Source organism: Melioribacter sulfuriphilus, assembly GCF_051488685.1.
Taxonomy (GTDB): Bacteria; Bacteroidota; Ignavibacteria; order Ignavibacteriales; family Melioribacteraceae; genus Melioribacter.
Genome location: NZ_JBPSEH010000001.1, coordinates 634,386 through 692,056 on the forward strand (window position 1 = coordinate 634,386; position 57,671 = coordinate 692,056).

Sequence of the window (57,671 nt, forward strand, 5' to 3'; positions counted from 1 at the left end):
GCCAATGCTTACGGGCATGGATTGATTAAGATAGCACAGACTCTTGAGAAAGAAGGAGCCGACTATCTGGGTGTGGCATTCCTGGAAGAAGGAATACTATTGCGTCGACAGGGAATTAAAATGCCAATACTCGTTCTCGGCGGCATCTGGGGGAATCAAATACCAACTTTTCTCAAATACAATCTCACCATGACTGCATCGTCTATCGACAAAGCGCGCCAGATTGATTACGAAGCCAGCAAACAAAATATAAAAGCTAAAGTGCATCTTAAAATCGATACAGGCATGGAACGAATTGGTGTTCATTATTTCAATGCCGACAAATTCTTTGACGAAGTAGTGAAATTGAAGAATATTGAAATAGAAGGCATCTATTCCCACTTTGCCAATGCCGACAATGGTAATATTGACTACACAAAACTACAGTTCGACAGATTCAAGCAGGCAATCGACTATTTCGAACACCTCAATTACGGTCCAATCATAAGGCACATTTCAAATTCTGGGGGAATACTTCAACTGCCCGAGGCAAATTTAGACATGGTAAGACCAGGCATTATGCTTTACGGTGTTTATCCTTCTGATAAAACAAAGAGAACCATCGAAGTCAAACCCGCTCTTACATGGAAATCACTCGTCATCTACTTTAAAGTAATTAAAGCAGGTCATCCTGTGGGATATGGCTCAAAATGGGTTGCCAGCAGAGATGTACGAGCAGTTACTGTTCCCGTCGGTTATGGCGACGGTTACATGAGAAGAATGAGCGATAAAGCTCATGTGATAATCAACAAAAAGAAATATCCAGTTATCGGAACCATTTCAATGGATCAAATTGTAGTGAACATCGAAAAAGATTCCGCATACAACGGAGACGAAGTTATTTTGATTGGCAAACAAGGCAATTGCGAAATAACGGTTGATGACCTTGCCTCCTGGGCAGAAACAATTCCCTATGAAATTCTAACCGGCATAAACACTCGTGTACCGCGAATTTATATCGACGAGTTATCCAATCCGTAAGTTTTACGTCTCCTGTAGTATATGAAATATCCCGCCAGAGCAGCCACTAACAAAATGGCCACCAAGTAAAACCATTTGAATTCTTCTTCGGGGCCTAATTTATTTTTCCACTTCATTAATTGGGCTTCTATCGAATCTTTATCCGCCTCAGTAATCATATTGTTATCGATCAAAATGGGAATCCATTCAGGAAGAACTTTTTCATAATATACTGTATCGCTAAAAGTCTTAAAAACCTCGTACGATTTGTCTTTTCCTTTAATTTCCATATTCTTTATTTCATCTTCTACGAATGATTTGATACTGTAGACAAACTCCTCGCCATTATTGAAAGGCAGAACGGGTAATTCTCTGGATCGGAATTCAGTATAAATCGAGTTCCATATTTCTTTATCGATTCTGCTCCTCCATTCGTAAAAAAGGTCATTTATAGTTGCCAGCTGTACTTCTTTTTCTTTCTTGTCGAGATAAATCTCGCTCAGTTTTGGCGATATTCTTTTCCACTGTTTATTAAATTCCACCTGATGTTCCTTAATTTCAGCAAGGTCTTCCGGTTTTAGTTCGGTAACTTTCATAAACTGGATATTATCCATCAATGTCCTCTCTATATTAAAGAACAACTCGGCATTATCTATTTTCATTCTGTAGGAGACCTTTTCCGCTTCGTTCAAAGTAGCTGGAATCTGGGCAAAATCCAGAATAAGCGAATCAATAATATCGCGTATTAAAAGGTCTCTTTTTTCCAGATTGCTTTTCAACTGTGCAATCATATTATTAAGAGCAGCGATTGTGGCTGCATCTTTATCAACCTGGCGCCGCAATATAGTTATTCTTGCCAACAAGTCCTTGTTTTTTTCATTAAGCTCTGTCAGCTCGGTTTTAAGATTCACAATTTCGGTTTTCAATTCCGTAATCTGTGTGAATTCATTTTGACGGAGAGAGATTGCATTAAAAAGTTTCTCGAAAGAAGATTCGAAACTTTCCGGATAAAGTGAGTTATCGAGCAATGAGGAATGTTTTGAATATTCTTGGTATAGTTCTTTAGCCCGTGCATGTATCGAATTGCAGTCGTCGAGCGATTCGGCTTTTTTTATTTGGTCCATCAAAAGGTTGTACTTTTGCTGGAAAGACTGCACAATTTCATAATCCGACTGGCAGAAGTAATTATTGTATGCAGTAAGTATTAATGTAAAAATTACTATAAACTTTTTCATCACTACCTCACTATGCCATTTTTATTGAGAAGAAATTTTTCTTGATTGTCAATCAATTCAATGTAAGGTTGACGCTGATTCATAGCTGGATTTTCGAGAGTTTTATCGGTATAAACATTTATTTTTTTGAACAGCTTCATACCTCTTTCAGTCGGGAAAAACAAGTAGATATTTTTAAATCCTTGCGACGTTATATAATAGTATCCTTCTAAATCTCTTATTATACGCACTTGTTTATTAACTGTATTCGACGAATCCCCTGTTTCTTCAAAGAAAAGAGGATTTACATTTATCGAAAACGAATGACGTTTTTCGTGCACATATCCATTTTCGTCGACATTAAGAACCGATTCGATCGGCCAGGAAAAATCCGCAGGCTTCAGCATTAACACGGTGCACGAACAAATTGTTAAAGATAAAGCGAGAGTTGCAAATATCTTCCTAATCATCTCTAAGCCCCTTTTTGAACAGTAATTAACATACACAATTTCTATTTTAAATTGAATAGTTGCACTTATATTTTTCTTTTTTTTGGAGATTATATTAACTAAGTTAACTATCATTTTAAACAACGAAAGGAATACCATGAAAAAACTAATTTCATTTTTATCAATAATCGTATTTTTATCAGGAGTTTCATACGGACAGGACGATCCGGCAGCCATGGAAGCCTGGATGAAATATATGACACCGGGTCCGATGCACGAGATGCTTTCCTCGATGGCAGGCGACTGGAAAACTGTAATGACCATGAAAGGTCAGGGCGGTCAAGAAATGAAAAGCGAAGGAACAGCCAAATTTGAAATGATCATGGGTGGCAGATACCTGAAATCGACCTTCCATAGCGACATGATGGGAATGGCAATGGAGGGAATTGGTATTGATGCCTACGACAATGCAAAAAAAGAATTTATTAGTATCTGGATCGACAATATGGGAACTGGCGTGACAGTGTTAAACGGAAAGTTCGACGAAACCACAAAAACAATTACTTATTATGGTACAACTGTCGATCCCGCCACTGGAAAGGATTCAAAAATTAAGTCCGTTACAAAAATAATTGACGACGACAACCATAAATTCGAAATGTATAACGTCCTGCCTGACGGTTCGGAAGCTTTGATGTTTGATATGGATTATATCAGAATAAAATAATTATTATTCAGAAAACGGCTTAAAGTTGGCCGAAAAATTATTTGCATTGAAACCGGGCATCTCGTGGAGTTGACCGGTTTCTCTATTAAAAAACCAGAGGTTTTTCTTCAATCCATTATCCACCGTAATACAGACTATTTTGCCATCGGAAGAAATTACGGGACTGTCTGCAAAATCAGAAAAGCTTACGAGCTGCCTTTGATTGCTACCATCCGAATTCATCACAAAAATTTCAGACCTGCCGTTTCTATTACTGACAAAGATAATTTCTTTACCATCGGGAGTAAATAGAGGTTTATTGTTCCATTCGGTTGTATTTGTCAATTGATTTCTGTTAGAGCCGTTGTTATTCATAATAAAAATTTGAGCCACTGAATTTTTATAAGCGACAGAAATAATTTTTGAACCATCCGGAGAATAATTGCACAAAACCTCATAATCTTCATTGTCGGTAAGTTTATTCAAATTCGATCCGTCTATATTTACTGTATAGATATCAGAAGTATTGTTGTTCTGTAAAATGAAAATCAATTTGCTGCCGTCGGGGGAAAAATTAATCGAGCGTGGTTTTCCTTCGGGTAAATTTAATTTAATTCTGTTTGTTCCGTTGCTATTTATAAGAGCAATGCTTTCGTCATACAAAAATGCAATCTTACTCCCATCTTTCGAAAAAACAGGTTCTCTGCCCTCGCTCAGTATTTTTTGCGTTTTAGTTGCAAGGTCGTACAATACAATATTAGAATTTGATGAGTTATCGAAAGCAGTATATAGAATTTTAGAACCATCTGGAGAATAAATCGGATCGAAATCCCAGGTTTGATTAAAAGTCAATCGTTTCTGGGAAATGCTGTCGAGTCCAGTGGTATAAAGTTCCGTTTTGTTTCCCAATTCCAGATTAGTTTCTCCGCTGTAGTCTCTGTCGGAAACAAAAACAATCTCGTATTTTTTTATAATTTCAATATCGGGTTCAAACGGATTTTCTTTATTGCAAGAAACAATTGATATAAGAAAAAACAACAAAGGCAGATACACGGCTTTTTTCATTTAATCCCCTTTTAATCGTTTTGTAAGTTATAGCTATAACACAATAATGTCAAATTCATTCCAGTCTTTTGTGAAATCTCTTTGCGGCGAGGAAAAGTATCGCTGTCCCCATCAGAGCCAGTATTAATGTTTCCTGCCACAAATCTGCTATTCCGATACCCTTTAGGATGACGCCGCGAATAATAGTAATAAAATATTTCAACGGGATTATGTAGGTTACATACTGAATTATTCTGGGCATATTTTCAATCGGGAAAACAAATCCCGAAAGATAAATCATCGGCATCGTAGCTCCGAAAACCGTTACCATCATTGCTTGCTGTTGTGTTCTGGAAACTGTCGATATAAATAGTCCTATCCCGAGTGTAGAAAGAATAAAGAGCAAAGATGCAAAAAAGAAAAAGAGGATGCTGCCTCTTATCGGAATACCGAACCAAAATATCATAACTGAATTTACCAACAGTATCATTATCAATCCGAGTATGGTAAAAGGCAATATTTTGCCGAGAATCATTTGCCACGGTTTAATCGGGGTAACAATCAACTGTTCGAGAGTGCCGAATTCTTTTTCTTTTACGATGGCAAGCGAAGTAAGCAACGTTGTAATAATCATCAACAGAAGCGCCGTTATGCCCGGCACCATAAATACTCGAGTTTTTAATTCAGGATTGTACCAGATTCTGGTTTCGGCATCTACTGATTTCAATGGAACCCTTATGCCATTTCTTTCTATTTTATCGAGTAGAATTGTTTTTGCATAAGCAGCGGTTATCGCCTGAATGTATCCGAAAGCAATTGAGCCTTTATTACCGTCAGAACCATCGACAATTACCTGAACTTTTGTTCCGTTATTGTTTTCGATCCCCTTTTCAAATTCTCGAGGTATAATCAATCCCATCACGGCTTTTCCGTTCATAATGGCATTTTCAATTTCCTCATAATTTTCTGTGTTCCCCTTAATTGTGAAATAACCGGAGTTTATAATCTTTTCAACATATTTACGGCTGGCAGAAGATTTATCTCTGTCGAGTAAATAAAAATCGACATTATTCACATCGAATGTAGCAGCATATCCTAAAATTATTGTCTGGAGAACCGGTGCAGCAAGAACAATAGCGAACATTTTCGGGTCACGCTTAAGCTGCTGGAATTCTTTAATTATAAAATGGATTACTGTGGCGAAACCATTTCCCTTCAACCGTTTAATTCCTTCAATTGTTTTTTATTATATATTTTCGAAGCAGCAACTACAACTATCACAGTGAAGATTGCCATATAGAGCAACTGATCCCAAAAAACTTCTATTCCGGCTCCTTTAAGCAATATCGATCGGAGGCATACAATATAAAATTTCGTTGGAGTAACATTCGAAAAGATGCGAATAATATATGGCATACTTTCAATCGGAAATACAAAACCCGACAGGAGCATAGAAGGTAAAAGCGAAATTAACGTACCGGCTTGAAATGCCACTTGAAGAGAATCTGCAATTATGGAAACCAAAATTCCAATACCGATAGACGCCGCCAGAAAGAATAATGTGCTTATTAACAGCCATAAATAACTTCCTTTAACAGCAATTCCAAAAAAAAGATACCCGGCAGCCAGAATTACTCCCGCATTTATAAAGGCTATTACGATATACGGTATGGCTTTCCCAATCAAGAGTTCCGGAATTCTTATAGAAGAAACATTTAATTGCTCAACGGTTCCACGTTCTTTTTCCCTTACAATTGATAACGAAATTGTTACAACTGCAATTATAATTAGTATCATTCCTATCAGACCTGGAATTAGAAACCGTGTAGAATTTAAATCGGGATTGAACCAGAATCGCGGTTCAAGTGATATCGATGATGCTAATTTTATTCCCCTTGAGGATAGAAATTCATAGTTCAGATTATTTGAATAATTCGCAACGGCAACATTAACATAATTCATTATTATTGTAGCTGTATTTCCATCGACTCCATCGATAAGAAATTGAATTTTAGCAACTTCGTTTCTGTGTATCTCATTTGAAAAATCTGACGGAATAACAGCAATGCATTGTGCCTTTTTTCTATCAAGATACTCTTTAATTTCTATATCCGATTTAAGATTCGTTACCAGGTCGAAGTAATCTGTACTCAAAAGAGAATTAATAAATTTCCTGCTCTCAGAGGAATTGTCCCTGTCTAAAACAGCCAGTTGTATATGCTGAACATCGAAATTGATTGCATATCCAAATACAACAAGCAGAAAAACAGGGAAAAGAAAAATCACTCCCATCATCCTTACATCCCGGAGCAACTGTCGTGTCTCTTTAACTGCGATTGCTTTAATTCTGTTGAGCATTGTTACTCCCATGTTCCAGTAAATGAATAAATACGTCTTCAAGAGTTGGAACAATACGTGTTATTCTGTCGATCTTAAATCCTTTTTGAGTACAGTAATTTTCTAATTCAGCGGGATTTTCAAACTGTTTTTTTGTGATGACGTGAATTTTTTTCCCAAAAATCGATACGTCGATAATAAACTTTGCCTTCTTTAAAATATCCATCAGATCGACAGGTTTTTCTGTTTCGATTTCAAAAACATCGCCGTCTATATATTCGGTTTTGAGTCTTTGCGGGTTTCCTTCAGCAATTAATCTTCCAGCGTTGATCAAAATAATATCGTTGCAGTATTCCGCTTCTTCCAGATAATGAGTCGTTACAAGAACAGTTGTCCCTTCGTCCGAAAAGCGATTAATCAAATCCCAAAAATTTCTTCTTGAAACCGGATCAACGCCGCTGGTAGGTTCATCAAGAAACAATATTTCGGGTTTATGAATTACTGCAACGCCCAGAGCCAGGCGTTGTTTGATACCGCCTGGCAAATCTCCGGTTAGCGATCTTTCTTTCCCGACGAGATTCGAAATTTCGAGCACCCATTTTTTTCGCTCTTCAAGTAGCTTTCCTTTAAGACCATAAACTCCACCAAAAAATTCGATGTTTTCTTCGATAGTCAGGTCATTATATAGTGAAAAGCGCTGTGACATATAACCAATACTTTGCTTCACTTTATCGGGTTCTTTCATAATGCTGAAGCCACCGACAACAGCATCTCCAGAAGTCGGTTCGAGCAAGCCACACAGCATTCGGATTGTAGTCGATTTACCAGCACCGTTGGCACCAAGGAATCCAAAGATTTCTCCTTTTTCAACTTTGAATGAAATGGAATCTACTGCAGTAAAATCGCCAAACTTTTTTGTTAAATTTTCCACAACGATACTATAGTTCATCCGCTCAATTTCCTGTGTTTAATCAGATTCATAAATACATTTTCTATTGAAGGTTCGGTCAATCGACTGTCTATCACTTCCACATTTGCTGAATTTAATATTCTCAAAATGCTATCGGCTTCTTCATGGTTATTTACCAATACATTAATCCTGTCACCGAAAAGTTGAATATCATTATTAATTTCAGAAGACAATAATTCATGGGCTATTTTAATTGGTTTGCACACAATTTCGAGACTCCACAAGCCAATAGATTTTTTTATATTGCCTGGAGTATCGCAGGCAATAATTTCACCGTTATTAAACATTGCAACCCGACTGCATCTTTCGGCTTCGTCGAGATAAGGAGTAGCCATAACTATAGTAATTTTTTCTTTAATCAAATCTGCCAGTATTTTCCAGAAGTCGCGTCTCGAAACCGGGTCCACACCCGTAGTTGGTTCGTCGAGAAACAATATTTCCGGTTTATGGATTAAACTGCATGCCAATGCGAGTTTTTGTTTCATGCCTCCCGAGAGTTTTTCTGCCAATCGTTTTCTAAAAGGTTTCAATCTGGTAAATTCGAGCAGCTCTTCCCTTCTCTTTTTGTAATCCGTTACGTCATGAATTTCGGCAAAGAATTCGATATTTTCGTCGACAGTAAGATCGCCGTAAAGACTAAATTTTTGCGATAAATATCCGATTCTTTTTTGAATGGAATTTCTCTTTTCGCGAATATCTTCGTCAAATAAGCGAACAGTTCCTTCACTTGGATAAAGTAGTCCGCACATAATTCTTATGGTAGTTGTTTTACCCGCACCGTCCGGTCCAACAAATCCAAACATTTCTCCTCTTTTTATACTCAAGGATATGCCGCGGAGGGCAACGGTTTTTCCATATTTGCGATGCAGATTATTAATTTCTATAATTCCGTTCATTCAATTCAATCCAGGTTGAATTGTTGCGTCTGCCGGTATTCCAACTTTAAGAATGAAATCTGGATTTGGTATTTCGATTTTAACTTCGAATACAAGTTTTGTTCTTTCGTCTCTGGTCTGGATATTTTTAGGTGTAAATTCAGCTTCGGGGGAAATGTAAATTATTCTGCCTTTAAAAATTCTATCGGGATAAGCGTCTACTGCAACTTCTACTTTCTGTCCAAGCTTAATTTTCGGCAATTCAGTTTCAGGAATATAAATCGACATTTTAACCTTGCTCAAATCGGATATTTTAAATAGAGCTGAGAGCATTGTAACCGTTTCACCTTTTTCAATGAATTTTTTCACAACGAATCCATCAATTGGAGAAACCACAAAACAGTCTTTCAAATTTTTTTTCAAAAGATCAACCGAAGCTCTGGCTTTTTGGACATTTGCTTCGGCTTGTTTTATTTCTTCTGGTCTTGCAATGTTTTTGAGTTTTCTCAAGTTTTCTTCGGCAGAATTGTACTGAGCAGACATTATCTGATATCTCGTTTCAGCATCGTCGAGCTGTTTTTTATTGACCGCGCCGGTATTAAACAAGTTCTTAATTCTTTCATAATCAGTTTTAGCAGAACTCAAATTTGCGCTGGCCTGTCTTAGAACTTCCTCGGCCTGTTTAATATCTTCTTTCCTGGTTCCGTTTATCAGCAAAGTCAATTGAGCTTCAGCCATTTTTAAAGCAGCTTCGGCTTGTTTTAATTGCAGATGGTATGATGTCGTATCTATTATGCAGAGAGTATCGCCTTTATTAACCTGCTCGCCTTCGTCTTTTAATAGATCGATTATCTGCCCGCTTACCTGAGAGCTTATTAATGCTTCCGTCGATTCGATAGTACCTGATTCGACAATATTTTCTTGTTCGTTATCACCGCAGCCATATAAAAAGACTGCCAATAGAAGAATAAAAATCTTTTTCATTTTCTTCAGACCGTTTGTTTTTGATTATTTTTTTATAAGCTTCTTTTCCTTTCTCCGTAAGAATTCCATTAATGAAAATCCCCATGGTATAATCCACCGCTTCTTTTAGCGAAAAACTATTATCAAGTATAAAGTCGGGATTAATAACCGATTTAACAGAACTCAGAAAAACAGCTAAAATTATCTGCGGGGGAATATTAACTATGTAACCTTCCTCGATTCCCTGAATAAATACCCGAAAAATATCTTTATTAATAACCTTAGTTCTCATTTCGTCTATTTCCTTCCAGATATCCGGTTTATAGACGCGAATATCGTTCATCCAGTTGACACTAAGTCGGCTTGCTGCCATTGATTTTAGTGTGTCTAAAAGTAGTACGATTTTTTCAATCGAATTAAGATTGTCTTTTAAAATATTTCCGATATTTTTTTTAATATTCTTTTTAAGATTTTGAACTGCAGCGTTCAACAGCTCGTCTTTAGAATGGTAGTATTTATATATAGTCTTTTTACTCATTTTTAAGTCGGCTGCAATCATATCCATAGATACACTGCTGAATCCATCTCGGAAAAATTTTTCCTGCGCTGCTTTTAATATTCTTTCTTTTTCACTCATAGAATTCTGTTTCTTAACGATGTCAAAATAAGTACAGGAAACTACAAAGTCAAATATTAGTTTCTCGGGTTTCCGATAAAAAATGTCTGGTGCAATTAGAAAAGTTCAAAGCTCCGATTTAAAATCCTAATCTATCTCTTAGATCCTTCGGAACGGCGTCTTTGTGAACCATTATGGCAATAACTTTTAGTTTAGTATAAGACTCCGACATATACCAGTAACCGTCGTATTTTTTATCTTTGGTGCCCCACGAGTTTTTGGTATAGTAATATTTATTGCCGTTTTCGTCTTTTGCCAGTCCAACTATATGCATCAGGTGGTCGTCTGTAGTAGTTTGATTGTCGAACGTTTCCTGTCTCATTTCCTGATCGACAGTTTTTTCTATTAACTGTTCATTATTTTCATTACTCTCTTCATCGCTTGAATCCTCTACGGGGAGAGTGGCTATTCCTTTCTTCCTGTCGAAACTTTTTTCGCTGACGTCTCCATCCCAGGCAATCGAATATCCATTTTTGAGTGCATAATCCATTATACGCATTAAGTCATCGATTGGTACGTTATAATATAAATCTTTGCTCCAGTTATCTGGAATTTCAAGGTCAAATTTTTCATAAAATGGATGATGTGTAAAAGAAGTAAATTCAACATAATCATCGGGATTAAATCCGAGTGAATCAACAAAACTTTTGGGAGTGTATTTTTTGCCATTGTATTCAAATTCTGCCGGAGGTTCACCAAGATAAATTTCGAGCGCGCTTTCGACAAGCTGCCTCCATGCGGGAGTAATTTTTCCCCCTTTTTTCTTAACTACAGTACTTACAATCTCTTTAAGTACGGCGTCCATCTCGCCATGGTTATGTTCTTTTTCTCCCCACTTTAAGCCGGGATAAATCTCCTCCGGAACCATTCCGTATCGGCGAATTACATTCATTACATCATGCGCCTGACCACCCATACCAAAGTTTGCCAATCCATTGTATCTGATATAATTTTCCGCTTTTAATGGATACGTAAACCGCACATTCCACATCGGCGAAAGGATATGAACTCCCTTGCCCATCCTGATTAATTCTGTTTCAATAAATGACATTGTAGCGAACGACCAACAAGTACCTGTTTTCGCTTGATTCTTTACAGGCGTAGTTTCAACTTTATAAATCATCTCAAAGTGTTTTTCGTATTTCTCTTTTTTCTGCGCTGTCAAAACAAACGGAATTATCGCTACAAAAAAGATTATTTGAAAAATTTTTCTGCGATGCATGTTTTTCTCATATTTATTTATAAATTTATTTCAGCAGCCTTAAAATAATGAGAAATGTAAATTATAACGAGAAAATTTTAACATTTCTTGTTCTGGTATAACGTTTAATTTTCACTCTAATACCATTAATTTGTCAAAAGTTTGTTTTTGATGCTGGATTACAGGAACGTTGATGTGCTGGAGTGCTGATGTGCTGGGGTGCTGGGGTTCTTTGTTTTTGGAATATATTATCTAATTTAGAGTGAGTTTGCTACTCTCGTTTCACTTTTAAAGACGGGGGTCTTACTCGAATAAACAAGTTTATGTTCGTTTTTAAAGATGTGGTGATTTATCTGTCATCGCAAATCCAGCTTAACGGGGACGAAGCTATTTTGTTTGTAGAGAATTGTATCAGTGTTTGCTTCGTTAGCTTTGCTCAATCACAAAGACGAGGGCCAATGTTTTGAGAGCTTAGCTTGAAACTGAGTATTCGATTCATTCCTCACAAAAATAATAGACTCCCTCTTCCAAAAAACTTTGAACAAAGAACCACGAACATTGAACAACGAACCAAGCACATAATCATAGAATAATTAATTACTCCCTGTTCCCTAATCCCTCATCCCTAAATTAAAATTAATTCCAGAATATAAATCATAAGTTATAAGCTGTAGAGTCAGATAAAAATTATGAGAGCAGGTCTTCGTCCCTGTAAAGAATAAGAATTGCAGCTTGAGGAACAACGACTAACTTTTCGCCGTCAATTTCGACTTCCACTGCTTCTTTTCTTAGAAAGATGGCATAATCGCCTTCGTGGGCTTGCAGAGGAAAATATTTAATTGGCTTCCGTTCTTTCCACGGTTCGTCGTCTTCAACTGGAATACCCATCGGATAACCGGGTCCCACTTTGATTACGTATCCACCCTGTACTTTTTCTTTTTTGTGCACGCCTGGCGGCAAATAGAGACCGCTGTTCGTCTTCGAGGCACTCTCTTCGGGCTTTATTAAAACACGGTCGCCTACTATTATTATTTTCGATGTATCGATCAATTCAATTATTTTTTTATTTTTAGTTACTTTAAAATACCAAATAATCCGCAGTTCATCAATTCGGAGAAATCAACATGAAAGAGTTATGGGATAGAAGATATTCCTCTGAAGAATATATTTACGGAATAGAACCGAACGAATTTTTTAAAATTCAAATAGCAACACTTCCGCCGGGAAGAATTTTACTATTGGGAGAGGGTGAAGGCAGAAATGCAGTCTATGCGGCCGAACTTGGATGGGGTGTAGAAGCCGTTGACTTCAGCCAATCAGGTAAACTAAAAGCCGAACGATTGGCCGCCGAAAAAAATGTGAGGATAAACTATATTGTTAGTGATTTAAATAAATTTCAACCCGCGCAGGATTCTTACGACGCAGTAGGACTTTTTTTTGTTCACTTTGAAGAAGATTTAAGAAAGCATATACACAAAAATGCCATCGATGCCTTAAAAAAAGGAGGCAGATTGATAATGGAGGCATTTGAAAAAGATCAATTGAATTATGATTCCGGCGGTCCAAAAAATTTATCGCTTCTCTATTCTTTAGAAGATATAGCTGAAGATTTTATTGACCTCGATTTCGAATATTTTGCCAAAGAAATTGTGACACTCAACGAAGGTAAAGGACATAAGGGCAAAGCCTCCGTCATTCGATTTATTGGAATAAAAGTTTGAATTCTTTCAGGAATTGACAGGTTCACTTTTTAACTTTTTCAAATTATTGACGTATTCGGCTGCGCTCAACGCTGCCACAGTTCCATCTCCGACAGCAGTCGTAACCTGGCGAAATCTTTTAGCAATCGAATCACCTGCAGCAAACACGCCCTTTATATTGGTCGACATATTTTTATCTACTACAATTTCCCCATAATCATTCAATTCGAGTATGCCTTTGAACATTTCTGTATTTGGCACATAGCCGATAAAAATAAAAACGCCGTCTATCTCCATTTCGGTTAGCTCGCCTGTGCGTTGATTTCTAATTTTAACAGCGTTCAACTTTTCTTCGCCTATAAATTCTTCAATTTTCGATTCCATAATAAAATTGATTTTGGGATTTTTACGTGCTTCAATGACGTAATGTTCGAATGCCTGGAAATGGTCGAATTGATGGACAACAGTTACAGACGAGGCATATTTTGTAAGCGCTACGGCTTCTTCAAGTGCTGAATTTCCTCCTCCTACAACGATAATTTTTTTATCCTGGAAAAAGTCGCCATCGCACGTAGCACAATACGAAATCCCCATTCCCTTGAATTTATCTTCTCCCGGAACACCCAGAGTTCTCGAACGCCCACCCGTTGCAATTATCAATGCATCGGAAGTATAAACTTCACCGTTCGTCAGTTCAACAGATTTTATTTCATCCTCGAGATTGACTTTGCTTATTTTTATGTTCGTTTTAATTTGAGCCCCGAATTTAAGAGCTTGATTTTTCATATTTCTTGCGAGTTGATAGCCGCTAATCGAATCGACACCAGGATAATTTGCTATTTCGTGCGTCAATACCATTTGTCCGCCTACAGCTCCTTCATTCAAAATGAGCGTATTTACTTTTGCTCTCGACAAATAGATAGCAGCTGTTAGACCTGCGGCTCCTGCTCCAATAACAATTACGTCGTAATGATTTTCCATCTCGATGCTCCGGGAAAAAATTAATTATTTATTATTACCAAAATATTCATCAAGGATAGCAGTAATCTGCTCTTTTGTCTGTATACTACTTGTAGCTTTTACAACTTTGCCATTTTTATAATAGACCACGAAGGGCAAGCCTGCAAAGTTTCTGCATTCTGGTAAATCTCTAATTACACTTGCATCTGGAATGTCGAATTCCATATCGGCAAATTTAACGTGCGGATATTCTTTTTCGAGTTCTTCCATCACTTCGTAAACTGGGATACACATGGGACCCATTCGCCCACAGCAAATCATTACATTTTCATTTTCCTGTAATAATTTTGAATGCTCGTCTTTTGAAAGAACATGAGTAAGATTTGTGTAAAGCATGATATTCCTCTTTTAATTATTTTATACAGCCAATCTGATGATTTTTTTATCAAAAGGTTTCAATTCAATAGTACTTGAAAAAGTTTATTTAAAAAATTTTATCAAACAGATAGCTATTAATACCCTCTATCCATCTGATTATAAGTTATGTATAAGAGTATCTTAGCGAAGAGTAAATCTGATAAAATCTTAATGGATTGAATCTGCTATATGCAATAACATTGTACTCTTTACAAAAAACGATAACCTGCAAAATAAATAGAATGCCCTCTCAACTTATTGTAAAATTGAATACTACCACAGAAACATTCAAAAAAGAATCTTTTGTTGATAAATCCTTGAATAATATTGATGAGGTTATGAAACAAAATTTTAGGTACTTGGATTTTTATAACAAAGTGTCTATAAAAGTTCACTGTTATTCAGTTAATGATTATTAGAAAAAAACAAAATTTTTGAAAAACTTTAAGTAAAAAGCTAAAAAAATTTATTAAGAAAAAATGAAAAGTAAAGCCGGCACAAGGTTAAATATGTTGTTTATATTTTCCTCCTTCTTATATAGCCATAATTCAATTTAATGCTGAACTGATACTATAAAGTCATTATTAATAAAATATCCAATCGTAGTATTCCTTTTATCAAAAAGAGTTTTAGAGTTCCTGATTGCTTCACTATGGTTTAATACAAACAAGGAATTCTCGTCGTCTTCTATATTGAAAAACTATGATCTGTAAAAGCTTTTTTTACACAATAAGATTGATAAAATTAAGATACAGTCACTCAATAGTTTGTGGTTTTTAAAGAATATTTCTCATTGAATTGATTATATCAGTAAAGAAATGACATTTTATACATTATTTTATACCTCTTAAGGGGCTGTTAGAATTGACCACAAATTTTTATAAATCTCTTTTTGCCAAAATGATATATTTTTATCCGCCTCTATTATTACAGGTATTTTTATTAAGAAGCATTTCCTGTCATCTGAATTATATCGTATTGATTTTCTAAAAAATCCTCGTCGTAACTTATCTTCTTTTTGCGATTCGTTGCTGGCTCCATATGGATATATTAATGCTGAAATTTGGGCATTATAATATTCTTGATAAACAAATATTTGATATAAATCTTCACTCGAGGGAGTAAAATCTTGAAGCACTTTCCATTTTGTATCAAGTACAAATTGCATGTTATTATTATTTACTATTATATCAGCTCTTATATTCATGTGCGTATTATTTAAAGTTAAAAATCGCATCGACTTTTGACTCTCGATTTTAGTTTGTTCGTCTTTGTATTTTCTCAATGTATAAAAAATAAATTTTTCCCAGAGCTCATTCATATCAAACATTAATGCAAGTACACTATGTCTTCCTGTTCTTAAATCGGGGTGATATTGTAATAATATCTGTTTAGCAATATTGATTGCATTTTTATAGCAATGCGTTTTACGATTAAAAACAAGTTTATCGAAAGTAGATTGGGTTATTTTGATATTTGGCAATTCTGGAAAGTTAAATAAAAGTGAATTAATTCTATCTTGTAAATTAAGATTAGTATTTATTTTACTTATTAAGTTAAGTGCTTTGTATAAGATAATGTTAAAAAGATTCTCATAATCATAAAATGAATAATTGACAAAAAAACGCTCCCTATGAATATAATTCTTGATAATATGATTATTAAAAACTAAACGCCCCTTGAAGGTAGTAAGATTTTTTTCTATCCTTCTATAACTCTTAACCAATCCTGTCTTAATCAAGTATTCCAATTCATGTATGAATAATTCAAAATAAAGATCCAGAATAGTATTACGATGTATTCTTAAATTAGAGTAACCTGTATAATCCACCTTAATGTTATTGACAGTTCTAAGCATACTAATTAATACTCTACGCCACTTATATATTTCATCGCGATTTTTTATGTCTCCATTAGATACTCTGTCTGCCTTTGGTAATACTTCTATTAAATAATTTCCAATCTGAAGTACACCAACATATTGGTTAAATTTCACACCGTTATGTATTAAGCTGTAGTACGGTGTAGCTTTATCTTCAAAATATCTGACTAAGGCTTCATAAAGCGGATAATCAGATTTATCAAATTTTAAGATACCGTGTTCGAATACAGTTATTATTTTACGACTCATCAGTTCTAAATGGAATTATGGTTCATTAATTCTTCAATTGCTTCGTAAAAGTTATCTCTGTTTTTTTGAATTTTATACAATTTACGTTCATTGTAATCTTCTAATTCAGGATAGTCAAAAGATGCAAAGTTAATTTGATCGTCTTTATTCTCAATAAAACCTTTACCTAATACAAGACCAATTTTTCCGTAATCATTGTAAAAATATTCTTGTAGGAGCGGAATAATCCTATTGTAAAAAACATCTTTTAAATTTTCTTCAAGGTTTCCATCTTCGCTAAACATAAAGTAAGAATGTCCAATCCTATGGTCTTTGTCCAAAAGTTTCTCAATGCGAGCATTGATTGTCTTTAGAATATCTCCTATTCTATATTGACCATATATTTGATCAAGTTCTTTAGGACCTTCATATAGCGGTTCAATCTCTTCGAATACAAATCTTCTTCTTAAGGCAGTATCCATAGCTTCTACACTACGGTCTGCAGTGTTCATAGTACCGATTATATACAAATTTGCGGGTACCGAAAAAATCTTCTTGCTATAAGGCAATACAACGCTCAAAGCTTCATTGTTACCCAAGCGTTTATCCTCTTCAATTAAGGTGATTAATTCCCCAAATATTTGCGCAATATTTCCTCGATTGATTTCGTCTATGATTAAAACAACTCGTTCAGCTTCGTGCGATTTTTCTTTGACAGCTTGGTTATACTTTCCTTCATTGAACTCTGTTAATATCTTTTCGAATATATCGTTGGTTATTTCTATAAAATTATCTTTGTTTTTCTTCTTGTTTGATTTACCTATCTTCTTTTTTAAATGGCAGTAATATGCAGCAATGGCACACGCTTGTTTAAAGACCCCATCTTTAATTTCATACTTTACGCTCCCCTCATTTTCAGCTCTATCTGTTTTAGATTTTTCCTTGTCAATCTTCGGAGATGCATGTAAGTCAGATAACTTTGGTTTTATTCCCTCGATAAAATCTTCATAAGTCATGCTCTGGTGAAATGTAGTAAAAAATATTTGTCTATTTTTTAAGCGTCTATCAAACTCTTCTTTATCTTCTTTGCTTCTACTTTCATAAAATTTATTATTTATAATTGACAATGCTCTACTTACAGTCTCATAAGTTTTTCCTGTACCCGGAGGACCGTATAATATTAGATTCAGTGGTAACCTTTTTTGGTTATTATTTTCACTATTAATATACGAATTACTTTCTTCTTGAAGTTGACCATTTTCCTCATCATTCACAAGAACTTGCCATATAATGTCCTGTGCAAGAAGTTTGTAGTCTTTTTCTTCAAATGTCGTTATTTGAACTTTTTCACTGACCATATTTATTAAGTCCTTGTCATGCTTAATAAAATTCTCTATTAAAAAATCAATTATATTCAGATACGAGGAATATTTCTTACCTACTTTTTCTTTATTATCAACCCCCATATATAACAAGATCGCTTGATAAAGTTGATCCCGATAAAAAGTGTATTTTGAGGGATTATGTAATGTTAGTAAGAAAGCAATTGTCGATTCATCATGTTCTCTTAAATTTTTGTCATTAGCTTTTAACTTTTCGAGATCTTCTTTAAATTTCTCCAACCTTTGACCCAAATCCATAGACTCATTAAATAGATTATCCAATAGATGCATATAATCTCCTGGATATTTTTTTAAATTATCAATTATACTATTTTTATTTCTCCAGTAAATTAAGTTAGAAGATTTTTTAATAATCTTATTCATATCATCTTGAAAATTTTTTAAATTATCTGTTCTTGGTAATCCTTCATAATTTCTAACCAATTTCCACTTATAAGCTTCACCTTTCAAAGAATCTTTTTCATTTATTATTGTTTTATATTTTTCAATTAGCTTATCAATAGAATTCAAGAGATTGCCGTAATCATGAACTGCGTTCAACCAAGGATAACTTTGTTTTAATTCTGTTGTTAATTCATTTTGTCTCATTTTACACCCTTCTTAAATTTATTTATTATTGATATTAAAAATCATTTTAACTTATTATTTATTTACAAAATTAAGACATCTTTAGTTAGCTGATTATTTATTTCATAAGCATATAAATTTAATAATAAACTTACTGAATAATCTGCAATCTAAATAATTTTGAAATATATTAAAAGCATTTTTATATGTTAATTAAGCTTAAAAAAACAGAGATTTTTTAGTAGCTAATTTGGAATTCTAACACCTTCAAAAGAAACTCATTGCAATATATTTTAATTAAAAATTTATAATAAGCAAATCAATAATTATAAACAAATAATGATAATTTTATAAAGTAATTATACAATTAATTATTTATGAAATTAGACAAAAATAATTTTATTATCACCAATAAATAATAATGAATAAACTTATAATTATACATAATAAAAGAGAATATTTAAAAAAGTGAAACTATAAAGTTATTCTCTTGGCTCACTATTCATTTAATTAGTACTCTCATTCTTTATATTTTCAAATAGAAATTAAGATCGATCAAAAAACTTGGAAAAACTGAAAATAATATTGCATTCATTATGCATTGTTTATTTCAAATATAAACTAAATTAACTTTTACTCATTTATACAATCACCAATTATGCAGACGACTTTGTTATAGCGAGTAACACAAAAATAATTGAGTCGAGGTAATAATTCTTTTAGACTCCCGATTTTACTATCTTGATAATAAACATTTACTTGGGGATTATCTTTAAGGAATCCAAATATCCCGGCATCTATGCAAACAATCATTCTTTCTTTGTCAGACAATCCTGCTATTAAACTGCTATTTGGCATATTGAAATAAATCGTTAACGATCCATCCTCCTGCCGCTCGAACTTTGTTGTTCCGAACAAAGGTAATTCTTTATTTGTAAAGGCATTATCTTCTATGTTGAGAATTATATTTTCTTTCACTTCCTTATACATATCGATTACATCAAATAGCTGTTCGTGCGTAATTTCGAACATTCCTACCGCCTCACCTTGAAAAAATTCGTTAAGCAATACATAGCCATTTGGATTTTCTATATTTATTTGGTCTACAAATTCACCTTTTATTCGTCTCTCATACTCAATTTTTTGATATATTTGATTCATCTTTTGTATTTCAGAGTCAATTTCATCTTCTAAACCATCGAATCTTTCGTTTAAAATTTCCAAGACTGTCTTACCTATCTTAAGCAATAAAAAATCCTCTAATGACATTTTGCCTTCTAAAGATTGTTCGATTAACATGAGAGTATTAATTACTAAATTATACGCATTATCTAAATTTACTTTCTCTTCAACTATGTTCTCTTTTTCTAACATTTCTATGTTTTTTCGAATTTCCCTCAATAAATCTGGTTTTGTGTATTGTTGACAAAACGTCTGTATGATATTTACTATTTCGCTTAAATGCATTAGACACCTCCGTTTTATAATATTCAAAAGTAATTTTTAACATTGAAATTAGAGTATCATTGAATGATATTTTTTTAAAAAAGTCTTAATTTATATTAAAAAGTATATCTACTTATGGAAAATTTGAGTCTCAAGATCAAACGCCAGATAGAAATTCTAAGTTTAGTTTTAGAGTCGCCAAATAAGTATAATGTTTACGATTTGAGTGAGCTATTTAATGTAAGTGATATTACGATTAAACGCGATTTACGGGAATTACGTTCTATAGGAGTCGATATCCATTCAAATTCCCAAAAAGGTATTTCTATTACGTCTTTATTAAGAGATGACTTAATTAGATTTTTCATTATTCAGTATTTCGGAGTGGCTTTATCTAATAGATACATAGACGGGGCTACAAATTTACTGGTAGCCAGACAGGGTATTAAAGCTCTTATAACTATGACATCATTGCAAAAGGCAATTGAACAAAATAGGAAAATACGTATTGAATATGAAAGACGAGCAGGTAAGCCAACAAAAAAAATGATTGTTGAACCGTATTGTATTTTTCAGAGAGATAAACAATGGAGACTTTTAGGGAAAAACGAAGAGACGGTAAAACAATTCATACTTAGTAATATACTTGATATTGAAATTTCTGATGAACAAATCAATCCTTATGACCTTGAGGAACTAAATGAGATGTTTGCAACTTCATTTAAGAGTTGGTTGAGCAAAGATAAAATTAAAGTCAAGATCAAGTTTTCACCACTATGGAAAGAACGAATATTATCGAGACGTTTAATGGAGTATCAAAAAATTGAATACAATTCAGACGGTTCGATTATTTTCGAGACAATAGTTAATTCTTTGGGAGAGATAGCTAGCTGGATTGTCTCTAGGGGTAAAGGTATCGAAGTGATAGAACCATGCGAGTTAAGAAACATAGTTATTCAACTGGCGCAGGAAGCCTTAAGTAATTATAACATTAAATAATTTTGGGATGTTTTATGACAAACGGTCAACTTTCATGTGAATATAAAATACACTACTATTTATTAAGCCGCATTTTGTTGTTTTAGTTTTATCTCGGTTTTAATGCTGTTCTTAATAGGAGTAGTTTTGAAATTTAAAAGCTGCCGCAATTCCAGAGGAATTTTTATTTACTGATTAACCTATCATTTTATTCTTCTTAAATTACCAGGTATTCTTGAGTTTGAATTTTTAGTCAGGTTTGTAATTGTAAACATTTAATATCCAAGTCAACATCATTCCTCATTAATGATTTTTATACGATTTGGAGCTTCACTACTATTTTCCGTTCTAAAATCATAGGAATTTTTTATCCTTCCTACCTAAGAGTTTTATTTCTTATCATTTTTTGCCAATCAAACATTATTATAAGTGATTTAAATTTCTTATCCTAAATTTCAATAAAGAAATAAATTTCACTCATTTGAAAAATTGTATTTTGTTTTTTAAATACTAAAGCAAAGCAAAAAAATTATATTTATTGCATGTAATGCATACAAAATAAGTAGAATAATAGTGGCATATTAGCGACTCATTTTTTGCTGTGAAATTGTGTTTTTGAAATTGTATTTTAGTTATAGTTTCTTTTTATAATTGTTCACCATCATTTTAGGGACAATATAAGACTTTTTACGAGTTACATTAACTAAGCTAAAACTTACAATTAAATATATTGCATCATTGTTTGAATCCTCTTAATATTAATTGGCGACGGAATATTAACAGGATAGCAAGGAAGGTATCTCAGGTAAGATATAATTACGAGAAGGAGTAACTTAATTGGAAAAATCAAATGTATTTTACTCGAGCGATAAAATTGTCATGATCAATGATGATATTTTGACAACAAGCACAATTAGTCCCAATAGCATAGACTTAATTGTTACTTCACCACCTTACAATGTTGATATTCAATACAATTCTCATAGAGATAATACTTCATATCCTGAATACTTGGAATTCACACGTGCTTGGTTAACAAGATGTTTAGCATTTTTAAAAGACGATGGGCGCTTTTGCTTGAACATTCCATTGGATAAAAACAAGGGAGGGCAACAAAGCGTAGGAGCTGATATTACAACCATTGCTAAACAAATAGGCTTTCAATATCACTCTACAATTGTATGGAACGAAGGTAATATCTCACGACGAACTGCATGGGGATCCTGGATGAGTGCTACTGCCCCATTCGTTATTGCCCCCGTTGAGCTTATAGTAGTGCTATATAAGAAAAACTGGCGTAAAACAAGCGGGAGTAAAAAATCAGATATTACCAAATCTGAATTTATGAACTGGACTAATGGTGTTTGGACTTTTAGTGGCGAAAGCAAGAAAAAGATAGGACATCCAGCACCATTTCCTATTGAATTACCTCGACGTTGTATAAAACTTTTTAGTTTTATTGGAGATACTGTTTTAGACCCATTTGCTGGCAGTGGTACAACTCTGATAGCTGCTGCTATGCTGAACAGAATTGGAATAGGTATAGAAATTGATTCGCGTTATTGTGAATTAGCTAAAAAGCGGATTCTATCTGCACCAGAACTTATACAGCAGAGATTACCTCTGGGGGAGGAACGTGCCTAATAAAACTGTCAGTGAACTTATTATGGAGTATTTTTATGCTCACCCAAATGAGGACCTTGAACATGGGCCTGTTGTAGATTGGGTCACTGAACAATGGTTAAAATCGCATCGCACTCCACCACGTGATCCGTGGCGTGCTATACGAGCATTACATCAAAAAGGTTTTCTAATCAAAGTAAAGAAGGGTATTTACAGGTACGACCCCACTGCAGTTAGTGTGCGTGAGTTGGAAGACTTCACACCGGAACAAAAGGAAGAAATTTTTAGACGAGACAATTATCGTTGTGTGATATGTGGGCGTGGTAGACATAACGGCTTTGAAATCCATGCAGATCATATCATACCTAAAGACTTGGGCGGTAAAGCCGAATTGACCAATGGCCAGACCCTTTGTTCAATTCATAACTATAGGAAGAAAAATTATAAACAGACGGAAACTGGTAAAAAGATGTTTATCCATTTATATGAGTTGGCAAAATTGTTGAAAGATACAAAAACTATCCGTTTCTGTGAAGAGATCCTTGAGACATTCGAAAAACACCACATTAACGACCATATTGAGTGGAAACGATAAAGTTAGTCCTATAAAACCTCTCTTTGCGAAAAATTCAAACTCTCTGCATTTAATTTTAGGTAAATATTTATAGCGCCTTTTAACCCTAAACGTGTAAACAATTTAATATGGTGAAACATCAAAAGAATTACAAATACTTTTAGGGTTATTATTCAGTAAAAGTAAAACTCAATTCAAAACTTTGACACTATTACTTATTAAGCCGCATTTTGTTGTTTTAGTTTTATCTCATTTTAATGCTGTTCTTAATAGGAGTAGTTTTGAAATTTAAAAGCTGCCGCAATTCCAGAGGAATTTTTATTTACTGATTAACCTATCATTTTATTCTTCTTAAATCACCAGGTATTATTGAGTTTGAGTTTTTAGTCAGGTTTGATATTGTGTATATTGAATTCTATTAACAATAACTAAAATAACTCTATCTCTATTTTATACTAATTGTTTTATGCTTCTTAGCAGATTTTCTGACGCAATTTATTTATTTTTCATCCTCGAGATTACTTTCTCTCAAATTTTTTTGTTAATCAAATTTGACTATTAGAGTCGTGTGTCAATTATTTTCCCTGATTTCAACTAAAAATGAATTGACACATCCATTATAACCTGATTAGAATCTTGTATATAAAATTTATATAAAATGAAGAATAAATACGATTTCATTGTTGTCGGTGCAGGGCTTGCCGGTATTTACTCTGCATTAAAAGCTTCCGAATATGGCACTGTTGCACTTTTGACAAAAACTACAATCGAAATAAGCAACTCTTATCTTGCACAGGGAGGTATTGCCGCTGCTTTAAATGACGACGATTCGCCACAACTTCATATTGAAGATACTTTAAAAGCTGGTGCGGGACTTTGTAATGTTGAAGCAGTTGAGATACTCGTTAACGAAGGGATTGACTGCTTAAAAGAACTAATTTCGATGGGAATGAAATTCGACACAGAAAATGGTAAGCTTAGCTTTGGATTGGAAGGTGGTCATTCACGCAAGAGAATACTCCATGCAGGCGGCGACGCAACTGGAAAAGAAATTGTTAATTTCATTCTCAAATTCATTTATAACAACAATAATATTACAATTTTCGAAAACACACTTGTTTTCAAACTCGATGTTGTTGACAACGAATGCCATGGAGTTTATGTCTATAATCATAATGAGAAAAAAAGTTTTTATTTGAGTGGTAAATCGGTAATACTTGCAACCGGAGGATTTTCTGCTGTCTATTCGTTTTCTACAAATCCTCATACCTCAACTGGCGAAGGTATCAATCTGGCATACGATGCTGGTGCAGAAATCGAAAGTATCGAATTTATACAATTTCATCCCACTTCTTTTTATACAGGCAGCGAAGAAACATTCTTAATCAGCGAAGCCGTAAGAGGAGAAGGCGCTTATATTGTAAATCACGAAGGACTCCGTTTTTTACAGGACCTCGACAAATCGGAACTTTCAACTAGAGATATCGTTTCAGAAGCTATTTATGAAGAATTAAAACGTACGAAAAGAAAAAACGTCTTTTTATTGATGAATCACCTCGATGCCGATAAAATCAAAAATCGATTTTCGCACATTTACAACGAAGCTTTGAAATACGGCGTCGACATAACGAAAGACCCCGTTCCGATAGCTCCTGCTGCCCATTATACTGTTGGCGGAATAAAAACTGACATCAACGGTAGGACGAATATAAGTCGTCTTTATGCTGTTGGCGAAACGGCTTCTACAGGTGTACACGGAGCTAATCGGCTTGCCAGCAATTCACTTCTTGAATGCCTTGTATTCGGTAAACGTGTGGTTGATTACGCCGTTAAAAACGACAAAGATTTAAAAGATTATTCCAAACCTGAAGTTATCGATTTCAACGTTGATGAAAACCTAGCCGAGTTATTCATCGATATTAAAAATAAAATTGCCGAATTATTGTGGAATAATGCCGGAATACTTAGATCCAAAGCAATTTTAAATTCTGCATTAAAAGAAATTACAAAACTTAGTAACGAATTCATAAATTATCGAAATGAATATTACAGTAGCCGAATAAATGGATTACTAAACTTGGCTGGCATGATTATCAAGTCGGCATTAATTAGAGAAGAAAGTCGCGGATGCCATCGACGGTCCGACTTTCCATATCCGAACGAAAAATTCAATGCAACTATTGTCCACAAAAAAGAAACCTCGCCAGAATTCAGGAAACTTTAAGAGATGAAAAAATTGGACAGAAAGATTGTCAGTCGTATTATTCAGAACGCTCTCAGAGAGGACATCGGAAAAGAAGACGTAACTACAAATGCATTAGTACCACGCATGCAAAAAGGTGTGGCAGTAATCTATGCAAAGGAAGCCGGAATAATTGCCGGTTTATCAATTGCAAAAGAAGTCTTCAATAAACTTGACCCAAATTCAAAATGGAAAAATTTTGTCGTCGAAGGGGAAGCTGTAAAAAAAGGTCAAAAAATTGCAGAGGTTACCGGCAATTTGCGCGCATTGCTTTCGGGTGAAAGAACTGCTCTGAATTTTCTTCAAAGAATTTCTGGAATTGCTTCCATTACCCGTAAATTTATCGATACTATTGCCAGTACAAACGTAACGATACTCGATACTCGTAAAACTGCTCCAGGCTTGAGAATTCTCGACAAATATGGAGTACAGGCTGGCGGAGGAACAAATCATCGCTTCGGACTTTATGATATGGTGTTAATTAAAGACAATCATATTGAAGCTGCTGGTGGAATTAAAAATGCTGTTAGTAGAGTTCGAGAAAAATACGGAAGAAAATATAAAGTGGAAGTTGAAACGAAAAACATAAAAGAAGTGAAAGAAGCCATAGAAGCTGGCGTCGATATTATAATGCTCGACAATATGACAATTTCACAAATGAAAAAAGCAATACGCTTGATAAACGGGAAGTGCAAAACCGAAGCTTCGGGCAATGTCGATTTGAAAAGGGTAAAAAAAATTGCGTCGATCGGTGTTGATTATATTTCTATCGGTTCACTCACTCATTCTGTTAAGGCAATGGACCTCAGCATGAAAATATCAAACAAATAACAGGATCGAAAATGCACGACTTAATAAATGAAATCCATAAATTGAAAAAAGAAAAAAATGCTGTAATACTCGCTCACAATTATCAAATACCCGAGATACAGGACATAGCCGATTTTGTAGGCGACTCTCTCGGATTATCGCAGCAGGCGGCAAAAACCAATGCAGACATAATTGTATTTTGCGGGGTTCATTTCATGGCAGAAACTGCTTCGATAATTTCTCCCAATAAAAAAGTATTGATCCCCGATTTAGAAGCTGGTTGCTCGCTGGCTTCGACAATCGACGCTGAACAATTGAGAGCCTGGAAGAAAGAGCACCCTGACTCAGTGGTTGTTTCTTATGTTAATACAACAGCGGAAGTAAAAGCTGAAAGCGATTACTGTGTGACTTCTTCAAATGCCGTTAAAGTTGTCGAGTCGATACCGAAGGAGAAGAAAATTCTTTTTCTACCCGATCGTTTTCTGGGCATGTATGTTAGCACTGTAACCGGTAGAAAAATGGAAATATGGAACGGAGCCTGTCATGTACACGAAAAAATTGGTGATCTAAATTTCGACGACGCGCGCGCCAGGCATCCTAATGCAGAATTTTTGATTCACCCCGAATGCGGCTGTTCTACATCCTGTATGTTGAAATCCCAGCTCTATTTCGATTGTAAAAATATTCATATCTTTTCTACCGAAGGTATGATCAATTACGTAAAAGAATCCGACGCCGATGAATTCGTAATAGCAACTGAAGTCGGCATTCTCCACCGATTGAAAAAAATTAAGCCGCAATCGAATTATTTCCCGATTAGCGACGAGTCTGTTTGCGAATATATGAAAATGATAACACTCGAAAAATTGTACGAATCGCTCCTACAAGAAAAATATGAGGTAAAGGTTCCCGAAGAGATTGCACGTAAAGCACGCATTCCAATCGATAGAATGCTTTCAATAGTTTAACTCGAAGATGAAAGTAGTAGTAGGCTCAAAAAATCCGGTTAAAATCGAGGCAACAAGGGAAGTCTTTTCGATTTACTTCGACAAACCGGACATTGAATCGCACGACGCGCCTTCGGAGGTAAATCCTCAGCCCTTAGGCGACGAAACCTTCCGCGGTGCCTACAACAGAGCTTTTCACCTCTATAAACTTTTTAACGATTCACCCCGCAAAGCAAATTTTTATGTGGGTATTGAAGGCGGGATTACAAAACTTTATGATAGATGGTTCGCATTTGGTTGTATGTGCATTATCGATTCAAACAAAAGATTTTCTTACGGACTGTCTCCCTTCTTCGAGCTGCCTGATTCAATTACTCAAAAACTTCTCGACGGTATTGAACTCGGCATAGTTATCGATGAGTTAACAAATCAGGAAAATACGAAACAGAAAGAAGGAGCAATTGGATTTTTCACTCGCGGCGTTATGAACAGAAAAGAATTATACGTCGAGGGGTTAAAAACAGCAATCATACCATTTCTGCACGAAAAACTTTATTTCAAATACGAGTAACCTTTCATACATCATACGAGTCTAAATAGCCACATAAAATTTTTTAAGTGAAGGATTATGAAAAAATCGTTTTTCTTTTTCATATTTATATCATTCATTGCTCTTTCTGCTCAGGAAGATAACGATACCATCTACTGCAAGCATGAAGCTATAAACATCGGTTTTAATGGAGGTGGAATTAGTTTTGGTAATTCAAAGGATTGGAACGGAATACGATTTAACACCTCCGATTGTAATTTAGGCAGAATTAATGGATTAAACATTACCTTCTGGAAACCTGGTGAAAGCATTACTGGAACAGTCAATGGCATTTCAATTGGCCTGGCTCCAGCTGCCTCCAAATTAAACGGAATTACATTTGGGCTTGCTGCCGCCGTTGCAGAAGAAGGAATGAAGGGTATTAATCTGGGTGGACTTGCAGTTGTATCAGACGATTTTATTGAAGGCATTAATCTGGGAGGACTTGCACTTGTTTCAAACGGAAGTATCAGTGGAATTAATATTGGCGGGCTTGCTGCAGTGGCAAATGGGAAACTGAGTGGTTTGAATTTTGGTGGCCTCGCACTTGTTGCCCAGGATGAGATGATGGGATTAAACATTGGAGGATTGGCACTTGTATCACAAAAATCAATTAAAGGAATTTCACTATCGGCGTTAGCTCTCGTTTCCCAGGAAAACATTTCAGGATTAAATTTTAGTGGTATTGCAATTGTAAGCCAGGGTTCGATCTACGGACTAAATCAATCTCTGCTTGCCATAGTAAGCAGCAACGACATAAAGGGAATTAATATCGTTGGATACAAGACTGAAGCAGAAAGTCTAACCGGTTTAAATCTTTCAGCTGGCTGGCTCGAAGTGAATGACCTTAAAGGCATTTCGATTGCATCCTATAACAAAGTTTACAATCGCCAGAATGGATTAACTATCGGCATTTTCAACATTGCAGAAAGTTTAAACGGCGTACAGATTGGTTTAATCAACATAGCAAAAAACAATTCGAACTGGACAAAAGTATTGCCCTTGATAAATATCCATTTCGACTAAGCGATTATAATAAAACTGTAAGCAATGCAAAATTTTATCTGCTTTGATCTGTTTAGTGATAATTGAGCGTACTTCCGCCAATAAATTCTCGTAGCACAGAATCGCCCGGAATTGGAGAATCATCTTCGACAGGTTCAATCGATTCGAGCATTTTTCTTACACGTGAAGCCCGCTCATAAGCATCTTCTCGTAAGGGATCGCCTTCATATTTCTTTTCCCACTCTCTAAATTTATCCAGAAGTTTGGGGCGATAAAGTGGTACCTCATAAGGCATTGAAGTATTGATGATATAATCAGCTGTGTTGCAATATGGTAAAATGTTTCTCTTTTCAGAAGAGCGAACGTAGTGCCAGTGTAGGAGAGTTTGTTCGGGATTGTATGCCCGGTGCACGGAATCCCTCAGCATTCTTCTGATCAACCTTAAATCCGTCCAGCGGATATACTTTCCGTCGGGCATTTTCATTTGTAGTAGCGGTTCGAGATACAATTTAAATTTCTGAGAAGCAGGAATTCCTTTTGCAAATTCCGGGTAGAGTCCGTGTAAACTATCTATTAAAAGCACTTCGTCTTTACCAATTTTAATTGGCGTTCTGTCGAGATATCGCTTTCCTTCCTTAAAATCATAATATGGAATTTTAACTTCCTCTCCTTCGGCTAGTTTAATTAAATGCTCGTTAATCAATTCAAGATCGAGCGCCTGAGGGGTTTCAAAATCGTAATCTCCGAATTCGTCTTTGGGATGTAATTCAAGATCAAAGAAATAATTGTCTACGATAAGCGGGACAAACTTCATTCCCATTTTGTTGAGACGTTGCTCGAGTTTAAGAGTGGTTGTTGTTTTTCCAGATGAAGAAGGACCGCTTACAAAAACCATTTTGAGTTCATTGCTTCTTTCCTTAATCATTTCTGCTGCTGTATCGAGCTGGGTCTCATATGCAGTTTCTGCCTCGTGTACTATATGAGGAAATTCTCCGTTGCGGATTCTTTCGTTTGCTGCTTCGACTGTATGAAGATTATGCGAAACTGCCCAGTCCAGTGAACGCCATACTTTAGCCCAGGGTATAAACTCGGAAGGTTTTGAAAAATGTTTGGAATCCGCACGCCTTCTCCTGGCTGCTTCTTCTCTGTACAAAATAAATTCCTTTGCAACTTTCGCGTGCCCATTTTCAATTAAAACTTTTTCGACTATATCCTGTATCTCTTCAACATGGGGTTTATAACCTTCTTCGAATTTTTCTTCCATTACTTTTACAACTTCTTTTGCAAGGAATTGAGCTCTTTCTTTATCCCTGCCACCGACGGCAACTGCAGCTCTATAAATTACATTTGCAATTCTATCAAAATTAAACGGAACAACAGCTCCACTTCTTTTTATTACATATTTGAATTTGCTCATTTAAAACCTCGCAACTTTTTAATGCAAAAATACTATTTCTTCGGATATCCTACCGTTTGCGCAAGAATAATTTTCTCCTCCGGTTTAAGTTTCAATAACGAACCCAATTTTTCCTTATCAATCAATCCTCTTACAACAACACTCAGTCCTTCAGAAGCACAAAAGAGATAAACATTCTGAGCAATAAAACCGCAATCGGCTAACGTAAAAATCAATTTCATTTCATCATCGTTGATACTTTTCATTTTCGAAAAATCCGATACGTAAACAAGATTTAGTGGGGCAACGGATACAAAATCCTGCTCTCCACAGTAATTCCGATAGTCTCCATTTAAGATTTTCTTTAAAGAATGATCTGTTGCATCATAAATAAATATTCCCTCCTTAATGAAAAGATAAATCGTATACTCCTGCCAATTCATTGCAGAAGGAGCAGTTCGTTTACCAGTTTCAGGTCTGTTAATGCCATAAGCTGCCCAGAGTAAATTTGAAATTTGTCGCATCGACAAAGAAAGAGTGTCGAAAGTCCTGTTCGATGCACGTTTATGCAAAGCTGTCATCAATGGCACCCCGCCCTCCATCTCTGGTGCGGACAGTTTAATAATGTCGTTTTCCTGTCCTTTCGTTAAACCCACAAAAAGAAACAAAAAAACCATAAACATACTTTTCATCTTATCTCCCATTTTTCTTACAAATATAACAGATGTATTGAAAGAGAAAAAGCAATGTTTATGGTTCAAAATTGAAAATTAAACTGTGGCTATACCGAATGAAACTTCGAATGATTCTTGCGGCTTCAGAATAATCAATCCTTCGCCGTTATTGAAAGCATTGATGTTAGAAGTCATCGGCTCGATGGCTATTGTTTTTCTGTCTGGAGGAGTATAAATAACCAGATAATTGTATTTATCTTTTCCCGATTCCTGCCAGATTTTAAGATGGAAGTTTTCTTTTTCGTTAAAAAGAAATGTATTAAACACACCCTTCTCAGGAACAATTGTAAAACAATTATCAAAAAAAGTATTACCAATTTTTTTCAGTGTTTTGAATTCGTCGTATCTCTTCTTCGATGAAGGCATTTTATTTTCATCTGTGATAATCATTTCGTAAGAATCAAACTGTAGTTTCAGATTATCGATATTTGTATTCAAATCAAAATAAGGATGCCAGCCGTCTGCAATGGGAATCTCAGTATCCGATAAATTAATTATCGAAGTTAAAGATGAATAGCCTTTCCCTTTTTCCAGTCGATGAATAATTCTGATGTCAAAATCGAAAGGGTAGCCCTCGTTTTCTTTTCTGTACTCGTAATCGAGGGCAATTTCTGCAAAGTTTTCGTCGCTTTTCATATCAACTACCTTAAACGGTTTATCGAATATCAATCCGTGCGAAGAATTACCTTCTTCAGGATAATTAATGGGAAGTTGGTATTCTCTTCCATTGAAAATATATTTGCCGCTCTTAACTCTGCCTGCATAGGGACACATTTTTGCATTGGTAAATAAATCGTCCCTGCTTTCGATTGAAAAAGGATTGTAACGGCGCAATACCTGATGAACTTTTTTGCCATTTGACAGATAAAGTTCGTGTAATCTGCCTCCCAATTCTGGGATAACAGAGAAGCCTTCACGGGTTGTGTCTTTAACAACCTTACAAACTGACAGTGAAGTTCCGTTATACCTTTCGGACGATAAGTTAGATTGAGGAATTTCTTCCCGATAGATACTAAAGTTACTTTTAATCATGACAATCTACCGCGTTTATTTTGTTAATAATATCTTTCCAATACTGAATTCAATTGTGCCGGTGGTGGTGGGTATATTTTCGATCTGAAGAAAAACCAAATTTCCGATGTTCTCTTTTAATGTCTTTGATGTGTTAATACTTTTTCTTTTGCGGGGTAGAAACTGTGGATACGAATTTGGCAAAAGTAAGGCTTCAGATAATTTAAAATCCTCAAGTCGTATTCTATATTCATTTTTAAGATTGTCTATCATTAAATCGTAAGAATAGACCGCACCGTCGTTCGTAAGTAAATTTACCTTTATCTTACTCTCTTCTGCGCTGTCGGTGTAACCGTGAAGTACAAGATAGTTATAACAGTTCGATTCATCGAGATAATAATCGATGTTGTTTTGAAAACCAAAAGCCATAGAAGAACTATCCGAGTAGCTTACATTTATCGTTAAGTAAGAAGAAGTAGTTCCCATTTTATAATCGAGTGTATATTTCATGTTTTTTGCAAAATGAGGGAACACCAGATCTTTTCGATCTCGCAGAGGGTCGTACAATATTGCATTGCATGAATCCGTAATATCGAGTCTCCAGAGACTTCCAGGATTAAAGTCCCAATCTTCGGGTGTAACTGTACCTCCTCCCGGGAAAACGTGCTTACCATCCTCGGTATTGATAACGATACAATATTCAAAAATTCCTGGACTGAAGAAATTATCTTTTAGTGACAGGCGATATTCGTAGGCAGAAATTTTTTGCAAATTAAATTTCTTAAATCCCCGCCATCCCAATCTACGCACATACAATTCGGTACTTACAACTTCTTTTTCCGAAGCAATAGTAAATTTGAATTCGTGTACTCCATCAGGAATTAAATCAGGCGTGGTGCGGTTATAAACATTTATTTTCTCTTTGCTGTAATCAGGCATATAGATATCCGAAAGGAAATTGCGGGCGTCAGATAAATAATCGAATACAACTCTTTCCGGCAGAGGATAACTCGACAATAAATAGACTCCCGGCTGAACGAGAAATGATTGGAAGCTATCGGGGAGAGTATAATTGCCTTCAAAGGAATAAAGCCTTGTAGTTTTTCCTAATTGGCCAAGGTTGAATTTAATCTTATGTTTTTTAAAATAGAGACGAGCTATTTCTCTTTTAAGACTGGTTTGTTCGAATGGGTCGTTAAGCCATACTGCATCGGGATAAATTTCGAGTTTCCATAGACCATTGTCAATTTTATCCAGGAAATAGGCTCCATTCCCTTCGTAATCAACCAAAGATGATTTACCAACTCCGGCGATATGTTTTAATTTTTCAGGTGCAATGGGATTAATATCGGTGTTGTTTGAATAAAAAAATGCTGTGTCGCAATTCATCAAAGCCAGGTCATTTTTTTGATCAATTAGAAAGACGTCGAATTTTTTATTCTCGGGATATCTACCGTATGATTTTTTGTGAGGCAACAGTTCAAAAGCTTTAGCCGCAATCATCATACCTATAGCTTTACTGGGTGTGTACAAAAGATTAATAAAATGCGTTTGATATTCTGTATTGCTCCAGGCAATCTGAGCGGGGTCATAACTGAATACTGTGGCAAATTGCATTCCGGCTTCTCTAAAGCTACGCGCCATGGCAAGATACATATACGAATAACCGATATCGGCAGCGTCAAATTCGTAGACCATCTTTGCTTTTCGATCGAAACCAGTGATTGTTTCTGATGGTATCTTGTATTCGTCAACATTAAAAAGATAATTTCCCTCCAACATTTTATTGTGTACAAGTCCAGTAGGATACCATTGGAAAGAAACCCCTTCGACTTTTGAATTCGATACTGCCTGTGCCTGAGTGTTGCTCCAGTTTTCGCTTATATTATAAAAAATTGGTTTGGCAAATCCTTCGCCTCTTAAAACCTCATACATTTCGTTGATATATTGTGTAACAACATCAGGATCCTCGGGATGATGTGGTTCGTTTATAATTTCGACTGCAATAATCGAAGGTTCGTCTTTATAAGAAATTCCGGTAAATCTGTTAACATGATTAATTACCTGTTTTAGGTAATTCTTTTGAGCAGTTCTTGCCACTGGATTTGTCAGTAGTTCTTGCTTCGTATAGATTTGCGAAAAGCCGGGAGTTTCCACATCTGGCATTGGCCATCTTGTGCCCCACCATGCTATTGGAGTAAGTATAATTTTGATACCATTTTCTTTTAGTTTCATCAACAGATAATCGAACAATTCAATATGTTCATTGTTCAAAAGATTCCCCTCTCGGTCAGAAATTTCCCGATCCCACATATGTATTCGATATGCCTTGACTCCTAAGCGAACGAGGTGTTTAACGTCGATCTCAATTGCTTTTTTTATATCGATGCCGAGGTTTTTCATAGCATTATAAGAAAACGCAAACGGTGCCGTATAGTTTACACCGAACAATCTTATTTCTGAATGACTTTCACTCCATCGCAACACACCGTTATTATCCACATAGACGCTGTTGTGCTGGGAGTAATAAGGATTACAGATTCCGATTGAGAAAAGAAAAATCAACAGGAATTTTTTATTTAAGCAGGATAATCTTTTTTGTTTCATAGTGTTTATCTGTTATCAACCTGCAGAAATAAATTCCACTGGGGATATTTTTTGCAGACCAGTTTATTTGATAACGACCCGGACTTTTGTGTGTGGCAATTAATTTTTCTACTTCTTTTCCAAGCAAATTATAAATAATTATGGAAGTATTAGATGGCTCAGGAATTTCATAAATAATAGTGGTACTGGAATTAAAAGGATTTGGATAAATATTTAACCCATAGTTATTGGGAATATTATCATTGTCAGATTCGACAGAGGTAACTTTTATCCCTAAAAATGCATCGAGAGCAACAGTAGGTGCTTTTGTAATTGGATCCCATGCTCCAAGTTTATAACCTCTCCAATTATAAGATTGGGGTTCCCAATAAAAAACACCTAATCCTCCAACAGACTTTGTTTTTTCAATTAAGTCAATAAGAAAATTATTCGCTTCAATTGGTTTATTATATAAATAACCAGTTTCTACAACCATAACTTTAGTATTATATCTCGAAATCATCTCTTTCATAGTTATTAGAGCTAAGCTATCATCTACAGCCCATGGCAAATTAGCCCAGTAAGGATATACCGACATCCCTATTATATCCCACTTTGCACCATTATTTTTCAGTCCATCAAACATCCATCTATATAAGTCAATTCTATGAGCATCAGAAAGATGGACAATAACTTGAATTGTAGTATCAATAGCCTTTACAGCATTATAGCCACTCTTAATAAAACCAGCAAAGTTACTCATATTTGTTGAAGCACGTCCCTCCTCCCAGAGCATCCCGTCGTTAGTTTCATTGCCGATCTGAACCCATTTGGGAATTACGCCAACAGACTTAAGTGTATCTAATACATCGTAGACATGGTTATAAACATCATTAAGCAATTCCTGATATGAATGTTTAGCCCATGCAGCTGGTTTTTTCTGGTTACCAGGATCGGCCCAGGTATCACTCATATGAAAATTAATCATTACGTCGAATCCCATTTTTTTTGCACGTTGTGCCATATAAGTCACATCACTCTTACTACAATACTTATTTGAAGGATTAACCCATACTCTGAATCGTAAAGCATTAATCCCCTTTTCTTTCAAAATCTGGAGGCAATCTTTTTGATTGCCCGAATTATCTCTGAATATATAGTGGTAAGCTTCCATTTCAGAAAGCCAGCCAACATCAGCACCGTTTGCAAATTGAGCTAATGCCTTTGAATATGAAATAAAAACAAGAAGTAAAAAAGATAACAGTCGCTGTAATTTTAATACTGACATTTCGTTTAATTATTTTTTATTAATTGGTTTTATAGATACCCGGCATTTAAATGCCGGGCTTCTATTTTCACAAAATGGTAAATCTTTTGTCGTTATTTTCCTTACTTAAGCAGCACCATTTTTTTTGTTAATGAATAATTATCAGAATTTAGTACATACATATAAACACCACTTGCCAAATCTTTAGCATTGAACAATACTTTATATGTACCAGGATTTTGTTCTTCATTAACTAAGGTGGTTACTTCCTGACCCAATAAATTGTACACTTTCAAAGTAATATAACTGCGTTTGGGAACCGAATAAATTATTTCGGTAGCAGGATTAAATGGATTGGGGAAATTTTGCTTAAGTTCAAAATTAGAAGGGACAACAGAAGATTGTTCTGATACACCCACTATTTCCGGGAACCAGTTAAGGTCACCAACGGGTTTACCATCATCTCCTACTACTGTACCAGAATATCTTAAATTTTCCGGTACTGGATATCCTTGCTTGTTATACCAATTCGTAGCAACATTTTCCCATGTTGGAGGATTGGAAAAAGGATTAACATAAGGACGCTGTCCTTGTGCAGTACCACCGTTTACCCAAACAATTTCAATAAATTCAGCCATCTTTGAACCTGCTTCTTGAACTAATGTTGGATCAAATCCTGGATCTACATTTAAGTTATCTGCAACATTTATATGTGGCCATTTTGTTTTATCTGTTAACATACCGGGTTGGGCATTAATAAAGTCTGGTGGTCGTAGAGGGTCACTTGCTCTAATTCCTGCATTTAGTTCATTCCATTTGTCAGTTATTACTTTTGGCCAGTAATATACATTGTTTGTGATTGTTATATGTCGATCTTCTTCTTTCATATTATAAGGTTCTGCAGCTAAAGAGCGCAAAGAATCGATTGGAATAACTGCTGAGCCCCAACTACCGGGTGTGTTATTATACCATGAAGTTGGATATGCTGCCGATGAAACGCTGTAAAAGATATTATTTTTTATCACTGCATTGTGCATTTGATATAAATCGAAGGCACCGCCCTGTGCGGTAAAAAATATCGTATTGTGCTGAAAATCTAGGTACTTGGCTCCATAGCCGGAAGAACCTAAAATATATCCACCCATAATGAAGAACGTATTATTATGAAATACTGCCGTGTCACAAGGATATGTACCCGGGTCTATCCATGCAAAACCTGGATTTTGAGGATTGTCATCCTGATTATTTCTGAACAAACAATTAGTAATATAAAAACTGTTGTGGTCTGTATTCCAGGTATCAAATAAATTAGGAGTTCCAGCACCTGAAATATTTTCTACTACGCACTGGTCAAAAATAAATACATTGTTATTACCAGTAGGGGCAACGAATCTTCCAGTAAAAGAAATCCCATCAGTTCTAGTACCCATAAAATAGAGCCCTTTTAATGATAACGTATCGTCTCCTTGAGGAGCAAAAAAGTAGCCTATCGATGAATTATCTTCAGCAATTGAGGGGGCGATTACAGGTGGATGTCCCGTTTTAGGATTAATTTTTCCAACAATAAAAACACTCCCTTTTACAGAGATAGGAGCAGTCATATAATAAACTGTATCGAGATCACCTGTTTGCTGAAGTAGATATACTCTATTGGGTTTTGCATAACCACCAGCAATTGTATCTCCATTAATAAAATTATTCAAGTTTCCTGGTGGTAATGCTGATACTCTTACTGTATCTTTTACTAAAGCAAAGGATGATTCGTTAAATGCTAGTGTAAAAGTAAACAGTAGTGCTATTATAATTTTAGAATAAAAATGTTTCATCTTCTACCTCCTTTAATTTTAATTTGTTACTACGCTATTTTTACTTTAAATATAGTTTATGAATTATAACTTATTATCAAATACTCCTCCTTTTTTAATTAAACGATATTACTCTACTTTGATGCGTATACCTAAGTCAGCTACAAGTCCATAATGTGATATTGAATTAGGAAAGCCCGAGCCACGAATCAAATAAACATCTTCTTCGCTATTAAGGTTATATAAATCAAAATAAAGTTCTAAATTGTACCAGGGTAAAATTTGCTTAACCGATAAGTCCCACCTTAAATATTTATCTTTATCTGAACGGAGAGAATTATAGAAGTTAGTACTGTTATAAATTTCTGCTTGATATATCATAGAAAGTAATATCGAAAAACCCTTGTAATCGTAACCTATAGATAAATTTACAATATCATTCGGTTGTTGTATGAGCCTGTCTGTATATGTAGAATCGATGTAAATTGTTGGGAAGGGATAAACGGGAGAATGTTTTGTGACAGTGTAAGGATACTTAGCTTGAGAAAATATATGTGTATAATTTATATTAAACACTAAGCCGTTAAATGGATTTGGTAAATACCAGAGATGTGTTTGCCATTCGGTTTCCAATCCCCAAACATTAACTCTATGAGGATTATTGATAAAAGTAGTAAGAGCAAAAGTTTTGGTATAACTCGGAATCCCGGGGTATTTAGATGGGTCAGTTATATACGTAGATTGACTGAATATCAAATTATCTATTTGTTTCAAGAAAGGATTAATCGTAAATAAACCAATACTATTATTATAAACTGCAATTTGAAAATCGTAATTTTGTGAATAAGCTGGTTTTAACTCGTAATTATTCCACACAACCCAGTGGCCACTATTACTTGACACAGCCATTCGTGGTATAATCTGATTGAAATCTGGATAGGCAAGTGAAGTAGTGTATGCGGCACGAATACTCAGCCACGATAGTGGATTATATTTAATTCTAATATTTGGCAGCCAGTAACCATGATATTGATTTTCAGTCACCATTTTATGAGGTAGGTCGTTCGGATAGGGATTAGGTGCGTCTGCATTGCCCAAAAAGTGAGCAGCAGTATAAGAAGTCTTTAATCCCTGGTAACGTACTCCCGGAATTACAGTTAGATATCGACCAATGTTAAATGTTGCCATTAAATATTCCCCACTTCTGAATTCATTCCCCGAATAATCATTTGTAATACTACTATAAACATCGGGCACAAAACTCGGTACGGCTTGTGGTTGAGTTATAGAGGCTCCTAACGATTTAATCGTATTCATTATATTCGATAATACTTCTTTATTAAGAGCAGAATGAATTTCAAATTCACCTTTAAGAAATTTTCCAAAATTCATGTCTTTATCGTAGAAACCACGTATATTAAAATATCTATTGCCCGTTGGATCTAGATTATAAGGTTCTTCGGTCAACCATGGAAGTGCTTGAACGAGATCATATCTAAATCCCGCAGCAGCGCCAGAATACAAGCTGCCAAAGCCATTATCAAAGTTAGAATACCTAGTTGTATATTCATATTGCCCTCCAAATTTTATAGCTACAGAAATTAATTTGGAGAGAGTAAAAGAAGCTTCTACATCAATTGAAGCACGGACATTATTTTGTTTATTAAAACTATTCCATGCCGAATTTCCTTGCCAGAACATATTATCAAGATTAATTAATTCTTTTGCTCTATTTGCTATCTCTACAGGTGTAAGATTATTTGGTATTTTATTTGTACCTGCAGATAGTTGATCAAACGCCACCCTCCATCCGTCGGGTGTTCTATTATCTGAGTATGCATTGGATAATTTTATATTAGCCTTAAAAGAACCGAATCTTTGTTCATACGTTAAAATATTAGTGACAATATTTTGCTCATTTGTTGAAAATTGAATTCCCATAAGAATATCATTGCCATAATTAGCCAGGTTATAAGTTTCATCGTGTGACCTTGTTGTGGTGGTTCCATGACTAATAAAATTAATTAAGGCAATTTTTCCATCAGGTAACACATAATCCAGCGTCAAAGTACCATCATACCTCTTTTGTTCAGAAGGTGAAAATGTTAGTGTCATACTACCCATTACAACTGAGTCTGGTTTATCTTGTTTATTTGGTTGATAATATGATACACCGAGTTGATTTGATGTAAGATTTTGTTTTTGAGCAATACCTTGAATAAAAACACCCAGGCGATTATTAAAAAATCTTTGTTCAGCACTTCCGACTATTTTGTAGTCATTATAAGAGCTCATCAGATCATTATAAGCGCCCTGTGCGAGGAAAAAAAAGGAGGGTTTGCCAGAGATATTAGCCTTTGCTTCTCTAATACCGAAATTTACGGTACCGCCTAATACAGCTGCATCCATATCGGGAGATACAGTCTTGAATACTTCAATATTTTCCAAAGAATGGGAGGAAATCATACTTAAATCGACAGCACGACTGCCCGCTCCCGCAAGGGTTGGCGTTGCATATGCGCCACTTGCCGTAACTCTCCCGGCATCATTTGAAGGGATTGTAACGCCTTCGATAGTAATACTGTTGTATTGTGGACGAAGTCCGCGAATTACCACCTGGGTTGCTTGACCTCCTGAACGTACTAAAGAGATACCAGGTAATCTACCAATAGATTCAGCTGCATTTGCATCTGGTAGTGCCTGTATTCTTGCTTTTGATACAACATTTGTAATGTTTTCTGAGGATAGTTGTTGGTTAATTGCAGCATTTTGACCGCTTGCTTGAGCTGTTATTACAACTTCCTGTGTTGCCACCGAAACAACGTCCAATTCAAAATTAATTTGAATATGCTGATTTTCTTTAAGTTCTATTTCAGTTTGCTCGGGTTCGTAACCCAAATATGAAACTTTAATAATATGTTTTCCTTCAGGTACGCCTGAAATTATATACCTCCCTTCTGCGTCCGATGCGGCTCCGAGGCTTGTTCCCATTATAATTATATTGGCACCGATTAAAGCTTCGCCAGTAACTGCGTCTGTAACTTTACCTGAAATTCTGCCTGCAGCATAAGAATAATGAAGCTGAGTAGAAAAGAAAGTGAAGAAAAAAATAAAGAGTGAGATTTTTTTTCTCATAGCCTCCTCCCTGTTAATTCAGTAAAATAAATACCCCCAACTCTATATAGCCAATCGTTCCTGCAAACGTTTGCAAATTACCTTATTACTTTATTTTTGTCAAGCATTTTATTTAAACTTCTTGATTTTTTTTACTTTTTCCCGGCTTTTACTACCTATTCAACTTTAATTAATAACCTCCCTCTATAATTTTCCGGATAAACCCTGTATTCAGGCATTACCGGATTGGGAGTATCACCCACAGAAACAGGCTTATAATCGATTCTTATACGATAAGTATCGCCCTTCCTGAGTTGATACAAATATTTAGCTCGATCTAAATTTGTGTACGGCACAGCAGAAATTGCTATCGATTCACTGGAAATTATTTTAACCAAACCATCTTCGGACTTTAATTCGAACCATTTTACATCTGAAAAATTGCCATATTCTTGAGGTTCTAAATACGGCTGGAATATTTCTGAAATTCTTAACTGATGTTCACCTAAACGTTGTCCCGTTTTTCGATCACCATAGTTTTCGTGTGGACCTCTTCCATAAAAAGATAATTGATCAAAAAGATTCGGAATTTCAAACTTGAGTCCAACTGCAGGCAACCAAGAAACGTCGAACCTACCCAAAGGTATAACTTTATGCTCCATCAATAACGTACCATTACCATTAATTTTATATTTGAAATGGTTTTCAACTAAGTCGTAACTATATGAAAATCGGGTGTATGTTACAGCTTCGATTGTTAACTCTGTTTCATCATCACTTGTCTTTATACTAACATTGTCGAGATGATTTGAATATTCATCTAAACCCATTCGATACCAGTCTTCTGCCTCTGCTTTTCCCCAAAACGATTTTTCATTTGAAATCGGTGCCCTCCATATATTAAATCCTAATTGGGACACAACTATTTGCCCCTTATTCTTTATATCAATATTTCCGGTGGCTTTGTCAAAAATAAACTGATTATTGCCCGCAGTTATTACAACTTTTTCTTCTTTATTTTTATAATTGACTTTTTCGACAGAAGACATGTTAAAATATTTTTCGAGCTCACTTTCTTTTTCGTTAAGAATAAATTGCTCAAAAGTAACCTCGAATCCTTTATCGGCATAAAAAGTTTTTTCTTTCATTCGACACGAAATTTCCAGAATGTAGTCAGATTCAGGACTTATTCCCTCCAATGGGATTTCAAATATTTCCTCCTGCTGTGGTGGAACATCCAGTTTAAGATTTCCATTCTTTATTACTCTATTATCCTTGTATAATATCCATTCAGTATCAAATTGATTTAGATTTGTAAAGCCATATTTGTTAACAACACGGAATACTCCTCTTTTTGCATCGATAGCATAAAAGCGAATTGGCGACATACTTTTTTTTGCCTGCCATAATTCGGGCTGAGGTTTTCTATCGGCGGTAATCATTCCGTTTATGCAGAAATGACTTATTCCATACGTAAGATATTCTTTATCCCCGTCGATTATTTCATCGAACTTAAGCCAGAGGAGCTGCTTTCCTTCCGACGAAATTTTTACGTCGTCATAGACATAATTTGAAATCCATCCCAAATGCTGGTCAGTATGCTTAAATGCATCCCTGCCGATATTAACTGGATAGTGGTTATTTCTGATTTCACTCTTATAACTTTTTTCGGCACTCAATTTACCGTCGATGTACAGCTTCATTGATAGTCCATCATAGGATGCTTTTAGGTTATGCCACTTATGATACCAGTCTGCAGGCACTTTTGCCTTCAGCACATTTTTGTAATCATTAATATAAAATGCAATTGTATCGGCACTCAATTGCATTAAGCCATATTGCATTGCCTTGGTAACAAACGGATTTTCGGAATAAAAATGACGCGGCATCAATGTAACATCAATTTGAAGGTCTTTTCCCTTCAAGTCCAGAATCGGATCATTATAAACCTCCACCCAATCGTCGAGACCGCTTAGTTCGAGAGCGCTATCGTTTTGTCCTTTGAGTAATTTTGGCCTTCCCATTATTCCGCACTGGATATTATTACCCGAATAATCTTTTACATATTTAGACTTTACATACAAGCCCTGGTCAACCCAATCCCACACAAATCCACCCTGCAATGCGGGAACCTGATAGATAGTTTCCCAGAACTCATCAAAATTGCCCAAACTATTACCCATAGCGTGAGCATATTCACCCATCACAACCGGCTTGCTGCTTTTTTGCCCTATAATTCGCAAACTGGCGGGAGTAGGATAACGGGGACCGATTATATCCACATAAGGGGCTTCGCCGTCGGGCCAGTTTGATTGGTGCATTAAAAAGCGCGAAGGATCGAATTTTTTTATAAATTCTGCCATTGCATAGTGCGGTTTGTCCAGTCCACATTCATTTCCTGTACTCCAGATAACGACGCTCGGATGATTTTTATCTCGATGAACCATAGCAAGAAATCGGTCCATAAATGCATCGAAATAATCTTCGCGTGATGGGAAGATATTTTCTGTATAATGACATTCGGCATTTACTTCGTCCATTAATAAAATACCATACTCATCACACAGGTCGTACCAATCAGGAGAATTTGGATAATGACTGGTTCGTACGGCGTTGAAGTTAAATTGTTTGAGAAGTTTTATGTCCTCAATCATATTATGACGTGGAATTGCACGTCCTTTGTATGGATCGTGCTCGTGTCTATTGGTACCGCGAAAATAGACTGGCATACCATTCAGCAATGCAATGCCATCTTTAATCTCGAGTTTTCTAAATCCTATTCTTTTACTTGTAATCTCAATCTGATTGCCTTTGACATCCAATAACTCAATAACTAATGTATATAAATAAGGATTTTCATCCGACCATTTGTAAGGATTTTCAACATTCGTTGTAAGATTAATATTTAACTGAGTATCGACGGTATAATTTTCGGACTGATTTTTAAGAATGACTTTCCGGTACCGGTCATAAAGCGAATACCGAATAGAAAAATTATTCTCCATCCCTGTATAGTTTTTGACCAATAAATCGATGTTTAGTACAGCATCTTTATAATCTTTGTCCAAGTCTGTTTTAATAAAGATATCGCGTATGTTTAATTTAGGTTTGGCATAAATAAAGACATCTCTGTAAATGCCAGAAAATCTAAACATATCCTGGTCTTCAAGGTACGACCCGTCGCACCATCTCAATACTTTGACTGCCAATACGTTTTTGCCTTTCGATACTTTATCTGTTATATCAAATTCAGCAGGCGTCATACCGTCCTCATGGTAACCCAGATATTTATCGTTTAGCCAGAAGAAAGCCGCCGATTTAACTCCTTCAAAGCGCAAGTATAATTTTTTGTTATTCAGCCATTCATCTGGTAAATCAAAGCTACGTTTATAAAGACCAGTTGGATTAATACTGTCGGGCACATTAGGTGGATCGTAAGGTTCGAATTCCATTGGTACATTACGATACATTAGATATCCAAAGCCTTCGGTTTGCCAGTTAGATGGGACATTAATATCGTCCCAGTCAGAGCAGTTATAATTTTTTTTATAGAAATCATTCGGAGCAGACTGTGGATTAATGAACCATTTAAATTTCCAGATGCCATTGAGGTTTAAAATTAAATTCGAATTTTCTTTGTAATACTTGAGAGCCGATTCAACATTATTAAAAGGAATAACCAGCGCTGCATGCGGTTCAGTATTTTCGTAGAAGCGGCGAGGATTCTCGATATAATCGTTAATTGAAATTTGAGCTGAAAGAGAAAAGAGAGGAAGTAACAAGAAAAGAAGAATTCTGTTCATATTAATCCTCATTAATTATAATGTAAAAAAACATAAAGGGGTGAACTCATTTATGCAAACGTTTGCAATCTACACTTTTCAGTGTTTTTTGTCAAGTTAAATTTTGCGGTTACTTGTTGGTTATAATTCCAAAAACTTTCCCTCTTCGACCAATTCTTCAAAGGTTAAATTGATAAATCGTACTTTCTCGCCCAAAGACATGTAATTCAACTGCAACGATTCTCTCTTTTTGGGGTTAATTACCACCAATTCCACCCCCGCTTTGATATTCTTTTTTAATAATGCTTTAATATGCAAATCACTTTCAGAAAGCGAATAACCAATAAAAATTATTTTCCGAGCTGCTCTTATTTCCTTAGAGGCCTCAACTAATAATTGCGATATTACCGGATGATGCAGCGACTTTAAATAAGAGGGCGGCATTATTAACGTTTCGAAATCGGTTCCATCTATCGGGCACCGATATTCATATTCAATTTTGTCGGGATGTGTATAACCCAAAAATTTACCCCTGTTCAAATCGATTTTTCGATCCCAGGTTGTCAATAATGTTTGATTACAGCAACTGCAATATTTCCAGTTAAGACTCCCGTGCAATTTTATAACTTTAAATGCTTTTGGCTCTATCGATTCACCCAACAAAAGTGGTTCCCGCGGATTAATCCAGTAATGATACTCCTTTAACTCCGGAATTTTTTCGTAATTCATAAAGTGCATACAATAGTCAAGATAGTAATTCTTATTTAAAAAGGATTCGTTCTTGTCATTCTTTTCAAATGATTGTTCAAGCAGGGTATCGTAATTCAAAGTTATTATAGAAGAATTCGGATAGTTACGGATTATGTTTTTCCAGAAGAGATGATAATAGTGACTCTTTTTATCTGTATTAAGATTAACTATGTAATGAATCAGCTTGATTAGATATTCGCGTATTTCTCTAATTCGTGCGACATTATATTTACTGCTCAAACTTTCATTATGTTGAATAAAATAATCGATAAATCCAAAAACCGCCTCAAGACGCGGATAAAGATTGAGTTCCCTGTCGTACCGAAAATTTTCTTCAATAAATTCAATTACAACTTTTCCGATCGTTGAATTCCGGATCTCTTCAAGCGAGGGATTTAATATTTGAGGCAGCAATTCTTTTTGCAAAGGGACACCGTCGGGATTCGAAGCTCCCGCTCCCAATACAAATACTACATCCCTCTCTGGTGGATACTTAATAAATTTTTCCACTTGCATAGTGGGTTTTCCTTATGGCTACCAGCGATGATGGACATAATTATAAATATACTTTTTATAAATCTCTTTTACTTTCGACATTGTCTCATCTGTAAGGGGCGGAAAGTCTCCTGCTGTAAAATTATCTTCTGCCTGAGTTTCGTTTTTCGCTCCTGGAATTGCACAGCTAACAGCATCGTTCATTAATATCCATCTCAATGCAAATTGAGCCATCGACATTCCTGGTGGACAGATCGATTTTAATTCTTCTACGGCTTTGAGTCCAATTTCGTAATCGATACCCGCAAAAGTTTCACCTCTGTCAAAAGCTTCGCCGTGACGATTAAAAGCTCTGTGGTCATCGGGTTCAAATTTAGAATCGGGCTTCATTTTACCGGTTAAAAGTCCAGAAGCCAGCGGTACTCGAGCCAGAATTCCAACTTTTCTTTTTTTGGCCAGTTCGAAAAAGATCTCTGCAGGTCTTTGTCTGAACATATTATAAATTATTTGAACAGACTGAACGTTCGGATATTCAATTGCTTTGATTGCTTCCTCCACCTTTTCTACACTAACTCCGTAATATTTTATTTTTCCCTCTTTTACCAGTTCGTCCAGTATATCGATGACTTCGGGCATATAATAAACTGGAGTTGGCGGACAGTGAAGTTGTAATAAATCTATCGAATCGGTTTCTAAATTTTTAAGACTTCTTTCTACGAATGAAGTCAAGTTTTTACGGTTGTATCCTTCCGCAGTATGTGGTTCGAGACGCCTGCCTGCTTTGGTTGCAATATAAATTTTGTCTTTATATTCCTTTCTGAGTCTGGCAAGCAATCGTTCGCTACGACCGTCGCCATACACATCGGCTGTGTCGAAAAAATTAACGCCTAATTCGACAGCTTTGTGAAGAGCTTTAATCGAATCGTTATCATCGACTTTGCCCCACGAGCCGCCAATTGCCCAGGCGCCAAAGCTTACTTCAGATACTTTCCATCCAGTGCGTCCGAGTTCTCTGTATTTCATATTTCCCCCATTAATTAACCAAGTTTTATTTTTGTGGCAAGAAATTCATAAATGCTCGACGGCAAAATACCGACAATTTTTGACATTATTACTGTCGGCATAGGAAATTGAATTATTCTCTTTTCTTTTTCAATACCTTTAAGAATTATTTCCGCAGCTTTTTCGGGTGTCATAAGAAATGGCATTTTAAATCCATTTTTGTCGGTCATTGGAGTTTTCACAAAGCCGGGTTTAATAGTAATTACTTTTATGCCGTATGGTTTCAGTTCGACTCTCAAGCCTTCCAGCATAATAGTGGCTGCGGCTTTGCTGGCACAATAGAATCCACTACCAGAATAACCACGGTTATCCGCAAGACTCGACACCCCAGCAATTACTCCTTCTCTCCTCTTCAAAAAATGGGGCAATAGTTTTTCAATCCAATAGATCATACCGAGCAGATTAACCGAAAAAGTTTCTTCAGCATATTTGGAATTATAATTTTCGACATCCATTCTGTGTCCAACGCCGGAATTCAAAACAGCCACATCAATCCTACCAAATTTTTCAAGAGCAACTTTATAAGCTTCGTCCACCTCTTCTTTCCTAGTGACATCACATTTTAACTTGATGATTCTTATTCCACTCAAATTGATACGTTCGATATTTCGGGAGCAGAGAACGAGATTACACTTTTCAAATGACAGTTTTGTAGCAAGAGCCTCGCCGATTCCGCTCGAAGCTCCTGTAATAAGAATTGTTTTATTTTCGAATGTCATACAATTTTTTAACGAAAGATAAGAATTTGACAGGATATTATTCGGCAAAAAACTACCAATCCTTCAAAATTCACATTAGTTGCAGAGCTTAATCTACAACCACTTATCTATCAAATAACTTTCGAATTTCTTTAAATAAAAACGATTAGTCCAACTGAACAGAATTTTGAAATTAAATAGATTAAGAGCTAATACATATACTACGAGATATATTAAAACCAAGCAATATCAAATCTGTACTATCGCAATCGGGTAAACGATCAGAATTACCTTCCTTTAATTGGCTCATCAATTTTTTTCTTATTATAAAATTAAACTGATTACCGTAGTCGACGACTAACCTGTTAAAGATCATTCTGTCAGTCAAATTTCAAAATGATCTGAGAATACAATTTTACGACTAGATTTAAATTATGTGTAATATCGTAAGAACTGCGTGTTATAGTTCTGTAATCCATCCATTTGCTTTTAGTATCGATATAACCATAAGAAATAAAACTTCATTGGTCATTAATAAAATTCCAGTGTAAAAATTATGTTTATTTTCATTAAATAAACTGAATAATTATTTGTAAATTGTTTTACCGAATGAATGAAAAATGGGATTGATTCACTATTCATTCTTAGAAGGACAGAAAAGAAGGCGGAGCATTAGATATGACAGATATTAACTACATGAGTAAATTTCCGACGGCGCCACTCGCATTTCTGAAAAAACTAAAAAAGAACAACAATCGTAACTGGTTCGAAGAACATCGACGAGAGTACGAAGAAGATTTTCTTAAACCCGCTCAGGCTTTTGTTGAAATTATGTCGATGCATTTAATAGAAATCAAGCCGTCATTCCAGGCAGTCCCCAAAATCGACAAATCGATTTTCAGAATTCACAGAGACGTCCGTTTTAGTAAAGATAAAAAACCGTATAAAACCAATCTCGGTATTTTATTCTGGGAAGGTAAAGGAAAAAAAATAGAATCGAGCGGGCTCTACTTTCACGTCGATCCGGAATCCTTTTTCATAGCCGTAGGAATCTACGAATTCACGAAAGAGCAACTGAAAAGATACAGAGATGTAGTTGCAGTTGAAACCAATGCAAGGCAATTGAACAAAATTTTGAGTAGCATCAAAAAGAAAGGATATACTATCGGCGGCAAAAGTTATAAGCAGGTTCCAAGAGGATACGATAAGAATTATAAATTTTCCGAATTATTGCTTTACGGAAGTATTTATGCTTTTTACGAGGAGGACGTAAATTTCCTCGATGGAAAAGATCCTGTTAAGTTAAGTATAAATACATTAATCGATTTGTTGCCGCTTCATAACTGGCTGATTGAAAATATATGTTAAAAAAAAAGACGGACATTTTTTGTCCGTCTTTTTTAGTTTACTTCTTCGAAAAACTTAAGTGACCTCTCTCGTCATATCTTACAATTATTGTATCACCGTTTTCATAGTTATTCATCAACAATTCGCTTGCAAGTGGATTTACCAGATATTTTTGAATAGTCCGTTTTAATGGGCGAGCGCCGTATGTAACATCGTATCCATGGTTGACTAAAAATTCTTTTGCTTCTTCTTCTACTTCCAGCATCAATCCTTTTTCTGACAATAGCTTTCCAACTCGTTGCAATTGAATATCGACAATTTGATTGATTTCGCTTTTCAGCAAAGGTTTGAAAAGAACAACTTCGTCAATACGATTCAGGAACTCAGGACGTATTGCTCTGCGTAATAATTCAGTTAACGAAACTCGTAAATCGCCCATTATATTTTCGAAATTATCTTCGTTAATTTCACTCAGCTTTTCTTGAATCAGATGCGAGCCGAGATTCGAGGTCATTATAATGATTGTATTTTTGAAATCAACTGTTCTGCCTTTATTGTCGGTCAAACGACCATCGTCCAGAACTTGCAACAATACGTTGAACACATCCGAATGAGCTTTTTCAATTTCGTCGAGCAATACAACTGAATATGGTCTTCTTCTGACGGCTTCCGTTAACTGACCACCTTCTTCGTAACCCACATATCCTGGAGGAGCTCCAATTAGTCTGGAGACAGAATGCTTTTCCATATATTCGCTCATGTCGATACGTATCATAGCATGTTCGTCGTTAAAAAGGAATTCAGCAAGAGCACGTGCAAGTTCGGTCTTACCTACACCCGTTGTACCGATAAAGATAAATGAACCAATCGGTCGATTTGGGTCTTGTAATCCCGCTCTTGACCTTCTAATAGCATTTGCCACAGCGGCAACTGCATCATCTTGACCGACGACACGTTTGTGGAGTTCTTCTTCGAGTCGCAATAATTTAGAACGTTCGCTTTCGAGCATTCGGCTAACTGGAATGCCTGTCCATTTAGCTACGATTTCAGCTACGTCCTCGGCATCTACTTCTTCTTTTAACATTTTCGTGTCAGATTGAATCTTGGTAAGTTCTTCAGTTTCTTTTTTAAGTTTTCTTTCGAGTTCATTAATAACGCCGTATCTGATTTCTGCAACTTTACCGAGGTCGCCTTCTCGTTCGTATCTTTCGGCATCAGCTTTTGCCTTTTCGATTTCGCTTTTCATAGTACGAATTTTCTGAATCTTTTCCTTCTCAAGCATCCAGTGGCTTTTTAGTCTATCGCGTTCTTCAGTCAATTCATTTAATTCTTTTTGAAGCTCTTCCAGGCGAGAAGCTGATTCGGGGTCTTTTTCGCGTTTTAAGGCTTCGCGTTCAATTTCAAGCTGTTTAATTTTTCTTTCGAGTGCATCCAACTCTTCGGGCATCGAGTCAATTTCGATGCGGAGTTTCGATGCGGCTTCATCGATAAGATCAATTGCTTTGTCGGGTAAAAAACGGTCTGTGATATATCTGTTTGACAATTGAACGGCTGCAACTATTGCACCGTCTGTAATTCTAACGCCATGGTGCACTTCATATCGTTCTTTCAATCCTCTCAAAATTGAGATAGCATCTTCTTCATTAGGTTCAGAGACATAGACGGGCTGGAAACGTCTTTCGAGTGCTGCATCTTTTTCGATATACTTTCTGTACTCGTCGAGAGTGGTGGCACCAATCGCATGAAGTTCACCGCGTGCAAGCGCTGGTTTCAAGATATTCGCAGCATCCATTGCGCCTTCGGTTCTACCGGCTCCAACAAGCTGATGAATCTCGTCGATAAAAAGAATAATTTCGCCGTTTGAATTCTGAACCTCTTTAACGACTGCTTTGAGGCGTTCCTCAAACTGACCTCTGTATTGAGCACCCGCAACTAGTGCACCCATATCGAGAGCCACAATTCTTTTGGAACGAAGGGTTTCCGGTACGTCGCCCGATACAATTCGATGAGCAATTCCTTCGGCAATGGCAGTTTTACCCACACCGGGTTCTCCAATTAAAACTGGATTGTTTTTAGTCCTGCGCGAAAGTACCTGGAGTACACGACGAATTTCTTCGTCCCTTCCAATTACGGGGTCGAGTTTATTTGTACGCGCTAATTCATTTAAATCACGTCCATACTTCTTCAGCGCTTGATATGTATCTTCCGGATTTTGAGATGTAACTCTCTGATTGCCGCGTATTTCTTTTAAAGCGGCAAGAATAACATTTTTATTTACACCGTTACTGTTGAGTAATTTTCCTACGGCACCTTTGTCTTCACTAAGTGCAATTAAAATGTGTTCGTTGGATACATATTCGTCTTTCAATCTATTAGCTTCTTCGACTGCCTGGTCAAATACTCTTGCAGTATTCATCGACAGCTGTTGATTACCGAGCCCAGCTCCCGTCACCTTTGGTAACCTTTCGAGCAATTCAGCAGTCTTTATTTTTAGCTTGTCGATACTGCCCCCCACTTTTTGAATTATTGACGAGGCAACACCAGAACCGTCCTGTAATATTGCGGCAAGTATATGTTCAGGTTCTACTATCTGATTATTATAGTTTTGCGCTATTTCAAGAGAGTTCTGTATCGTCTCCTGCGCCTTGATTGTAAATTTGTTAAAATTATATGCCATTTTTACTACCTTATTTTTTTTGCCCTTATAAAAATCATTTAAATAAAAGTTTCAAAATAAATAATTATATTATCAATTATTATTATAATAATTAATAATATTTATTTTTTTATCGATATTTCATTCCAGTACTAATAAAATTGACTATCGAATGTGAGATAATTATCATAATTTTGCAATATTTATTTTTATTAAAATATGACACATACAATATCAACAAATGAAGATACAATTACAGCGATAGCAACTCCACCTGGTATAGGAGCCATAGCTGTAATTAGAGTAAGTGGACCGGATACATTTTCTAAGGTCGATTTGATATTCAGAGGTAGAAAAAAAATTTCCGAGTGCAACACGCATACAATTCATTATGGCAGCATAGTCGATTCAAACGGCGAAGTAATCGATGATGTTCTCGTATCTGTATTCAGAGCACCGAATTCATACACTGGCGAAGATTCTGTTGAGATTAGTATCCACGGTAGTCAACTAATCGCCGAAAAGATAATTAGTTTGCTTGTTGAACACGGAATAAGAATTGCAGAACCAGGAGAATTTACCAAGCGTGCTTTTTTAAATGGTAGAATCGACTTAGCTCAGGCAGAAGCCGTTGCCGATGTAATTAATTCCCGTTCAGAGGCCTCGCTCAGAGGTGCACGTAACCAGCTCGACGGCTTACTCTCCAGAAAAATTGATACTCTAAGAGAAAAGCTAATCAACACTTCATCCCTCATCGAACTCGAACTCGATTTTGCCGAAGAGGATATCGAATTGCTGCCGGTTAATAAAATCATCAAGAACATCGAAGAAATTGAAAATGAAATCGATGAACTTCTCAAGTCGTTCCGATTCGGAAAAGTAATTCGAGATGGAATTAACGTTGCGCTTGTAGGTAAACCGAATGTCGGCAAGTCTTCGCTCCTGAATTATCTATTGAAAGAAGCGCGTGCAATTGTAAGCGAAATTCCAGGTACTACACGCGACATTATTAAAGAAGAAGTTACAATTGAAGGGATTCTTTTCAAATTGTATGATACGGCAGGAATCCGTTTTACAGATGATATAATTGAAAAAGAAGGTGTCGAAAGAAGCCGTAAAGCTGTAGTTGACGCCGATGTAGTTCTTTTTCTCAACGATTCAACGCATGGTTTCGACATCGACATTTATAGTGAATTGATCAAACTTCAACGGGAAGAGAGAATATTAAAAGTGGCAAACAAAATTGACTTAAAACCAGTAGTTGAGAACATTTTTGACGTTGGAATTTCTGCAAAAACAGGCGAAGGGATAGAAGCTCTTTTCAAGAAATTGAAGGACAAGGCACTTGGAAGTGGAACTTATACAGAGAAATCTGCCGTTGTAACAAATTTGCGTCACTACAATGCACTGAAAAAAGCCAAAGAGCATCTAATAGCTGCAAAGAATTCGATTAATGAAGGATTAAGCGGCGAGTTTTTGGCAGTCGACTTGAGAAATGCCGAGAATTCGCTCGGCGAAATCATTGGCAAAGTAACAACGGATGACATACTCAACAATATATTTGCAAAATTTTGTATCGGAAAGTGAGGTTTCACGTGAAACCGAAGTTTGAGAAAAGGTAATTTTCAAGTTCGCTGTTTCACGTGAAACGGAAAGGAAAGAAGTATGAAAAGTTACGATTTAATTGTTGTAGGCGGCGGACATGCAGGGATAGAAGGAGCTGTTGCCGCCGCGAAAATGGGCTGCTCTGTGGCTGTAATTACGATGGACAAAAACGCATTTGGCCGAATGTCCTGCAATCCTGCCATCGGTGGTAGCGCAAAAGGACATCTTGTACACGAGATCGACGCACTCGGTGGAGTTATGGGAATAATTGCCGATCGCACTGGAATTCAGTTCAGAACATTGAATAAATCGAAAGGTCCAGCTGTATGGGCAGGTCGAAGTCAGAATGATCGCTCGCTCTATACAGCAGAGGCATCACGTCTGGTTCAGTCAACTCAAAATATCGAAATTATTGAAGATTCCGTCGTTGAAGCTTTTGAAGAAAATAGAAAAATTAAAGGAGTAAAAACTGCCAGAGGCATTGAATATGGATGTAAAGCCCTGATCGTTTGTTCTGGTACGTTTTTGAATGGATTGATGTATACTGGATTGGAATCATTTAAAGGTGGACGATATGGCGAGCCGCCGGCAGTAGGCTTGACCGAATCACTTACTAAAATGGGTTTCGAAGCAGGACGCCTAAAAACTGGCACTCCCCCCCGCCTTAAAAAGGATTCAATTAATTGGAAAATACTGGAGGAACAACCTGGCGACAATCCACCTCAACCTTTTTCGTTAAGAACTCCACTGGATGAATTTCCTTACCAGCCTCAACTCAGTTGTTATATAACCTATACTGATACAGAAGTTCATAAAATTTTGGAAAAGGGTTTTGAACGTTCCCCCCTTTTCACTGGAATAATTAAAGGAAAAGGTCCAAGGTATTGCCCTTCAATCGAGGATAAAATTTATCGTTTTTCTGATAAAGAACGACATCAACTTTTCCTCGAGCCGGAAGGTCTCGATTCTGATCTTATTTATATTAACGGTTTCTCGACTTCATTGCCAGAAGAAATTCAACTCGAAGCCCTACGTAAAATTAAAGGGCTGGAAGAAGTTGAAATGGTGCGACCTGGATACGCAGTCGAATACGATTTCTTTCCTCCCTATCAGGTTGATTTAACTCTCGAAACTAAATTGATAGAAGGACTCTACTTTGCCGGACAAATTAATGGCACGTCCGGTTACGAAGAGGCGGCTGCTCAGGGTTTAATTGCCGGAATCAATGCCGCATTAAAAATTCAAGGTAGACCCGAATTCGTCCTAAAACGAAGCGAAGCTTATATCGGTGTATTGATTGATGACCTCGTGGATAAATCGACCGACGAGCCCTACCGAATGTTCACTTCAAGAGCTGAACATCGACTTATTCTCCGTCAGGATAATGCAGATAGGAGGCTGTTGAAATACGGATATCAATTCGGTCTAATACCTGAAGATTTATATAAGGATTTACAGGAGCGGGAAATATTAATTACAAAAGCTAAAGATTTCCTTTCGAACACAAAAATTCATCCCGACGAAATCAATCACTTACTCGAAAACACTGGTTCTTCTCCACTGAACAATTCCGAACAAATTGCCAAAGTTTTGAAACGACCGGAAGTTAAATTAGAAGATTTGTTGAAGCAGCTATTATCCAATCATAGTGAAAACAAGTTGGTCAAAGATCTACTAAACGACGTCAAAGCACTTCTTCAGGTAGAAATCGAAATTAAATATGAAGGATATATTCAACGCCAATTCGAATTAATCGAAAAGATGGAGAAAATGGAAGACCTGCTAATACCTTCTAATTTTAATTATAATAATTTGAAAGCAATATCTGCCGAAGGTCGTGAAAAGTTGAACAGAGTGCGTCCCCGTTCGATTGGTCAGGCGTCTCGAATTTCGGGTGTTTCCCCTTCGGATATTTCCGTTTTATTAGTATATTTGAAAGGCTAAATTTTGAGGTGTTTTTGGATTTACTGGAACAATACCTGAAAGAACTAAAAACATTATTCTGGGAAAACAATATTGTACCCGACGAATATCAGCTGGAAAGACTTGCTCGATTTGCTGAATTGGTTGTAGAAAAAAATTCGAAAGTAAATTTAATCTCCAGAAAAGACACGCAGAACATTATCGAGAATCATGTTTTTATTTCATCTTTTATTTCTGAGTTTATACCCAAAAAAGTAACAAGATTTATTGATATCGGAACCGGCGGTGGATTTCCCGGAATACCGCTTGCCATAACCCGCCCTCTTTTAAAAGGCGTCCTTGTCGATTCAACTGCAAAAAAAATTGATGCTGTTAAAGAATTTATTGACAAGCTTAAACTCACCAATCTAACCGCTGAAAACTATCGCGTGGAAGACGAGGAATTCATTCAAAAATACCACGACGCTTTCGATATGGTTATCAGTCGTGCAACAGTTCCTTTAATCATTCTCTTCCAGTACGCCCTTCCATTAATTAAAGAAAAGGCTTATTTAGTTTCGATAAAGGGCGGAGATTTATCAGAAGAACTAAAAACAGCCACTACCAAATACAAAGCTTATATTAAAAAAGATACTATCTTTGAACTTGCATACAAACCGACCAACTGCCGTAATGAAAAAGGGAAAAAACTGATTATTATTGAGATTTCTAAATAATAGAAAATTTAATACGATTTACATTCTGGCTACCAATGCATAAACCATCTAAATTCATTTTCCCCTACTAACTGCATAATCATTAATTTCTTAGGTTAAATGTGAAAAAGTGGATAAAAAAATTTTAATTTCTGTACACTGAAAAAAATACACTACTGAAGAATTGACTTGTTTTTTACGGAATATCTTTCAAACTGATTTTTTAAGAAATAAGAGTTAATCTTTCATCCTTTAATTACACCTACTGGTTTAAGTCGAGCTACCTTTTTGCTTATGCCAGCACTATGAATAATTTCTACAACTTCCGAAACATCTTTATAAGCATCTGGCATTTCTTCTGCGATCGTTTTTTTACCTTTAGCCTGAACAGTAATCCCCTTCTGCTTTAATTCGTGAATGATGTCTTTTCCCTTTGCAGACTGAAGTGCTTTATGGCGACTTTGCAGTCTTCCTGCACCGTGACACGAACTTCCGAAAGTTTCATTCATTGCCGATTCCAAACCGGCAAGTACGAACGAATAGCGTCCCATATCACCTGGAATTAAGACGGGCTGGCCAACGTTTTTATATTTTTCGGGTATGAATTTACTTCCTGGAGGAAAAGCTCGGGTTGCACCTTTTCGATGCACACAAACCTTCTTCAATTTTTTCTTGCCATTTTTTTCTGTAATTATATGTTCTTCAATCTTTGCAATATTATGGCAGACGTCGTAGACCAGGCTGAATCCCAGTTCATTTTTGGAAATCGAGAAAGTCTTAAGAAAAGTCTCCTTTGCAAGGTGCATAATGATTTGCCTATTATTCCATGCAAAATTGGCTGCAGCTTTCATTGCATTAAAATAGTCTACTCCTTCTTGCGATTTAATTGGAGCGCACGCAAGTTGTTTATCGGGTAAATTAAAGCCGTATTTCTTTTCTGAATTCAGGAGCAATTTCAGATAATCATCACAAACCTGATAGCCAAGTCCTCGGGAACCAGTATGAATTAAGACTACAATCTGATTTTTGAATAAACCGAATTGATGGGCAATATTATCGTCATAAATTTCAGTAACAACATCAATTTCGAGGAAATGATTTCCTGAACCGAGAGTTCCTGCCTGATCGGTTCCTCTTTCAATTGCTCTACTGCTTACGGCGTCGGGATCGGCTCCGTCAAGCTTTCCGTTTTCTTCAGTAAAATTTAGATCTTCTTCAGATCCATATCCATTCTCGACAGCCCAATGCGAACCGTTTATCAAAATTTTTTTGATCTCTTTTTCGGATAACTTTCGTATAGCACCACTTGCACCGACTCCCGTTGGTATTGCTCTGAACAGATTTTCAATTAATTGCGGAATTTTATTGTGTACTTCATCGTAATTGAGATTTGTACGTGCAAGTCGAACACCGCAATTAATATCATAACCGACTCCACCCGGAGAAATAACCCCTTCGTTTAAGTCAGTTGCTGCAACCCCTCCAATAGGAAATCCATACCCCCAGTGAATATCTGGCATTGCAATGCTATACATTTGAATTCCGGGAAGATGTGCAACATTAATCACCTGACGAATCGCTTCGTCTTTGCTTATTTGAGTCAGCAGCATATTTTCTGTGGTATAAATTCTGCCAGGTACAAGCATTCTTTCCTGCGCAGGTATTTCCCATAAATAGTCGTGTATTTTTTCAATTTCATAATCCCCGATTTTCATCTTAAGCCTCATTTAAATTTATTCTTCCCAGATGAATATACAATTCTTTCGCTTATTCATAAAGTGATGAATTATTCCATTTAATAATTTATCTTTATAATGAAAATGAAGAAGCACAATGAGTGGCAACTTCAATAAACGCAAAATAGGGAATCTGGGCGAAGAGATTGCATGCAATTATCTGATCAATTGCGGTATGGAGATTATCGAAAGAAATTATCACTA

The 57,671-nt window shown here is 35.9% G+C and carries 45 protein-coding genes (2 of these 45 cut by a window edge); 16 read left to right on the forward strand and 29 right to left on the reverse strand.

Going from position 1 to position 57,671, the window contains the following annotated elements; all coding sequences use genetic code 11:
- Positions 1-1,020, forward strand: the 3' portion of a protein-coding gene (alr, locus tag ACSSV9_RS02705; protein ID WP_437345678.1) for an alanine racemase. Its footprint begins 138 nt before the window's first position; the window shows 1,020 of its 1,158 coding nt (coding positions 139-1,158); its start codon lies off the left edge, out of view; the stop codon is at positions 1,018-1,020.
- Here the strand turns inward: alr and ACSSV9_RS02710 are convergent.
- Together ACSSV9_RS02710 and ACSSV9_RS02715 are read right to left on the reverse strand one after the other, a co-directional pair.
- Positions 993-2,234 carry a coiled-coil domain-containing protein gene (locus ACSSV9_RS02710; protein WP_437345679.1) on the reverse strand — a complete coding sequence of 414 codons (1,242 nt, stop codon included), beginning with the start codon at positions 2,232-2,234 and terminating at the stop codon, positions 993-995. The genes alr and ACSSV9_RS02710 overlap by 28 nt on opposite strands.
- Positions 2,235-2,236: 2 nt before the next feature.
- Positions 2,237-2,683 carry a hypothetical protein gene (locus tag ACSSV9_RS02715; RefSeq protein WP_437345680.1) on the reverse strand — a complete coding sequence of 149 codons (447 nt, stop codon included), beginning with the start codon at positions 2,681-2,683 and terminating at the stop codon, positions 2,237-2,239.
- Between the two features lie 136 nt (positions 2,684-2,819).
- On the opposite strand from ACSSV9_RS02715, the gene ACSSV9_RS02720 reads away from it, so the two are divergent.
- Positions 2,820-3,389 carry a DUF1579 domain-containing protein gene (locus ACSSV9_RS02720; RefSeq protein ID WP_437345681.1) on the forward strand — a complete coding sequence of 190 codons (570 nt, stop codon included), beginning with the start codon at positions 2,820-2,822 and terminating at the stop codon, positions 3,387-3,389.
- Between the two features lie 3 nt (positions 3,390-3,392).
- Here the strand turns inward: ACSSV9_RS02720 and ACSSV9_RS02725 are convergent, their stop codons facing one another.
- From ACSSV9_RS02725 to ACSSV9_RS02765, 9 genes are all read right to left on the reverse strand, one after another.
- Positions 3,393-4,433: a beta-propeller domain-containing protein gene (locus ACSSV9_RS02725; RefSeq protein WP_437345682.1), complete on the reverse strand. Its 1,041-nt coding sequence runs from the start codon at positions 4,431-4,433 to the stop codon at positions 3,393-3,395.
- Positions 4,434-4,488: 55 nt separating this feature from the next.
- Positions 4,489-5,631, reverse strand: coding sequence for an ABC transporter permease (locus tag ACSSV9_RS02730; RefSeq protein WP_437345683.1), 1,143 nt, complete (start codon positions 5,629-5,631; stop codon positions 4,489-4,491).
- Positions 5,628-6,770, reverse strand: coding sequence for an ABC transporter permease (locus ACSSV9_RS02735; RefSeq protein WP_437345684.1), 1,143 nt, complete (start codon positions 6,768-6,770; stop codon positions 5,628-5,630). Before ACSSV9_RS02735 ends, ACSSV9_RS02730 begins: the two co-directional genes overlap by 4 nt.
- Entirely contained in the window at positions 6,754-7,698 is a 945-nt protein-coding gene (locus ACSSV9_RS02740) for an ABC transporter ATP-binding protein (protein WP_437345685.1), read from the reverse strand. The genes ACSSV9_RS02735 and ACSSV9_RS02740 overlap by 17 nt, the downstream gene beginning before the upstream one ends.
- The gene (locus ACSSV9_RS02745; protein ID WP_437345686.1) at positions 7,695-8,615 is read right to left on the reverse strand and encodes an ABC transporter ATP-binding protein; all 921 of its coding nucleotides are present in this window, start codon (positions 8,613-8,615) and stop codon (positions 7,695-7,697) included. The genes ACSSV9_RS02740 and ACSSV9_RS02745 overlap by 4 nt, the downstream gene beginning before the upstream one ends.
- Entirely contained in the window at positions 8,616-9,578 is a 963-nt protein-coding gene (locus tag ACSSV9_RS02750; protein ID WP_437345687.1) for an HlyD family secretion protein, read from the reverse strand.
- On the reverse strand, positions 9,526-10,194 hold the full coding sequence (locus ACSSV9_RS02755; protein ID WP_437345688.1) for a TetR/AcrR family transcriptional regulator: 669 nt from the start codon (positions 10,192-10,194) through the stop codon (positions 9,526-9,528). The genes ACSSV9_RS02750 and ACSSV9_RS02755 overlap by 53 nt, the downstream gene beginning before the upstream one ends.
- 118 nt (positions 10,195-10,312) lie before the next feature.
- On the reverse strand, positions 10,313-11,455 hold the full coding sequence (locus ACSSV9_RS02760) for a C1 family peptidase (protein WP_437345689.1): 1,143 nt from the start codon (positions 11,453-11,455) through the stop codon (positions 10,313-10,315).
- A 666-nt stretch (positions 11,456-12,121) separates the two neighbouring features.
- The gene (locus ACSSV9_RS02765; RefSeq protein ID WP_437345690.1) at positions 12,122-12,484 is read right to left on the reverse strand and encodes a co-chaperone GroES; all 363 of its coding nucleotides are present in this window, start codon (positions 12,482-12,484) and stop codon (positions 12,122-12,124) included.
- A gap of 74 nt (positions 12,485-12,558) precedes the next feature.
- Here ACSSV9_RS02765 and ACSSV9_RS02770 point away from each other — a divergent pair, with 74 nt between their 5' ends.
- Positions 12,559-13,155: a class I SAM-dependent methyltransferase gene (locus ACSSV9_RS02770; RefSeq protein ID WP_437345691.1), complete on the forward strand. Its 597-nt coding sequence runs from the start codon at positions 12,559-12,561 to the stop codon at positions 13,153-13,155.
- 6 nt (positions 13,156-13,161) lie between these two features.
- Here ACSSV9_RS02770 and trxB read toward each other — a convergent pair whose 3' ends face one another.
- The 5 genes from trxB to ACSSV9_RS02795 form a co-directional block, all read right to left on the reverse strand.
- On the reverse strand, positions 13,162-14,115 hold the full coding sequence (trxB, locus tag ACSSV9_RS02775) for a thioredoxin-disulfide reductase (RefSeq protein WP_437345692.1): 954 nt from the start codon (positions 14,113-14,115) through the stop codon (positions 13,162-13,164).
- Between the two features lie 24 nt (positions 14,116-14,139).
- Complete coding sequence (locus ACSSV9_RS02780; protein WP_437345693.1) at positions 14,140-14,490, reverse strand: thioredoxin family protein; 351 nt, start codon at positions 14,488-14,490, stop codon at positions 14,140-14,142.
- 868 nt (positions 14,491-15,358) lie between these two features.
- Positions 15,359-16,642, reverse strand: a complete 1,284-nt coding sequence (locus tag ACSSV9_RS02785; protein WP_437345694.1) for an McrC family protein — start codon at positions 16,640-16,642, stop codon at positions 15,359-15,361.
- A 5-nt stretch (positions 16,643-16,647) separates the two neighbouring features.
- On the reverse strand, positions 16,648-18,612 hold the full coding sequence (locus ACSSV9_RS02790) for an McrB family protein (RefSeq protein WP_437345695.1): 1,965 nt from the start codon (positions 18,610-18,612) through the stop codon (positions 16,648-16,650).
- Positions 18,613-19,224: 612 nt separating this feature from the next.
- Positions 19,225-20,058 (reverse strand): hypothetical protein, encoded by an 834-nt coding sequence (locus tag ACSSV9_RS02795; RefSeq protein WP_437345696.1) that lies wholly within the window; start codon positions 20,056-20,058, stop codon positions 19,225-19,227.
- Between the two features lie 114 nt (positions 20,059-20,172).
- On the opposite strand from ACSSV9_RS02795, the gene ACSSV9_RS02800 reads away from it, so the two are divergent.
- The 8 genes from ACSSV9_RS02800 (at position 20,173) to ACSSV9_RS02835 (ending at position 28,826) form a co-directional block, all read left to right on the forward strand.
- Entirely contained in the window at positions 20,173-21,036 is an 864-nt protein-coding gene (locus tag ACSSV9_RS02800) for a helix-turn-helix transcriptional regulator (protein WP_437345697.1), read from the forward strand.
- 858 nt (positions 21,037-21,894) lie between these two features.
- Entirely contained in the window at positions 21,895-22,659 is a 765-nt protein-coding gene (locus tag ACSSV9_RS02805; RefSeq protein WP_437345788.1) for a DNA-methyltransferase, read from the forward strand.
- Positions 22,652-23,233 carry an HNH endonuclease gene (locus ACSSV9_RS02810; protein WP_437345698.1) on the forward strand — a complete coding sequence of 194 codons (582 nt, stop codon included), beginning with the start codon at positions 22,652-22,654 and terminating at the stop codon, positions 23,231-23,233. The genes ACSSV9_RS02805 and ACSSV9_RS02810 overlap by 8 nt, the downstream gene beginning before the upstream one ends.
- 637 nt (positions 23,234-23,870) lie before the next feature.
- Positions 23,871-25,436 (forward strand): L-aspartate oxidase, encoded by a 1,566-nt coding sequence (gene nadB, locus ACSSV9_RS02815; RefSeq protein ID WP_437345699.1) that lies wholly within the window; start codon positions 23,871-23,873, stop codon positions 25,434-25,436.
- A gap of 3 nt (positions 25,437-25,439) precedes the next feature.
- Positions 25,440-26,285 (forward strand): carboxylating nicotinate-nucleotide diphosphorylase, encoded by an 846-nt coding sequence (nadC, locus tag ACSSV9_RS02820; RefSeq protein WP_437345700.1) that lies wholly within the window; start codon positions 25,440-25,442, stop codon positions 26,283-26,285.
- Positions 26,286-26,296: 11 nt separating this feature from the next.
- Positions 26,297-27,232, forward strand: a complete 936-nt coding sequence (gene nadA / locus ACSSV9_RS02825; protein WP_437345701.1) for a quinolinate synthase NadA — start codon at positions 26,297-26,299, stop codon at positions 27,230-27,232.
- 7 nt (positions 27,233-27,239) lie between these two features.
- On the forward strand, positions 27,240-27,782 hold the full coding sequence (yjjX, locus tag ACSSV9_RS02830) for an inosine/xanthosine triphosphatase (protein WP_437345702.1): 543 nt from the start codon (positions 27,240-27,242) through the stop codon (positions 27,780-27,782).
- A 57-nt stretch (positions 27,783-27,839) separates the two neighbouring features.
- Positions 27,840-28,826: an LA_2272 family surface repeat-containing protein gene (locus tag ACSSV9_RS02835; RefSeq protein ID WP_437345703.1), complete on the forward strand. Its 987-nt coding sequence runs from the start codon at positions 27,840-27,842 to the stop codon at positions 28,824-28,826.
- 52 nt (positions 28,827-28,878) lie between these two features.
- Here ACSSV9_RS02835 and ACSSV9_RS02840 read toward each other — a convergent pair whose 3' ends face one another.
- The 11 genes from ACSSV9_RS02840 to ACSSV9_RS02890 form a co-directional block, all read right to left on the reverse strand.
- Positions 28,879-30,222, reverse strand: coding sequence for a uridine kinase family protein (locus tag ACSSV9_RS02840; protein WP_437345704.1), 1,344 nt, complete (start codon positions 30,220-30,222; stop codon positions 28,879-28,881).
- Positions 30,223-30,254: 32 nt separating this feature from the next.
- Entirely contained in the window at positions 30,255-30,893 is a 639-nt protein-coding gene (locus ACSSV9_RS02845; RefSeq protein ID WP_437345705.1) for a SagB/ThcOx family dehydrogenase, read from the reverse strand.
- Positions 30,894-30,971: 78 nt separating this feature from the next.
- Positions 30,972-31,967 carry an aldose 1-epimerase gene (locus ACSSV9_RS02850; RefSeq protein WP_437345706.1) on the reverse strand — a complete coding sequence of 332 codons (996 nt, stop codon included), beginning with the start codon at positions 31,965-31,967 and terminating at the stop codon, positions 30,972-30,974.
- A gap of 15 nt (positions 31,968-31,982) precedes the next feature.
- On the reverse strand, positions 31,983-34,553 hold the full coding sequence (locus tag ACSSV9_RS02855) for a glycoside hydrolase 5 family protein (RefSeq protein WP_437345707.1): 2,571 nt from the start codon (positions 34,551-34,553) through the stop codon (positions 31,983-31,985).
- Positions 34,522-35,820 (reverse strand): T9SS type A sorting domain-containing protein, encoded by a 1,299-nt coding sequence (locus ACSSV9_RS02860; RefSeq protein ID WP_437345708.1) that lies wholly within the window; start codon positions 35,818-35,820, stop codon positions 34,522-34,524. The genes ACSSV9_RS02855 and ACSSV9_RS02860 overlap by 32 nt, the downstream gene beginning before the upstream one ends.
- Positions 35,821-35,921: 101 nt before the next feature.
- A complete protein-coding gene (locus ACSSV9_RS02865; RefSeq protein WP_437345709.1) occupies positions 35,922-37,625 on the reverse strand; it encodes a T9SS type A sorting domain-containing protein in 1,704 nt (567 codons plus the stop codon).
- Positions 37,626-37,733: 108 nt separating this feature from the next.
- Positions 37,734-40,739 carry a TonB-dependent receptor gene (locus ACSSV9_RS02870; protein ID WP_437345710.1) on the reverse strand — a complete coding sequence of 1,002 codons (3,006 nt, stop codon included), beginning with the start codon at positions 40,737-40,739 and terminating at the stop codon, positions 37,734-37,736.
- Positions 40,740-40,894: 155 nt separating this feature from the next.
- Entirely contained in the window at positions 40,895-44,521 is a 3,627-nt protein-coding gene (locus tag ACSSV9_RS02875) for a glycoside hydrolase family 2 TIM barrel-domain containing protein (RefSeq protein ID WP_437345711.1), read from the reverse strand.
- Positions 44,522-44,641: 120 nt separating this feature from the next.
- Entirely contained in the window at positions 44,642-45,766 is a 1,125-nt protein-coding gene (locus tag ACSSV9_RS02880; protein ID WP_437345712.1) for an SIR2 family protein, read from the reverse strand.
- 18 nt (positions 45,767-45,784) lie between these two features.
- Positions 45,785-46,768, reverse strand: a complete 984-nt coding sequence (locus ACSSV9_RS02885) for an aldo/keto reductase (RefSeq protein WP_437345713.1) — start codon at positions 46,766-46,768, stop codon at positions 45,785-45,787.
- Between the two features lie 14 nt (positions 46,769-46,782).
- Positions 46,783-47,526: an SDR family NAD(P)-dependent oxidoreductase gene (locus ACSSV9_RS02890; protein ID WP_437345714.1), complete on the reverse strand. Its 744-nt coding sequence runs from the start codon at positions 47,524-47,526 to the stop codon at positions 46,783-46,785.
- Positions 47,527-48,183: 657 nt separating this feature from the next.
- Between ACSSV9_RS02890 and ACSSV9_RS02895 the strand changes: the two genes are divergently transcribed.
- Positions 48,184-48,873 carry a DUF2461 domain-containing protein gene (locus ACSSV9_RS02895; protein WP_437345715.1) on the forward strand — a complete coding sequence of 230 codons (690 nt, stop codon included), beginning with the start codon at positions 48,184-48,186 and terminating at the stop codon, positions 48,871-48,873.
- A 37-nt stretch (positions 48,874-48,910) separates the two neighbouring features.
- Here ACSSV9_RS02895 and clpB read toward each other — a convergent pair whose 3' ends face one another.
- Complete coding sequence (clpB, locus tag ACSSV9_RS02900) at positions 48,911-51,529, reverse strand: ATP-dependent chaperone ClpB (protein ID WP_437345716.1); 2,619 nt, start codon at positions 51,527-51,529, stop codon at positions 48,911-48,913.
- Positions 51,530-51,727: 198 nt separating this feature from the next.
- On the opposite strand from clpB, the gene mnmE reads away from it, so the two are divergent.
- The 3 genes from mnmE to rsmG all read left to right on the forward strand — a co-directional run bounded on the left by mnmE (position 51,728) and on the right by rsmG (position 55,752).
- Positions 51,728-53,095, forward strand: coding sequence for a tRNA uridine-5-carboxymethylaminomethyl(34) synthesis GTPase MnmE (gene mnmE, locus ACSSV9_RS02905; protein ID WP_437345717.1), 1,368 nt, complete (start codon positions 51,728-51,730; stop codon positions 53,093-53,095).
- 78 nt (positions 53,096-53,173) lie between these two features.
- A complete protein-coding gene (gene mnmG, locus ACSSV9_RS02910) occupies positions 53,174-55,057 on the forward strand; it encodes a tRNA uridine-5-carboxymethylaminomethyl(34) synthesis enzyme MnmG (protein WP_437345718.1) in 1,884 nt (627 codons plus the stop codon).
- An 8-nt stretch (positions 55,058-55,065) separates the two neighbouring features.
- A complete protein-coding gene (gene rsmG / locus ACSSV9_RS02915; RefSeq protein WP_437345719.1) occupies positions 55,066-55,752 on the forward strand; it encodes a 16S rRNA (guanine(527)-N(7))-methyltransferase RsmG in 687 nt (228 codons plus the stop codon).
- 224 nt (positions 55,753-55,976) lie between these two features.
- On the opposite strand, the gene ACSSV9_RS02920 is transcribed toward rsmG, so the two are convergent.
- Positions 55,977-57,446: an RtcB family protein gene (locus ACSSV9_RS02920; RefSeq protein WP_437345720.1), complete on the reverse strand. Its 1,470-nt coding sequence runs from the start codon at positions 57,444-57,446 to the stop codon at positions 55,977-55,979.
- Positions 57,447-57,564: 118 nt separating this feature from the next.
- On the opposite strand from ACSSV9_RS02920, the gene ACSSV9_RS02925 reads away from it, so the two are divergent.
- Positions 57,565-57,671: the beginning of a YraN family protein gene (locus ACSSV9_RS02925; RefSeq protein WP_437345721.1), read on the forward strand. 259 nt of this gene lie beyond the right edge of the window; 107 of the gene's 366 nt are visible here — the first part of the coding sequence; the start codon lies at positions 57,565-57,567; its stop codon lies off the right edge, out of view.

Excerpts from the sequence above, each read along its gene's own strand:
- nadB (WP_437345699.1), top strand. The coding sequence starts at position 23,871 with ATGAAGAATAAATACGATTTCATTGTTGTCGGTGCAGGGCTTGCCGGT.
- ACSSV9_RS02745 (WP_437345686.1), bottom strand. The coding sequence starts at position 8,615 with ATGAACGGAATTATAGAAATTAATAATCTGCATCGCAAATATGGAAAA.
- ACSSV9_RS02855 (WP_437345707.1), bottom strand. The coding sequence starts at position 34,553 with ATGAAACAAAAAAGATTATCCTGCTTAAATAAAAAATTCCTGTTGATT.
- ACSSV9_RS02885 (WP_437345713.1), bottom strand. The coding sequence starts at position 46,768 with ATGAAATACAGAGAACTCGGACGCACTGGATGGAAAGTATCTGAAGTA.
- ACSSV9_RS02805 (WP_437345788.1), top strand. The coding sequence starts at position 21,895 with ATGATCAATGATGATATTTTGACAACAAGCACAATTAGTCCCAATAGC.
- ACSSV9_RS02800 (WP_437345697.1), top strand. The coding sequence starts at position 20,173 with ATGGAAAATTTGAGTCTCAAGATCAAACGCCAGATAGAAATTCTAAGT.
- ACSSV9_RS02895 (WP_437345715.1), top strand. The coding sequence starts at position 48,184 with ATGACAGATATTAACTACATGAGTAAATTTCCGACGGCGCCACTCGCA.
- mnmE (WP_437345717.1), top strand. The coding sequence starts at position 51,728 with ATGACACATACAATATCAACAAATGAAGATACAATTACAGCGATAGCA.
- ACSSV9_RS02875 (WP_437345711.1), bottom strand. The coding sequence starts at position 44,521 with ATGAACAGAATTCTTCTTTTCTTGTTACTTCCTCTCTTTTCTCTTTCA.
- ACSSV9_RS02920 (WP_437345720.1), bottom strand. The coding sequence starts at position 57,446 with ATGAAAATCGGGGATTATGAAATTGAAAAAATACACGACTATTTATGG.
- nadA (WP_437345701.1), top strand. The coding sequence starts at position 26,297 with ATGCACGACTTAATAAATGAAATCCATAAATTGAAAAAAGAAAAAAAT.
- ACSSV9_RS02725 (WP_437345682.1), bottom strand. The coding sequence starts at position 4,433 with ATGAAAAAAGCCGTGTATCTGCCTTTGTTGTTTTTTCTTATATCAATT.
- ACSSV9_RS02795 (WP_437345696.1), bottom strand. The coding sequence starts at position 20,058 with ATGCATTTAAGCGAAATAGTAAATATCATACAGACGTTTTGTCAACAA.
- trxB (WP_437345692.1), bottom strand. The coding sequence starts at position 14,115 with ATGGAAAATCATTACGACGTAATTGTTATTGGAGCAGGAGCCGCAGGT.
- ACSSV9_RS02790 (WP_437345695.1), bottom strand. The coding sequence starts at position 18,612 with ATGAGACAAAATGAATTAACAACAGAATTAAAACAAAGTTATCCTTGG.
- ACSSV9_RS02865 (WP_437345709.1), bottom strand. The coding sequence starts at position 37,625 with ATGAAACATTTTTATTCTAAAATTATAATAGCACTACTGTTTACTTTT.
- ACSSV9_RS02780 (WP_437345693.1), bottom strand. The coding sequence starts at position 14,490 with ATGCTTTACACAAATCTTACTCATGTTCTTTCAAAAGACGAGCATTCA.
- yjjX (WP_437345702.1), top strand. The coding sequence starts at position 27,240 with ATGAAAGTAGTAGTAGGCTCAAAAAATCCGGTTAAAATCGAGGCAACA.
- ACSSV9_RS02735 (WP_437345684.1), bottom strand. The coding sequence starts at position 6,770 with ATGCTCAACAGAATTAAAGCAATCGCAGTTAAAGAGACACGACAGTTG.
- ACSSV9_RS02835 (WP_437345703.1), top strand. The coding sequence starts at position 27,840 with ATGAAAAAATCGTTTTTCTTTTTCATATTTATATCATTCATTGCTCTT.
- ACSSV9_RS02715 (WP_437345680.1), bottom strand. The coding sequence starts at position 2,683 with ATGATTAGGAAGATATTTGCAACTCTCGCTTTATCTTTAACAATTTGT.
- ACSSV9_RS02740 (WP_437345685.1), bottom strand. The coding sequence starts at position 7,698 with ATGAACTATAGTATCGTTGTGGAAAATTTAACAAAAAAGTTTGGCGAT.
- ACSSV9_RS02760 (WP_437345689.1), bottom strand. The coding sequence starts at position 11,455 with ATGCATCGCAGAAAAATTTTTCAAATAATCTTTTTTGTAGCGATAATT.
- ACSSV9_RS02710 (WP_437345679.1), bottom strand. The coding sequence starts at position 2,234 with ATGAAAAAGTTTATAGTAATTTTTACATTAATACTTACTGCATACAAT.
- ACSSV9_RS02880 (WP_437345712.1), bottom strand. The coding sequence starts at position 45,766 with ATGCAAGTGGAAAAATTTATTAAGTATCCACCAGAGAGGGATGTAGTA.
- ACSSV9_RS02860 (WP_437345708.1), bottom strand. The coding sequence starts at position 35,820 with ATGTCAGTATTAAAATTACAGCGACTGTTATCTTTTTTACTTCTTGTT.
- ACSSV9_RS02720 (WP_437345681.1), top strand. The coding sequence starts at position 2,820 with ATGAAAAAACTAATTTCATTTTTATCAATAATCGTATTTTTATCAGGA.
- ACSSV9_RS02750 (WP_437345687.1), bottom strand. The coding sequence starts at position 9,578 with ATGAAAAAGATTTTTATTCTTCTATTGGCAGTCTTTTTATATGGCTGC.
- ACSSV9_RS02840 (WP_437345704.1), bottom strand. The coding sequence starts at position 30,222 with ATGAGCAAATTCAAATATGTAATAAAAAGAAGTGGAGCTGTTGTTCCG.
- ACSSV9_RS02850 (WP_437345706.1), bottom strand. The coding sequence starts at position 31,967 with ATGATTAAAAGTAACTTTAGTATCTATCGGGAAGAAATTCCTCAATCT.
- nadC (WP_437345700.1), top strand. The coding sequence starts at position 25,440 with ATGAAAAAATTGGACAGAAAGATTGTCAGTCGTATTATTCAGAACGCT.
- ACSSV9_RS02785 (WP_437345694.1), bottom strand. The coding sequence starts at position 16,642 with ATGAGTCGTAAAATAATAACTGTATTCGAACACGGTATCTTAAAATTT.
- clpB (WP_437345716.1), bottom strand. The coding sequence starts at position 51,529 with ATGGCATATAATTTTAACAAATTTACAATCAAGGCGCAGGAGACGATA.
- ACSSV9_RS02890 (WP_437345714.1), bottom strand. The coding sequence starts at position 47,526 with ATGACATTCGAAAATAAAACAATTCTTATTACAGGAGCTTCGAGCGGA.
- ACSSV9_RS02755 (WP_437345688.1), bottom strand. The coding sequence starts at position 10,194 with ATGAGTGAAAAAGAAAGAATATTAAAAGCAGCGCAGGAAAAATTTTTC.
- mnmG (WP_437345718.1), top strand. The coding sequence starts at position 53,174 with ATGAAAAGTTACGATTTAATTGTTGTAGGCGGCGGACATGCAGGGATA.
- ACSSV9_RS02770 (WP_437345691.1), top strand. The coding sequence starts at position 12,559 with ATGAAAGAGTTATGGGATAGAAGATATTCCTCTGAAGAATATATTTAC.
- ACSSV9_RS02870 (WP_437345710.1), bottom strand. The coding sequence starts at position 40,739 with ATGAGAAAAAAAATCTCACTCTTTATTTTTTTCTTCACTTTCTTTTCT.
- ACSSV9_RS02845 (WP_437345705.1), bottom strand. The coding sequence starts at position 30,893 with ATGAAAAGTATGTTTATGGTTTTTTTGTTTCTTTTTGTGGGTTTAACG.